This is a genomic window from Streptomyces sp. NPDC048496, from assembly GCF_043200055.1.
Classification (GTDB): Bacteria; Actinomycetota; Actinomycetes; order Streptomycetales; family Streptomycetaceae; genus Streptomyces.
The window spans coordinates 53987-109967 of sequence record NZ_JBICXB010000005.1; the positions used below are offsets into that span (position 1 = coordinate 53987).

The following is a 55981-nucleotide window of genomic DNA, read 5'->3' on the forward strand; positions in this document are numbered from 1 at the left end:
GACCTCGGCGTTGAGATCGAACGTGTCGACCTCGGCCTTGGAGCCGGAGCCCTCCTTGGCCTTGACGGAGGCGGCGGCGAACGGCGCGCCGAGGGTGACGACCGTGTCGATGCCGTGGTCGGCCTGGAGCTTCGCCTCGATGGAGGACGTGGAGGCGGGCATGTTGGTGCCTTCGATGCTGAGGTTCTCGACGCTCCCCTTGAAGGTCTTCTTCACCCCGGCGCAGCGCTCCTCCAGCGACACATTGCCCTGTTCGTGGATGACACAGACGGCCTTCTTGCGGCCCCGCTTGTTGAGCTCCTCACCGACGGCCTCGCCGGCGACCTGCTCGTCCTGCCCGATATGGCCGATCGCGCCGACGCCCTTGGAGAACTGCGCGCCCGAGTTGATGGTGACGACGGGGATACCCGCCTTCACGGCCTTGGCGACGACGTCCGCCAGGGCTTCCGGTTTGGCGAGGGTGACGACGATGCCGTCGACCTTCTGGTCGATGGCGGCCTGGACGAGCTGGGCCTGCTCCTTGCCCTCCTTGTTCGCGGAGTACAGGAACTCGATGTTGTCCTTGGCCGCCGCCTGCTTCGCACCGCTCTGGACGATGTCCCAGAAGGTGTCGCCCTCCCCCGAGTGCGTGATCATCGCGATCTTCATCCGGGGCGTGGAGACGCCCTTGGCTCCCTGCCCGCTGCCGCTGCCGGACCTGTCCTCGGAACTCTTGCCGCCGGAGCTGCTGCATCCGCCGACGGCGGCGGTGACGGCGAGGGTGATGGTGCAGATGGCGATCAGGGGTGCTGCCTTGCGAGGAGTACGCATGGTGGGTCCGCCTTCTCTCCCGGCCGCCCGAGTGCGGCTTGGGGAGTTGTAGCGAGGAGCGGGGACCCCGTCAACGGGCCGATATGCGGGCGTCAGCGGACAAGCAGCTGGAAATCGAAGGCGTAGCGCGACGCCCGGTAGATGTGCGAGCCGAATTCGACCGCCCGTCCGGTGTCGTCGTACGTGGTGCGTTCCATGGTCAGCAGCGGGGCGCCCTCGGGCTCGGCGAGCTGTGCCGCCTCCTCGGCCGTGGCGAGGCGGGCGCCGACGGTCTGGCGGGCGCTGTGCAGGGTGACTCCGGCGGCCCGCAGCATCCGGTAGAGGCCGGTGGCCTCCAGTCGTTCGGTGGACAGGTCGACGAGGCCGGCCGGCAGGTGGTTGCGGAGCAGGGCCATCGGTTCGCCGTGCGCGGACCGCAGCCGTTCGACGAGGTGGACCTCGGTGCCTTCCGGGACGCCGAGGGCGGCGGCGGGGGCGGCGGGGGCGGGGGCGGGCTCGACCGTGTTGCGCAGGACGCGGGTGGTGGGGCGCTGCCCGGCCGCCTCCAGGTCGTCGTACAGGCTGCTCAGTTCGAGCGGACGCCGGACCTGGCTGTGGACGACCTGGGTGCCCACCCCGCGGCGACGGACCATCAGCCCCTTGTCGACGAGCGACTGGATGGCCTGGCGGACGGTCGGGCGGGACAGGCCGAGCCGGGCCGCGAGCTCGATCTCGTTGCCGAGGAGACTGCCGGGGGCGAGCCGGCCCTTCTCGATGGCGGCCTCCAGCTGCTGGGCCAGCTGGTAGTAGAGCGGGACCGGGCTGCTGCGGTCCACGCCGAGTTCGAGGGCGGCGGGGTCGGCGGTGGGTTTGGACACGGCAGGAGCGTAGCTGTCACGTCCGGAGCACCGGTAGTCAGGTCGTCCTGTTGTCCGGACAATCCAGCGCCCTCGCCGCATCGCGTGGCCCCGCCCGTGAAACCGATGTGACGCCGGAGCCGTACGGGGTGTGGGTGCTACGGCTCGATCCATCGAACACACCCCAGTTTGTCAGGACATATAGTTGACAGCGCAGCTGGTGGGCGGCACGTTGGGTCCATGCGCATCGGACTCATCGGCACCGGCCGGATCGGTTCCTTCCACGCGGGCGCGCTGGCCCGCCACCCCGAGGTGGACACCTTGGTGGTGACGGACACCGACGGGGCACGGGCAGCCCGGGTCGCGGACCGCATCGGCCGCGCGACAGTTGTCGGGTCCGCGGCCGAGGTGCTGGGCGCGAGGGTGGATGCCGTCGTGATCGCCTCGGCCACCTCGGCGCATGCGGAGCTGATCGGACTGGCCGCACGGGCGGGCCTGCCGGCGTTCTGCGAGAAGCCCATCGCACTGGATCTGGCGGGGACGCTGGGCGCCCTGCACGAGGTCGAGCGGGCCGGGAGCGTACTCCAACTGGGCTTCATGCGCCGCTTCGACGCCGGGTATGGTGCGGCGCGCACCGCCGTGCGGAGCGGGGCACTGGGCAGGCTCCACACCGTACGGGCCATGACGTCCGATCCGGCGCCGCCGCCCGCCGCGTATCTGCCGCACTCCGGCGGCCTGTTCCGGGACTGTCTGGTCCATGACTTCGACATCCTGCGGTGGGTGACGGGCCGCGAGGTGGTGGAGGTGTACGCCACGGGTTCGGATGCCGGTCCCTCTATGTTCCGGGCGGCGGGCGATGTCGACACGGCGGCGGCACTGCTGACCCTCGACGACTCCTCACTGGCGACGGCGACGGCGACCCGGTGCAACGGCGCCGGGTACGACGTACGGATGGAGCTGGCGGGCGAGCTCGACCAGGTCGCGGTCGGTCTGGACGACCGTACGCCGCTGACGTCAGTGGAACCCCAGGGCCCCGCCGCCCCGGCCAAGCCGTGGCCGGGGTTCCTGGAGCGGTTCGCCGCGGCGTACGAGGCGGAACTGGACGCGTTCGTAAGGGTGGTGCGGGGCGAGGCGGCCAACCCGTGCGACGGCCGGGAGGCTCTGCACGCGCTGCGGATCGCGGAGGCGTGCGAGCTGTCCCGGCGCGAGCACCGGCCGGTGGCGGTGGCGGAAATCCGCACCGACTGACGGTGCGGATTCGCTACCAGGCGACCGGCAGCCGCTCGGGACCCCGGATCAGCATGCCCGTTCGCCAGGTCAGGGCGGCGGGATGCGCGTCCAGGGCCAGGCCGGGGCAGCGCTCCAGCAGGGATCTGATCGCGATCCGGGCCCCGATGCGGGCCAGGGGCGCGCCCAGGCAGTAGTGGATGCCGTGGCCGAAGGCGACATGGCCGCGGGCGTCCCTGGTGATGTCGAAAAGGTCGGCGTCCTCGAAGCGGGCCGGGTCGCGGTTGGCGTCGGCCATCGCGATCAGGACCAGTTCGCCGCCGCCGGGAACGACGGTGCCGCCGATGTCGAGCGGCTCGGTGGTGAACCGGTACGTGGGGGTCTCGACCGGCCCCTCGTAGCGCAGCGTCTCCTCCACCGCGTTGTCGATGAGTCCGAAATCGGCGCGCAGCGCGGACAGTTGGTCCGGGTGACCGAGGAGAGCCAGAACGCCGTTGGAGATGAGGTTGACCGTGGTCTCGTGTCCGGCGACGAGCAGCAGCCAGGCCATGCCCATCAGCTCGTCCTCGGAGAGCCGGTCGCCGTCGTCGTCCGCCGTGTGGATCAGCGCGCTCATCAGGTCGTCGCCGGGCTGTGCGCGCTTGTCGGCCAGCAGCCCCGCCATGTAGCGGGTCATGTCCCCGGTGGCGGCCACCCGCGCCGCCGCGTCGACCGACGACACAGCGATGTTGGACCATTCACGGAACGACCCGCGGTCCAGGAACGGGACCCCGAGCAGTTCGCAGATGACGGACATCGGCAGCGGGAAGGACAGCGCTTCGACGAGGTCGGTCCTGCGGTCCGGTTCCGCCAGCATCCGGTCGAGCAGTTCGTCGGTCATCTCCTGGATCCGTGGAGCGAGTTGCTCCATGCGGCGCGGGGTGAACTCGCGGGTCACCAGCTTGCGCAGCCGGGTGTGCACAGGGGCGTCCGAGCTGAGCATGGACGTCCCGGCGGAGACCTTGCTGACGCCCAGGGCGGGTGAGGCGTTGTCCCACTGCTTGGACAGCCGCGGGTCCGCGAGCGCGGTGCGGCCTTCTTCGTATCCGACGACGAGCCAGGCGTCGGTGCCTTCCGGTATCCGGATCCGGTGGACGGGTCCACGCTCCCGGAGCGCGGCGTAGACGGGGTGAGGGTCGCGGGTGAACGTCTCACCGAGCGCGGCGAGATCGACGACATCCACGGATTCGGTCGCTTCGGTCGCTCGACTGGTCAAGGAGGGTCCCTTCACTGCGTCCGGGCGGAGAGCACGGTTCCCTGGGCGACCGCGCACAGGGCTTCCGCGCCGTCGTCCGCCGCGGCGAACAGATCGCAGCGGACCACCGCCTGGCGACGGCCGGTGTGGACGACGGTGGCGCGGGCGATCAGGGTGCGACCGGTGGCCGGACGGATGTACTGGATCGAGAAGCCACCGGTCAGTACGGCCGGCCCGAGGGTCGTTCCGGCGGCGAAGGTGATCGAGTTGTCGGCGGCGTACGACAGCACGCCGCCGTGCACAAAGCCGTTCTGCTGCTGGAGCTCCTGCCGGATGTCCACTTCGAGGGTGGCGGCGCCGCCCCCGAAGGCGGTGATCCGTGCCCCGACGAGCCCGCTGAACGGCTGGCTGTCGAGGACCTTCTGCGCCATCTGCATGTCAAGTCCGCTCATGACAAGCCTTCTTATCTCACCAGCGCACCGGCAGCTGCCGGACCCCTCGGATCAGCATCCCGGGCAGCCAGTCCAGCTCTGCACCGGCCGGGTCGAGTGCGAGATCCGGGCACCGCTCCAGCAGCGTACGAATCGCGATCCGGCCCTCCATCCGGGCCAGCGGCGCCCCCATGCAGAAGTGCATGCCGTGGCCGAAGGCCAGGTGGCCCTGGGCGTCGCGGCTGATGTCGAAGTGGTCCGGGTCCGGGTAGCGAGCGGGGTCGCGGTCGCCACCGGCCAGGGCGACCAGGATCGCCTCGCCCGCCGGAATGGTCCGGTTGCCGATCTCGACCGGCTCCCGGGCGAAGCGGAAGGTGGCGGTCTCCACGGGTCCGTCGTACCGGAGCATCTCCTCGACCGCGCCGTCGATCAGACCGAGGTCGGCGCGGAGTGCGGCAAGTTGTCCGGGGTGGGCGAGCAGGGCCCGTACCCCGTTGGAGATCAGATTGACGGTGGTCTCGTGTCCGGCGACGAGCAGCAGGAAGGCCATGCCGACGAGTTCGTCGGGCGACAGACCGTCACCCTCCTCGTCCCGCACTCTGATCAGCGCGCTCATCAGGTCGTCGCCGGGAGCGCACCGCTTGTCCTCGATGAGCCCCACGAGATAGGCCCCCATCGCGCGGACCGCTTCGCCTCCCGTGTCCGAGGACGTCGGGGCGACGATGCCGTTCGACAGCAGGCGGAACCGGTCGCGGTCCAGGTCCGGCACGCCGATCAGCTCGCAGATGACGGTCATCGGCAGCGGGAAGGCGAGCGCGTCGACGAGGTCGCCGCGCCCTGCGGGCACCATCGCGTCGAGCAGTTCGTCGGTGATCTGCTGGACCCGCGGCCGCAGCGACTCGATCCTTCGGGCGGTGAACTCGCGGGCGACCAGCTTGCGCAGCCGGGTGTGGTGCGGCGCGTCCATCTCCAGCATGTTGGCGTTGATCGGATCGCCGTCACCGGTCCAGAGGTCCGAGGTCCGCCAGTCCTTGCTGAGCCGCTGGTCGGCGAGGGCCGCGCGGCCCTCCTCGTACCCGACGATCAGCCAGATCCGCTCGGCGTCATCGGTGCGGATGGTGTGCACCGGGCCCTCGGAGCGCAGCTTCGCGTACGTCGGATAGGGATTCGCGGTGAAGTCGTGGACCCCGCGAAGATCGATGTCGACTGTGGACACGGTTCAGCCCCTCCCGGCCAGTTCGGTTCGATCGCCTCGGATCGAACCGTCTCAGCGTACGTCGCCCGCGCCGTCGTCCTCCTCGTCGAGCAGCCCCGCATCGTGCACCAACAGCGCGATCTGGACACGGTTGTTGAAGTCGAACTTCGCAAGAATGCGTGACACGTGTGCTTTCACGGTGGCCACGCTGAGATAGAGGCTCGCGGCGATTTCCGCGTTGGAACGGCCGCGTCCGACGGCGACCACGACCTCGCGCTCCCGCTCGGCGAGACCGGCGATCCTCCGGCGTGCCCGCTGGGCCCGGCCCGCGCGGTCGTCGGCGCCGGTCCCCGTTCCGATGCCCGCGGCCCGGTTCATCAGCTGCCGGGTGACGGCGGGCGACAGCACGGGGTCACCGGCCGCGACCCGGCGCACCGAGTCGACGATCTGCGCGGGCGGCGTATCTTTCAGGACAAATCCTGCGGCCCCGGCGCGGATGGCTCGCAGCACCTGCTCATCGGCGTGGAAAGTGGTCAGGACGACGACTTCCGGGGCGTCGGGGCGGCTGCGCAGCGCCTCGGTCGCGGCCAGTCCGTCCACGGTCGGCATTCTGATGTCCATCAGCACCACGTCGGGGCGGAGCCGGTCGACGAGGTCCGCGACCTCGGAGCCGTCCGCTCCCTCCCCCACGATCGCGATGTCCTCCGCGCCGCCGAGCATGAACGTCAGCCCGGCCCGCACGAGCGGATCGTCGTCGACGATGAGCAGCCGCACGGGCCGTGCCGGAGGATCCAGGGGGGTGGTCATGAGGTCCACGGTAGCCAGGCCCGGATCCCGAATCCGCCGTCGGGGTCGGGCCCGTGGCCGAGGCGGCCCCCGGCGAGGGTGGCGCGCTCGGTCAGACCGATGAGGCCCTGGCCGGAGCCGGGAACCCGCTCGAACGGTTCGACGGGCGCCGGGTTGCGCACCTCGATGGTGAGACCGTCGCCCGGACCCCCGGTGACGGTGACGGCGACCTCGGCTCCGGGGGCGTGTTTACGGGCGTTGGTCAGGCCTTCCTGCGCGATGCGGTAGACGGTGCGGCCGGTGGCGGCGGGGGCGGCGGCCGGGTCGGCGATGCGGTTGTCGAGGGTGACCTTCATGCCTGCGCGACGGGACTCGGCGATCAGCGCGTCGAGGGTGGCAAGGGTGGGCTGCGGCCGGTTGCCCTCCCCGTTGTCACCGGGACTGCGGAGGACACCGATGATCTCGCGGAGGTCCTGGAGCGCCTCGTGCGCGCTGTCCCGGATCACCCCGGCAGCCCGGCCGACCTCGGCGGGAGGTGCGTCGGGACGGAATTCGAGGGCGCCCGCATGGACGCTGAGGAGGGTGAGGCGGTGGGCGAGGACGTCATGCATCTCTCGGGCGATGGCCTCGCGGGCCAGCCGCTGCGCCTGCTCGGCGCGGAGCTCGGCCTCGGTCTCGGCCCGGTGAGCGCGCTCGCGCAGGGTGATGACGAGCTGACGCCGGGACCGCACGACCATGCCCCAGCTCAGCACCAGCAGGACCAGCAGCACACCGATGATCGTGGAGGCAACGAACGAGGTGTCCGGGTCGGGGCGCAGATACGGCTGTACGGGGGCGACGGCCAGGGCCAGCGCACCGACGGCGGCCACCGGTTCGAACGGCCGGTGCACCGCCACGCTGAACAGCGCGACGAGCATGGCCCCGGCAGCGACCGGTTCGACGGTGGCGAGCAGCGTCAGGACCACGGCCAGTCCGACCGGCCACCGGCGCCGCGTCCACAGCGCGCAGCAGGCCGCGGCACCGATCAGCGAGTCGACGAGGACGACACCGTCGGGGGTGGTGCGGTCGGCGTCGATCGCGGCGGCCGCGAGCAGGCCGATACCGGCCGCACAGAGGAAGGCCGTGATGTCGACGACCCAGTCCCGTACTGTGCGGCGCGCCCGGCGGCCATGGTCGCCGGGCAGCTCGGGCTCGGCCATGGCCGAGGGGAGCAGCCAGCCGTATTCCGTACGCGTCATATCGACAAAGCTACTCAGGTGACGGGCTCGTACCGGCCGTGCGGGAGCGGGAAGCCACCAAAGTTGCCGGATCGGATACTTTCGGCGCGGTGCCGCAGACCGGCGGCCGACACCGCGGCCGGAGCGGGCCCGCGAGGCTCTCCTCTCAGGGCGCGGAGGCGGCGCGACGCCCCCAGCCCGTCCCGGCGAGGACGAGCACCGCGCCCACCACGCCCAGGACGCCGAGCCGTTCTCCTCCGATGGCGATGCCCGCGGCGGCGGCCCACAGCGGTGTCTCACCGCTCGGGCGCGACCGGCGGTCATGCGCGGCCATCCCTTCCGACGCCACTTTCGCCCGGAACTCATCGGTCCACCCGACGGAGCTTCCGCCGCGTAGGCGTCCGTTTCCCGCCGGTCACCGCACGGCGAACGGACTTTCCTTGTCCCTGTCGAAACAACAGCCCCGACCGGCAAGGAGCCCACCATGACCAGCACCGACACCAGGACCGCACTCGTCACCGGCGGCAGCCGCGGCATCGGCGCCGCGACCGCGCTGCGGCTCGCCCAGGACGGCGCCGATGTGGCGCTGACGTATGTACAGGACGAGGACGGCGCCCGTGAGATCGTCCAGAAGATCGAGGCGTACGGCCGCCGCGCGCTCGCCCTGCGCGCCGACTCGGCCGACCCCGATGCGGTCCCGGCGGCCGTGCACGAGGCCGCGGACACGTTCGGGCGGCTCGACATTCTCGTCAACAACGCGGGCATCGGCGTCCTCGGCCCCATCGGCTCACTCACCCCGGCCGATGTGGACCGGGTGCTGGCCGTCAATGTCCGGGCGGTGTTCCTCGCCTGCCGGGCGGCGGCCACCCGGATGGAGCGCGGCGGTCGCATCATCTCCGTCGGAACGGCCCTGAGCAGGCGCGCGGGCGGTCCGGGCAGCACGCTCTACGCCATGAGCAAGTCGGCGCTCGCCGGTCTCACCAAGCCGCTCGCCCATGAGCTCGGCCCGCGCTCCATCACGGTGAACCTGGTCCAGCCCGGCCCGATCGACACGGACCTGAATCCGGCCGACGGCCAGTACGCCGCCGGACAGCGCGCCGGCACCGCCCTGGACCGCTTCGGTACGACGGCTGAAGTGGCCTCCCTGATCTCCTACTTGGCCGGTGACGAAGCGGCGTACATCACCGGTACGGAGGTGGTGGTGGACGGCGGCCACGCGGCCTGACCCACGCGATCTCCTGGCGGACCCCGGGCTCGTCACCGTCGCCGCGGCACACGGGGTGACCCCCGGTCAGGCCGCGCTGCGCTGGCACACTCAGCTGGGGGCGGTCCCGATCCCGAAGTCCTCCGATCCGGGGCGGCAGCGCCAGAATCTGGAGATCTTCGGCTTCGAGCTGACGGCGGACGAACTGGCCAGGATCTCCGCCGGTCCGCGGCGGCGGTACGGCGGAGATCCCGATGTCCACGAGCAGTTCTGAACCGCCGGGACTCACGGACTACTGACGGCTGGGCGCGAGCTCCGTCATCCGGGACCAACCGTCGCCCGGGACCTCGACATTGATGATCTCCGGGGTCACCGCGACGAGGTCCGCCATCTGGTCCATCGCCGCCGCGAAGTGCTCGGACTTCACATGCGCCTCTCCGGCCTCGGGAGACGCGAAGGCCTCCAGGAGCACGAACTGGTCCGGGTTCTCGACGCTGTACGACCACTCGAAGAACACATTGCCCGGCTCCTGACGGGTGGCGAGGGTGAAGGGCTCGACGGCGGGCAGCCAGTTGTCGCGCTCTTCGCTGTGGACGGTGAACTTGACGGCGATGAAGATCATGACAACTCCTGCTCGGGATGTGCGACGGACCCAGCGTCCCATAAGCCCTGAATGCGGACGCATCGGGCGCACCCGAGGGAGTGGCGGGAGCCGCCATCCCCGAACGAGTGACAGGCGCCGCCGCCCGTCCTCGTCAGCCGCCCAGTTCCTGGTGGCGGGCGGCCAGTCGGGCAGCCCCCTCCTGCGTCAGCGAGCCGAACAGCCGCAGCCGTGAGATACCGCCGTCCGGGAAGATGTCGATCCGCACGTGCGTGGCGCGCACGGCCTCCGGGAGGACGAAGCGGTGGTTCGTGTCGGGCTGCAACTGGGTCCGCGGCAGGACTTCCGCCCAGTCGCCGCTCCTCCCGTCCCGCACCGAAAGGCTCGCCCAGCCCGCCGAGTTGCCCTTGAGACAGGCGGTGTCGATCTCGACGGCCCGGATCTCCGCCTGCTCGGCGAGCCGGTAGCGGATCCAGTCGTTGCCCTTGTCGCGGCGGCGTCGGGTCTCCCAGCCGTCGTTCATCGTGCGGGAGCGACCGGGCAGGACGGTGTTGGTGGCCGGGGAGTAGAAGCGGTCGGAGGCGTCCTCGACCTGGCCGCCGTTCTCCAGCGCGGCAAGGTCGAAGGTGGCGAGGGCGGCCAGCCAGGCGGGGTCGGGGGCGACCTCTCCGTAGACCCGGAGGCGGGCGATTCCGCCGTCGGGGTGCTGGTTGACCCGCAGATGGGTGACGCGCCGGCCGGCGTCGACCGCGAAGCCGTTGGCCGCGTGGCCGCCGACGGCCGTACGGGGTATGAGGGTTGTCCACTTCACGTCCGGCGCGAGGAGTTCCTCGGGGGACGGGGAGCCGGGCACGGAGGCCGCCTCGACGGAGACAGCCTGCGGGTAGTTGCCGCGGAAATGGGCGGTGTCGACGACGATGCCGCGTACGACACCGGGCGCGCCGAGCCGTACCAGCGCCCAGTCGTGGTCCTCGTCCGAGGGGTGCGGTTGCGCGGCGCTGACGCCGCGGCGGCGGCGGGTCTCCCAGCCGTCCATGATCTTGCCCTTGTGGCCGAAGTGCTCCGGGTCGAACTCCGCGGGCCCCGGCTTCAGCAGGTTCTCACGCTCGGCGAAGAACTCGTCGTTGGCTGCGATCACACCCGCGCCGAGCCGCCGGTCGGCGAGATCGACGAGGTGGGTGAAGGGGAAGTCGGCGGTGCGGTAGTCGGCGTAGGGGTCGCCGCCTCCGTACGGGTCTGCGTCACCGGTGAAGTGCGCTGTCGCCGTCATGGTCAGTGGTTCCTTACGTTGTTGGTGGGTTGATTCCTTTCGAGGAGGCGGCCGGTGGGCTCGGCGAGGGCGCCGTCGGCTGCGATCCGCTGCCCGCGCAGCCAGGTCGACTTCACGACACCGTGCAGGGTCTTACCGGCGTAGGCGGTGACCTGGTTGCGGTGGAAGAGCTCGGCGGGGTCGACGGTGAAGGTCTCGTCGGGGGCGAGGACCGCGAAGTCGGCGTCGCGCCCGGCCTCGATGGCGCCCTTGCGGGTCAGTCCGGCCAGCTCGGCGGGGGCGGCGGACATCCAGCGGACCACGTCGTCGAGCGAGTGGCCGCGCCGGCGCGCCTCGGTCCAGATGGCGGGCAGTCCGAGCTGGAGGGAGGAGATACCGCCCCAGGCGGAGGCGAAGTCAGGCGTCTTGAGGTCCACGGTGCAGGGCGAGTGGTCGGAGACGATGCAGTCGATCGTGCCGTCGGCGAGCCCGGCCCAGAGCGCATCCTGGTTGGCGGCTTCCCGGATCGGCGGGCAGCACTTGAACTCCGTCGCCCCGTCCGGGACTTCCTCTGCGGTGAGGGTGAGGAAGTGCGGGCAGGACTCGACGGAGACGCGTACACCCTCCCGCTTGGCGGCGGCGATCAGCGGCAGCGCGTCGCTGGACGACAGGTGCAGGACGTGGATGCGCGCGTTCAGCCGCCTGGCATGCGCGATGAGGCTCTCGATGGCGGTGTTCTCGGCGTCGCGCGGCCGGGAGGCGAGAAAGTCGGCGTAGGCGGGTCCGCTGCGCTGCGGCGCGGCCGCCAGGTGGTGCGGGTCCTCGGCGTGCACGATCAGCAGCCCGTCGAAGCCGGCGATCTCGGCCAGGGAGCGGGCCAGCTGTTCCTGGTCCAGCTCCGGGAACTCCTCGACCCCGGAGGGCGACAGGAAGCACTTGAAGCCGAAGACCCCGGCCTCGTACAGCGGCCGCAGATCCTTCACGTTGGACGGGATCGCGCCACCCCAGAAGCCGGTGTCGATGTGCGCCTTGGCGGCTGCCACCTGCTGCTTGGTACGCAGATGGCCGACGGTGGTGGTCGGCGGGAGGGAGTTGAGGGGCATGTCGAGCAGGGTGGTGATCCCACCCGCCGCGGCGGCGCGGGTGGCGGTCCAGAAGCCTTCCCACTCGGTGCGGCCGGGGTCGTTCACGTGGACATGGGTGTCGACGAGGCCGGGCAGCAGGACGTCGCCGCCGAAGTCGTGGAGCCGGGCACCGGCCGGCACCTCGGTGTCGTACGGCAGGACGGCGTCGATCGTGCCGCCGGCGACGGCCACCGCCGCGGGGCGCGTCCCCTCGGGGGTGACGACGCGCGTCGAGCGCAGTATCAGGGTCACGTCCGCACCGGACACCCGTGCTCCTCACTTCCGCATCGGCGGCTCACGGCCACCGAAGAAATTCAACGAACTGTTGAAGGAGTCTTCACTCGGGATTCCAGCCCGTCAAGACCCCACCTTCCTCGCCGGACGGCAAGCGGACCACTCGCACATCCGACTGGAGATTTCCACAAAGCAAAAGACCGATTTCGAAGGGCGGAACGTAGCATGGACCAGGTGCGGCATCGCGGAACGGTCCGGCTGATCCCGGACACCCGGACAAACAGGCCCTGACCGGCCAGGACGCCGCACCGGGAGCAGTGGGCCGATGGGGAACCTCCCGGTAGGCTGCTGCCTTGCCCTTACGCCTCGAAAGGACCGTTGACGTGCCGCCGTCCCACGCCAGCACATCCGACTCCAGACCCGCCGGTTCCAGCGGCGGTGTGCAGTCACTTGAGCGCGCCTTCGATCTGCTGGAACGGATGGCCGACGCCGGGGGCGAGGTCGGGCTCAGCGAACTCTCCGCGAGCAGCGGACTTCCGTTGCCCACCATTCACCGGCTGATGCGCACCCTGGTCGTCTGCGGCTACGTACGCCAGCAGTCCAATCGGCGCTATGCCCTCGGCCCGCGCCTGATCCGGCTCGGCGAGTCCGCGTCGCGGCTGCTCGGGACCTGGGCCCGCCCGTATCTCGCGCGGCTCGTCGAGGAGACCGGTGAGACCGCGAACATGGCGCTGCTCGACGGCGACGAGATCGTCTACGTCGCCCAGGTGCCGTCGAAGCACTCGATGCGGATGTTCACCGAGGTCGGCCGCCGGGTGCTCCCCCACTCCACGGGGGTGGGCAAGGCGCTGCTCGCGCACACTCCGCCGGAGGAGGTACGGGCGCTGCTGGCCCGCACCGGAATGCCGGCCGCCACCGAGAAGACGATCACCACCCCGGACGGTTTCCTGGACGCGCTCGACCAGGTCCGCCGGGCGGGCTATGCGGTCGACGACAACGAGCAGGAGATAGGGGTCCGCTGCCTGGCGGTCTCCGTACCCAACTCCCCCACCTCGGCCGCGATCTCCATCTCGGGCCCGGCGGGACGGGTGACGGAGGCGGCGACGGAACGGATCGTGCCGATCCTGCAGCAGGTCGCGAAGGAGCTGTCCGACGCGCTGGCCAGCAGCGGTCCGACCGGCTGAGACCACACGGACGCAGCGGTGCCCGCCGGGCAGGGAACCGGCGGGCACCGACACGTTCGTTCGGGGATCACGGCCTCCCCCGCGATGGGGAGTGGATCAGCGAGCGGCGTCAAGCGGAGTCGCAGGGCGTCGGGAGCCCACTCCCTGTCGCGGGGGAGGCCGTTAGCTGAGCACCGCTTCCGTCAGCCGCCCGTCCCGCATCACCACCGTCCGGTCCGTCCGGTCCAGATGCGTCCGGTCGTGGGTGACCAGCACGGTCGCCGTCGACCGTTCCCGGGTCAGCGCGATCAGCAGGTCCAGCACCGCCGCGCCGCGCTCATGGTCGAGAGCGCTCGTCGGCTCGTCGACCAGGAGTACCGCCGGATCGTTCATCAGGGCCCGCGCGATATTGATCCGCTGGCGCTGGCCGCCCGACAGCTGGTGCGGCCTGCGGTCCGCCTTGTCGGCCAGACCGACCGCGTCGAGGAGCTCCAGCGCCCGCCCGCGGGCGCCGCGTGTGGGGCCGCCCGACAGATGCGTCATCACCTGAAGCTGTTCGGCGGCGGTCAGCGACGGCAGCAGGTTCGGCTGCTGGAAGACGATGCCGATGCGTTCGCGGCGCAGCGCCGCCTTCTCCGCGCGCCCGAGTCCCGCCGTCTCCCGGCCTGCGACCACGACCCGCCCCTCGTCCGGCGTGACCAGCGTCGCCGCCACCGCGAGGAGGCTGGACTTGCCGGAGCCGGACGGTCCGACGACCGCGGTGAGCGAGCCCGCGGGAACGTCGAGCGAGACACGGTCGAGTGCGGTGAGCCGGCCGTCACCGTCGGGGTAGGTGAGGGTGACATCGGCGAGGGTGAGGGTCATCGGGCACTCCCGAGTGCGGTGAGCGGGTCGACGGCGGTGATCCGCCGGATGGACAGGGCCGCCCCGAGGGCGCCGAGGGCGATCATGACGGCCGCCGGAACGAGGACGGTCGCCGCGTCGAGGACGAACGGCACGGCCCCGCCGCTGACCACCGCGCCGATGCCCGAGGCGAGCGCGGTCCCCAGCCCCGTACCGATCGCGAGCATCACGACGGCCTGCCCGAGCGCGTCGCGCAGCAGGTACGGGGTGGAGGCGCCGAGCGCCTTGAGGACGGCGACGTCGCCGCTGCGCTGAATCGTCCAGACGGTGAAGAAGGCGCCGATCACCAGGGCCGAGATGGCGAAGAGGAAGCCGCGCATCAGCTGGAGCGAGCCGTTCTCGGCCTGGTAGGAGCCGATGGCGGTGAGTGATTCGCCGAGGGAGAGCGTGCTGGTGCCGGCCGCCTCGTCACCGGCGGCGAGGTCGGCGCCACCGGTGGTGGTCAGGGCGATCACCGTGGCGTGCGGCGCGCCGGCCGCCCCGCTGTCCGCGAAGCGCTGCCAGTCGTCGAGCGAGGTCCACACGACCGGCGTATGGCTGTACGAGGCATCTCCCGCGACCGCCGCCACACGCACCTCGACACGGCCGAGTCGCACCCGGTCACCGGCGGCCGCGCCGAGCTCGTCTGCGGCCTGCTCGGAGAGCACGACCCTCCCCGGGCCGACGCGCGCTCCGCCGGCCGTCGGGGCAAGGCCCGAGTCCTGCTCGACACCGAACGCCGACACGGCGGCCGTCCGCTTCCCCTGAACGGTGGCGGCGTTGAGCGTACGGATGCCGAGGGGCTGCGCGGAACCGACGCCGGGCTGCTTCGCCCAGCTCCGCCACGCGCTCTCCTCGACGGTCGAATTGGTGAAGGACACCGACTGGCCGTCGGGCGGGGCGGCGAACGCGAGGTGATCGGCGTTCAGCCCCGTGACGGCTGAGGTGTTCTCCCTGGCCAGACCGGCCGTAAGACCGGACAACAAGCCCACGAGCAACGTGATCAGCACCACGACCGTGCCCATGAGCGCGAACCGGCCCCTGGCGAACCGGAGATCTCTCCATGCGACGAACATGGCTCCAGCCTCGGTCGGCCGGTCGGCGAAAACATCGCACGCCGGAGGGGTCTGACATCAACCTTTCGATTGACCGGTCGCGGACGCCGCGCGTCTACGCTGGAACCATCATGGATTCGCGTTCGCACACCCCGGTCGCCGCCGCGCTGCGGCTCTGTCTGCACGCACTGCTGCTGGGACTGCTGGCGCTCTCCACGGTGCCGGCCGTGCGCCACGGCGCATCGAGCGCGCCCGCCGTCGTCGCGCTCGCCTGCGTCATGGCCGCTGTCTACGTGGCGGGCGCGCTCGCCCCCGCCGTGCAGCCGCAGAACCGGGCGGCCGCCCTGTGGCTGTCGCTCCTCGGGGCGCTCTGGCTCACTCTTCTCGTCGTCTCGCCGGACGCCCTGTGGCTGGCCTTCCCGCTGTACTTCCTGCAGCTGCATCTGCTGCCGACGCGCTGGGGTCTGCCCGCCGTCGTCGTCACCGCGGCAGCTGCCATCGGCGGCTTTGTGGTGCACGGCGGGCCGGTCACGCCAGGGGCTTTCATCGGGCCGCTGCTCGGTGCGGCGGTCGCGATCGCCACGGTCCTCGGGTACGACGCGTTGTTCCGGGAGAGCGAGCGGCGCCGCGAGCTGATCGAGGAGCTGGTCTCGACCCGGGCGGAGCTGGCCGTCGCCGAGCGCACGGCGGGAACGCTCGCCGAACGCGAGCGGCTGGCCCGCGAGATCCACGACACGCTCGCGCAGGGGCTGTCCAGCATTCAGCTGCTGCTGCGCGCCGCCGAACGTACCCTTCAGTCGGACGCCCCCGCCACCGCGCATGTGCGGCGGGCCCGCGAAGCCGCGCAGGACAATCTCGCCGAGGCCCGCCGCTTCGTACGCGCCCTCTCCCCGCCCGATCTGGAGAACGGTTCGCTCGCGGGCGCCCTCGAACGCCTCTGCGCGCGCACCACCGGACCGGATCTGGCGGTGCAGTTCGCGGTCAGCGGGACGCCGGTGGAGCTGCCGACGCCGTACGAAGTGGCGCTGCTCCGTACCGCCCAGTCGGCGCTGGCCAACACGGTGCGGCACGCCGGAGCCCGGCGTGCGGAGATCACGCTGAGCTTCATGGACACCTCGGTATCGCTGGACGTCGTGGACGACGGCCGGGGCTTCTCGCCGGGCGCACCCACGGTCACCCGGGCCACGGCGACCGGCGGTTTCGGTCTCCCCGCCATGCGGTCCCGGGCCCGTTCGCTCGGCGGCGCGCTGAGTGTCGAATCGGCCCCCGGCCAGGGCACCGCCCTGGCGCTCACCCTCCCCCTCCCGCTGCCCGGCCACGAAGAGAGGTCCGCCGCATGACCGCCACCCCCATCCGGCTGCTGCTCGCCGACGACCATCCGGTGGTGCGTGCGGGGCTGCGGGCCGTCCTCGACACCGAACCGGACTTCCGCGTGGTCGCCGAGGCCGACACCGCCGAGCGGGCCGTGGCGCTCGCGGCGACCGGCGAGTTCGACGTCGTGCTGATGGATCTCCAGTTCGGGACGGGCCTGCACGGCTCCGAGGCCACCGCGGCGATCACCTCGGTGCCCGACGCGCCCCGGGTCCTGATCCTCACCACCTACGACACGGACGCCGACATCCTGGCGGCCGTGGAGGCGGGCGCGAGCGGCTACCTCCTCAAGGACGCCCCGCCCGAGGAGCTGGCGGCAGCGGTACGCACCGCGGCGGCCGGCCGCTCGGCGCTCGCCCCGGCCGTCGCGCACCGGCTGATGGACCGCATGCGGACGCCCGCGGAGGCCCTGACCAAGCGCGAGCTGGAGGTGCTGCAACTGGTCGGTGAGGGACTGTCGAACCTGCAGATCAGCAAGGCGCTGTTCCTCAGCCAGGCGACGGTGAAGTCCCATCTGGTGCACATCTACGCCAAATTGGGCGTCGACTCCCGCACGTCGGCGGTCGCTGCGGCAACGGCGCGCCGCCTCATCCGCCGCTGACCCCCGGCCCGCGCTCTCCCCTCCCTTTCGGCCTCCCTCACGATCGGGAGGGGGCTCCCTGTCGTGGGGGAGGCCGTTACGTCAGCGGCGCGGCGGCTCGCCGAAGAGATCCACGGCGACCCGCACGTCCCTGAGCGCGGATGCCAGTGCGCTGACCGAGCCGATCGCGCCCGCGATCAGCAGCAGTGAGCGGCGCAGCCGCGGAATCTCGGGCGCACCGGTGACCGCCATCGCGTCCAGGGCCGCCAGTTCGTCCTCGGCGATCCCGCGGTCGGGGAACTCCGCGGGATGCCCCGCCAGCTCACGGCGGAGCCGGGAGACGGCCGTACGCAACTCCGTCACCCGCGGGTCCTCGCCACTGCCGGTCACCCGCGTCTGCCCCATGCTTCGCAACAAAGCACTCCCCCTCGCACATCCTTGTGCCGGTGTTTCAACCATGTCCCGGACCGTGGTCAGGAGTCCGGGGGTGCGCGCAAGTTAACGCCATGAAAGGTGCCGTGCGCCACTCCGGGGACAGAATTCAGGGTGACCCGTAGGGGACGCGAGCCACGGGCCGGGTCGTGCAGGAATTCATGGGCGCGGTGGGGTATTCAGGGCCTCATGGCTCATTCATCTCACCCCGTCATCGCAGGTCTGCTGCTCGCCGCAGGCGGTGGCCGACGGCTCGGCGGCCGGCCGAAGGCGTTGCTGGAACACCGCGGGCGGCCGCTCGTCGAGCACGCCATACGCATGCTGCGGGAGGGCGGCTGCGACCCCGTCCATGTGGTACTCGGCGCCGCAGCGGACGAGGTGCGGGCGCGGGCGGACCTCTCGGGATGCGCGGTGACCGTCAACCCGCACTGGCCGGAAGGCATGGGTTCCTCACTGCGGGTGGGACTCGGCACACTCTCCGGTACGGAGGCGGACGCCGCGCTCGTCCTCCTGGTCGACCAGCCGGGCATCGGTGCGCAGGCGGTGGCGCGGGTCCGGTCGGCGTACCGCTCCCGGGTCACGCTGGCGGCGGCCTCGTACGACGGGGAGCGCGGCCATCCGGTGCTGTTCGGTGCCGACCGGTGGGCGGACATCGCGGCGGGTGCCGTGGGCGACCAGGGGGCGCGTGCGTACCTGAGGGCGCACCGCGATGCGATCACCCTCGTCGAGTGTTCCGATGTGGCGGAGGCGTACGACATCGACACCCCGGAGGACCTGAGGCACCTCGGCTGAACGGGGTGTGCGCGCCCCGGCACGCTGCGCCGCCCCCACCCCACTTGTGTCGACCCGGAGAATCTCGACATCAACAAACCAGCCAACTACCCGGGAATGAATTCCCGGGCTTGCTGCTCGGGTCGTCGATGGCTTCGGCGAGGCCCGGCTGCGTCCAGCCACCTTGGATGTCTTACGCGAGGAGCGTGAGTTCCGGGGTGGCAGGGGCCGTTGACAGGGCCCCGCAGACCCACGTCCACCAGCCGCGGGCGGCGATGTTGTGGGACGAGTTCAGGTCCGCGTGCTCAACGAAGCCACAGACCCGGCACGCGAACACGGCCTGAGCAGGCCGGTGCCCTTCCTCTGGAGCTTGGAGCACACCCGCCGGGCGTTCTCCCGGGCCCGGTTCAGCCTGCGTCCGCTGTACCGAGCGCCGGTGGAGGTGGTGGCGATGTTGACGATCCCCAGGTCCACCCCGTCGAACCCGTCCGGCATCGCGTTGAGGACCGTCTCGGGGATCTCACAGGTGGCCAACAAGTACCACTGCATAAGAGCCGACCATAAGTCGGATACCCGCACACCTGCACCCCACCAGCGCCCCGACCGCCCCATCCAGGGATCAACAAGACACGCGTTCGCATTCCCCCGGCTCCGCCGGGCAGAACAGCACTGCGAGGGCTCCGCGCCCGAGACGATCCGATACCGCGATGCTCCGCGTCGCCGCCAGGGGACGCAATTCCTCCCGATGGCTGAAGCCACGGGATTCCTTGCAAGGATCAGTTGAACTTCCACCATGAGGAAACTACTATCCACTGATCAGAAGCGCTCTGTACCCCAGACGGCGCCCAGGCCGTATCCCGGAGCCCTGGCACGCCGTGCCATTGAGGCGACCCGGCAGCCGCGAAGGCGCCGCCCGCACCGCCCGCTGAAGGAGTGACAGCTCATGTCCGCACCAGCGCCGTCCCCGCTGGCCATCGTCGATGCCGAGCCCCTGCCCCGGCAGGATGAGGTCCTGACCGACGCGACCCTCGCGTTCGTGGCCGAGCTGCACCGGCAGTTCACGCCCCGCCGTGACGAGCTGCTCGCCCGCCGCGCCGTGCGCCGCGCCGAGATCGCCCGCACGTCCACGCTGGACTTCCTGCCCGAAACGGCGGCGATCCGTGCGGACGACTCCTGGAAGGTCGCCCCGGCCCCGGCCGCGCTGAACGACCGCCGGGTGGAGATCACCGGTCCGACCGACCGCAAGATGACCATCAACGCCCTGAACTCGGGCGCCAAGGTCTGGCTCGCCGACTTCGAGGACGCGTCCGCCCCCACGTGGGAGAACGTCATCCTCGGCCAGCTCAATCTGATCGACGCCTACGAGCGCCGCATCGACTTCACGGACCCCAAGTCCGGCAAGTCGTACGCCCTGGGGCCCGCCGACACGCTCGCCACGGTCGTCACCCGCCCCCGCGGCTGGCACCTGAACGAGCGTCATCTCCAGCTCGACGGCACCCCGGTGCCGGGCGCGCTGGTCGACTTCGGCCTCTACTTCTTCCACAACGCCCAGCGCCTCATCGACCTCGGCAAGGGCCCCTACTTCTACCTCCCGAAGACGGAGTCGCATCTGGAAGCCCGCCTCTGGAACGACATCTTCGTCTTCGCCCAGGACTACGTCGGCATCCCGCAGGGCACGGTCCGCGCGACCGTCCTGATCGAGACGATCACCGCCGCGTACGAGATGGAGGAGATCCTCTACGAACTCCGCGACCACGCCTCCGGGCTGAACGCGGGCCGCTGGGACTACCTCTTCTCCATCGTCAAGAACTTCCGTGACGGGGGCTCGAAGTTCGTCCTGCCGGACCGCAACGCGGTGACGATGACCGCCCCGTTCATGCGCGCGTACACGGAACTCCTCGTCCGCACCTGTCACAAGCGCGGTGCGCACGCGATCGGCGGCATGGCGGCATTCATTCCGTCCCGCCGTGACGCCGAGGTCAACAAGGTCGCCTTCGAGAAGGTCAAGGCCGACAAGGACCGCGAGGCGAACGACGGCTTCGACGGCTCCTGGGTCGCCCACCCGGACCTCGTCCCGATCGCCATGGCCTCCTTCGACGCGGTCCTCGGCGAGAAGCCGAACCAGAAGGACCGTCTGCGCGAGGACGTCTCCGTGGCGCCGGGCGACCTGATCGCCATCGACACCCTGGACGCCAAGCCCACGTACGACGGCCTGCTGGGCGCCGTCGCCGTCGGCATCCGCTACATCGAGGCGTGGCTGCGCGGCATGGGCGCCGTCGCCATCTTCAACCTGATGGAGGACGCCGCCACCGCGGAGATCTCCCGATCGCAGATCTGGCAGTGGATCAACGCGGACGTGGTCTTCGAGAACGGCGAGCACGCCACGGCGGACCTGGTCCGCAAGGTCGCCGCCGAGGAACTCGCCGCGATCCGTGAGGAGATCGGCCAGGAGGCATTCACCTCCGGCAAGTGGCAGCAGGCCCACGACCTGCTTCTCCGGGTGTCGCTGGACCAGGACTACGCGGACTTCCTGACGCTGCCGGCGTACGAGCAGCTGGTCTGAGCCGCTCCGACTCCGCAGAGCATTCCGCCCCCGGTACCGCACAGCACCGGGGGCGGAGCGGACTTAGACCGACCGGCAAATGGGAGGCGGCGTCGCGGGGCTGGGCACGCACATCTGCGGCGTTGTCGTCAGTCAACAACTCCCCCATAGCCCTAACGGCATGGGGGGGACCCCCTCCGCGTTGCCTCCCTCCTCCGCCTTGCATAGGGGTGGTCCCACTCGTCGAGCCGGTGCGAGACGAGGCGCCGAGCGAGCCGGGCGCCGCGTGGAGCGGAGGTGAACTGCATGGCGAATTCGCTTACGGGTGACGCCGGTTGCTGGACCGGCATCTCTGGGGTAGTCGCTCGGCTCATGACGACGACAATCTCGCCCACGGCATACCGTTGACCAGGGCAGACGCGCGGACGAGAACGGGCGTACGCGTCGGTGCGCGTGCTGTACACCGCGCAGAGCGTGACGGGCTCGGCCCCGAGGGCCCGCTTCGGCCGCTACCCCGGGCCGACTGCGCCCTTACCTATCGGCAGCGGCACCCTTCGGCAAGCACCGTCGGGGCGAGTTCCCGCATGGCCGCCTGCTCGGCCTCCGAGATGCACGGCAGCTGACGTGCGAGTACGTCGAAGTGCTGGTGCCCACGCCATGCGTCGTGGTCACCCACGACGAACAGCCGCCGACGAGCTCGGCTCACCGCGACGTTCAGCAGGTTCGGGGCGGATGCCGCCCAGGCCCGCGGGCCTGCTTTGTCGCCGCCCGCGCCGAGGACCAGCAGCACCACGTCGGCTTCCTTCCCCTGCGTCGTATGCACGGTGCCCACCCTGTCGCGGGGGACAACGTGGCACAGGCTGCGACGGAGTCCGGCCACGACATCCCGGAACGGGCTGATGACGAAGAGCTCACGCTCCGGGTCCAGGCCCTGGTCGACCAGCCGGTGCACGATGACGTTCGCGCAGTCCCCCTCGTCCGGCGACCACTTACCCTGCGGTGCCCGCCCTTCGCTCACCGGCCACCACACACCGCGCCGAGCCACCGCGTAATCGTCGTCCCGATGCACCCCGTGCACCATGAGCCCGTCGTAGGCGATCTCGTTGCTGATCGTGAACATCGGGTCGTCGCAGCGCCGGTGCACCCTCAGGGGCGAGCCCACCCAGACCCGGTCGTCCTCGGAACCTTGGGGTGCCGGAAGCCACGTGCCGTAGCTGTTCAGCCGGTCCGCGACGCGCTGCGCCGAGGTGCGGTACGGTTCCCACTCCTCAGCCACACCGAAGGTACGGCGAAGTGCCTGCTGCCCCGTGTGCGGCAGCGTGACCACCGGCTCCAGCTGGAGCGGATCGCCCACGATGACGCCTCTGCGGGCCCGCCACAGCGCACCCACCGGCATCTGCGCGGTCGCCTGGCCGGCCTCGTCGATCAGCATCCAGCCGAGCGACCGGGGCCCCAGACCGGTGAACATGCGGTCCAGCGAGGCGAATGTGGTGGAGACGACCGGCAGCGCAAGGAAGAGGCTCTGCCAAGCCGCCAGCACCACTTCCGGCTTCAGGGTCTTGGGAGCGTCGCCGCAGAGGACGTCCATCGCGGCGTCGAGATTCTTGCGCATCCGGTCGGCCGCGCCTTCGATGAACGCGCGGTGCAGATCCATCGCGGCAAGAAAGAGTCGTGTGCGGGCCCGGGTGAACTCCGGATCGGACCAGGGCGAGGAGAGCTCCCGCGCATCCTCCTCTGTTCGCTCGCCGGGCTCCTCATTGCCCGGCATGAAGGTGCCCCAGCGCTCCATGGCTGCCACCAGGGTTGCCAGGAGTCGTGCGTGGCGTCCTTCCGCTGCTCGGAGCGCCCGCCCGGCTTCCTCCAGGACGCCTCTGTGGGCCGCTTCGGCCCGGTCGTACGCGGCGGCCGTCTGCGTGTGTTCCTCGTACACGGCCCGAGCTGTCTGCTCCGCCTCGGCCAGCAGCTGGTCCTCCGTCTGCCAGTCGCGCTGCGCCGAGCCGAGGGTGAAGATGCCCGCGGTCAGACCGGGACGGTGCCGACGGTGCTCCGCCCTTCGGCCCGCAGGGCCTGCAAGGTCCCTCTGCGCCCTGTCACGAGCCGCACGGGCCTCCGCGGCCGGTTGCCGAAGTGCCTCCAGGTCCTGCTCGGCGCTGAGCTCATGACCAGCACGGAGGCGATGAGGTCCCGCAGCTGTGTGGTCTTGCCCGTGCCGGGCGGGCCGTTCACCGCGTACAGACCGTCAGCGTCGGCCAGTTGCTCAACGATCCGGTTCACTGCGAACTGCTGGCTCAGCACCAGCGGGTGCTCCGTCTTCGCCGGCCACCGTCCGAGCGGGAAGTGGGCCGGCTGAACGCCGTCGAGTACCGCTCCTGGTTCGTGCTTGAGGTCGATGCGCGCACGGCCACGCAGCGCGGTCGAGGCGGTCAGGTAGTCCCGTAGCGCAGGCCCTGGCCCCTCCTTGCTGAGGCTGCCCGCGACCAGGTCGAGGTCCGCCGCGATGAAGCTGTTCAGGAAGTCCGACCCGCCCGACCGGCCAGCCTTCCGCCGGGACACAGACTTGCACTGGACCCGAATCGTCTCCGGCCGCAGGTCGTCGGTGACGCCGAACTGTTCTGCGACCCACCGGGTGACGGCCGACAGGTCCCGTACGGTCAGCGGCTTCTCGCCGAGCCGGGGCGGAGCCTCGTCGTCGTCCTCCGCATCGGCTGCGTTGCTCTCGTCCAACGGACTTTCGTCCAGCGACCCGTCGTCCTGGCTCCTTGCGGAGCGCCTGGCCCCGCCGTCGGCCACCGCATCGACGGCGCCGGAGAGAGCCCCGACCGCCAGGTCACCGAGCACCGGTCCGAGCACCGCGTTCAACGCGCCGCCGACCGCGCCGACGGTGATCTCGCACAACAACCCCGCGAAGGGCCGTTGCCGCCGCCCTGGCACCGTGTCCGTGATCGTCACCTTGCCGTCGCCGACGCCCAGCACAACGCCTTCGCACGCGTCGGCCTCCACCTCGAAGCCGTCGAGCCAGCCTTGGGCCCCCGGGCCGGGCTTACGGCTGCGCCCCACCGCCCAGCCGCAGGCGGAGAAGGTGATGGAGTCCTGGACCAGGAGCCCTTCGTCCGTGACCTCGAAGGCCAGCAGGGCACTGTCACCGTCCATGCGGCCGTCGTGGTCCTCCTCGCTGCTGCCGAAGACATCAAGCAGGACATCGCGGACGGACGCGACCGGGTACACGCCGCAGTAGACGGTGTGCTGCCTGACCATGTTCCGGCCCGGGTTCCGCCGACGTACGGGATGCCCCTCCTCCCACGGCAGAGGGCGCCCGGATTCCACGGGATACATCCCTTTCGGCGGCGAGGTCTTCTCCACCTTCTGCGGGCTGAACATCTCCACCGCGCGCCAGTAGCGCACGATGTCCGCCCTGCGCCGCCGCTCACTGCTCGCCACCATACGGCCCGCCCCCTCATTCCGGTCCGCCAGGAACGATCACCCTAGCCAGCTCCGTGCGCGGTGCGGAGGGGGCCTTGGCCCATATACGACGTCGGGGCGGTGTCCGCTGCGCCGCTGGCGGCGAACGGGGAGCCGGACGACCGTCAGGAATCGAGCTGGACCAGGCATTGCTTCGAGTCCTCGGGGCTGGCCCCTGAATGTGCAAGGCGCCCTGGATGGCCTGGATTACGTGCTCGTCGTGGGACGAGTTGCGCGATGCGCACTTCACCTTCCTCGCCGGGCGGCTGCGGGGTGCGCACGTCTGGGGGAACTTCTCGGTTCATCCGGAAAACGATCTCGGCCCGTGCCTACCGTTGACCAGTAAAGACACGCATACGGGTCTGCGTTGTACGCGTCGGCGCGCGGGCTGTACACGGTACGGGGCGTGACCAACTCCGGTGGGTCGCGTTGGCCGACCCGCAGGTGGGGACGTTCGGGACAGGCAGAGCGACACGGGACGCTACGGGAGGCGTGGGACGTGGACGATCAGCGACAGCAGCCGGAGCACGAGTACGAGGTCGGGTCGGGCATTCTGCATGTGTTCGGCCAGCACTGGAGGCCTGGTGGCAGCGGGCCGCTGTGGGCGGCGGGTTCGGTGGCCGTGCCCTGAAGTCGTGACCTCGGGAACCGGCTCCGCCCCGCTCAGGTCCCGACCGTCCCCACGGTCGCGAACCCGCGGAACAGCACGGACAGAAGGTTCCGGGACCCTGGACGACAGGGGTGCGACTTCCCGCACGCCATGTCTGCGATGGGGCGGTACGTTGCGCAATGTGCCGGCGAGCGGGGCGGATGCCCCGCGCGAGGACCGATGAGTTCCGGGTGCCGGAGCGGTCTGAAGAGTATGGATACCGAAAACCAAGCGATGCCCACGGCCGATTTGGGACCTGCCGCACGTCAGGTCGCCGCACTGCTCGACGGCATCGAGGAGAAACAGCTGACCGCCCGCCCCGCGACCGGCCGATCCGGCGGACCGTGCCGGAGCTCCGGCACGGTCCGCCGGCCCCGCCGTCCTGTCCTCCCGGCGGCACGTGGCCGATTCCGCACGCGTGGTCAGTGCGGTCGCAGTGTGCGCACCGCCTCGCGCACCCGGTCGCGCAGTCGTTCGTCGGCCGGGGCGATGCCTGACTCCAGTCCAGAGGCCGTCACCCGCAGGTCCCTTTCAGCGAGGGCTGTCAGCCGGTTCAGGTGGTCGCCGGTGAGGGCGGCCGGGCCGAGGGCAACCAGGGCTTCGACGGCGGTGACGGGTTCGGCGTCCGCTTCCGCGGCGTCCAGGAGCAGGCCGGCCAGCCGAGGGGCGTCGACGGACTCGGGTGCGATCGCGTGCAGGGCGAGTACCGCGGCCGGGGTCTGTTGCCGGTCCGTCAGCAGGCCCTCCAGTGCGGGGACCAGCGGGCGGGCCGCCTCTCCGATGAGGGCCGCCGCTCGCGCGGCGCGGATGAACGTCCAGCGCATCCAGGCCGGTTCGACCGCCGCGAGCACCCCGGCGAGCACCGGCACCGCCTCCTGCGCGTCGCCCGTGATCCGCCACAGGGCGGTGGCGATCTCGACATCGCCGTCCAGCTGCGGGATGGTGCGGTTCGGCTCGGGGACGGTGAGCGCGGACCGCAGGGCGGGCACCAGATCGGCTGCCTCCGGGCCCAGTTCGCCGGCGGTGTTCGCAGCCTCCCGTACGTCGTAGCCACCCTCGGCGAGCCGCGCGGCCGTCGCTGCCAGCAGGGGGCCGGTGTCGCCGGTCAGCTCGTGCACCGCCCCGGCCGCCGTGAGCCTGCCCGCCTTCGGTCCGGAGCGGGCCGCGGTGGTCAGGAGTTCCGCCACCTTCGCGCGGTGTTCCGGCGGGCAGACCGCCACCAGTGCCCCGGGGACGACCTTCGGGAACCGCGCCAGCGCGGACCGCAGTTCGGGCAGGGCCGAGGATGCCCGGCTCCCCCAGGCGGTGAGCAGGGCCGTGAGCCAGAACGGCTCATTGCCTTCGAGATCGTCGGCGACGAGGCGGACACGGATCGCGTCCAGCAGGTCAGGGTCGTACGGGAACGAGAGGGCGGCTGCACCTCGGACCGGGAAGCCGCATACGGCACCGAGCGCGCGCGGGCGCTGCCCCAGGTCGCGGGCGAGGAGCGGCGCGGCCTGCGCGGGGGCCACGGCGACAAGCGCTTCGAGCGCCCGGTCCGCCGGATCACCCTGCCCTGCGGCGAGTCGGGCCAGGACCGGTGCGGCCACCGCTCCATGGGCGCCCAGCTTCCTGAGGAGCGAGTACGCCGCGGGCACGGCTGCCGGGTCGGCCGTCAGGGCCCGCAGGGGCGCGGCCAGCCGTTCGGGCGCGCTGCGCGAGAGCTGACAGGCGGTCTCGGCCGCCCACAGCGCCTCGGCGCGGGCGTCGGGGTCGGGGCTGCGCAGTGCCGCGTCGAGCAGGCCGTACGCCGCTTCGCGGTCCTCTTGGGTGTCACGGAGCAGCAGGGATTCGACGACACACTGCAGCGGTTCGTTGCGCTCCTGGTCGAGGCGGCTCCGGACCAGCCCGTCGGCCGGGAGGAGCGCCAGCATCGCCTCGTGGTGGGCGGGGCCCCAGGGCCGGCCCGCGTCGACGTCGGTCAGCAGGGCCGTGACCCTCACCTCGCCCGGCTCGCCCGCACCCATGGCTTCGACCGCCTCGGCGGCGCTCCCTGCCGGGTCCAGATGGGCGATGGCACCGAGGAGTTCGGCCCGGACAAGGGAGTCCGTCTCTTCCGCCCAGCGCCTCCGGAGCACCGGCAGCACCTGGCCGGATGCCCCTGTCATGGCCGCGGTCCACGCGGCGGCCTGCCGCAACCCGGGATTCTCGTCGGCGATCCAGCCCAGGATCAACGGCAGCTGGGCGACGACGGCCGTCCGGCAGGCGGCTTCATCCGCCTCCCCCTGGTCCTCGCCGCCCTCCGCGATCCCGCCGAGCAGCACCAGCAGGTCCTCCGTGCGGTGCCCGGCCTCCGCGAGCCGCGCCAGATACGGCACCGCGTGGGCCGTCGCCTCGTACACCGAACCCTGGTGCAGGATGCTGCCGTACAGCTCGGAGAGCGCCTCGGACGCCGCGTCCTCGTCGTCCCCGGCGAGCACCCGCAGGCAGTCGGGCACATCGGCGGCGCTTCCGTACGCATGCTGCAGCTCGGCCCACGGCTGGGCGTCGACCTCGGCGAAGAACAGTGCAAGCTCCATGTGGACGATCTTGGCACCCGGCACTGACAATGCCCCCGGCCGAACCGCGCCCACGATGCCGACCCTGCCCGACCGCCCGTGACCGAGTGCGCACCGGGAGGACCACCGGCCGATCGGCGCGATCCCGCGGGCGCGCGAGGAGATCTGCCGCCGCTCGTCCACGAGCGGCACCGGATCAACCAGCAGCAGCGCGTGGAGCCGGAGAGCAGCGCGCGGCTGCTGGGCTGAGCCGTGAACCGGCAGCCCCGGATTCAGCCCGTCGCCGCGTTCCGCCGGCTCCCGGCGGCACCCAGCTCCGGGGTTCAGCCGGCTGCCGGGGTTCAGCTGGTGAAGAACTCGGTGATCTGGTGGGCGACCTGGTCGGCGTGGGTCTCGTGGACCCGGTGGCCGCCGCCGAGCGTGATCAGCCGGCAGTCCGGGATCAGGGCGGCCATGTCGGCCAGCCGGCCCTGCGGCATGCTGCTCTCCGGGCCGCCGGCGATCATCAGCGTCGGCGCGACGATCTCGCCGAGACCGTCCGCCCACTGCGGGTCGGGGGTGGCGATCTGGGCCCGGATGGGCGCGACGACATTCCAGTCGTAGTCGACCGGCTCCTCGGGCTGCGCGGCGGGCCTCGGCTCACTGGGGAACGGCGGCGGGGTCTCCACCAGCACCAGGCGCTCCACCCGGTCCGCGTGCTCCTGGGCGAGCAGATGGGCGACGACGCCGCCCATGGAGTGGCCGACCAGGCCGACGCGGTCGAGCTCGCACTCGTCGAGGAAGCCGAGGACGTCGTCCCTCATCAGCTCGAAGGAGTACTCGTCGGGCCAGTCGCTCTCCCCGTGCCCGCGCAGGTCTAGGGCGTACACCCGCCATTCCTCGCCGAGCAGGCTCCCGACCGCTTCCCAGCTCCCGGCGGAACCTCCGAGGCCGTGCAGCAGGACGACGGGCGAGCCGAACGGGTCGCCCCAGGTCCGGTACGCCAGCCGGACGTCGCCGACATCCACAACAGAGTGATCATCCATACCCCTGACGCTACAGGCGAACGGACCAAGATCCTTCCCCGCGCCTGGCAGGCTGGAGAAGTGAAGGTCATTCCGCGTTCCCGGCTCGCCCCCGCCACGGCTCTGGTCACCACTCTGGTCATGGCGACCGCCCTGCTGGCGTGGTGCTCCGGGCGCTCGCCCGGGCCCGTTTCCGGCAATGGCGCCCCGGGGGCCGGGCTGGACGATCCGGCGAAGAAGGAGATCGCCATGCAGCTGGTCTCCAGCGCGGAGAACTCCACGCTCGACTGGAAAGCGCAGTACAAGTACATCGAGGACATCGGCGACGGCCGCGGCTACACCGCGGGCATCATCGGCTTCTGCTCCGGCACCGGCGACATGCTGAGCGTCGTCGAGCGGTACGCATCGGCGCGCCCCGGCAATCCGCTGGAGCGGTTCCTGCCCGCTCTGCGCGCGGTGCAGGGCAGCGACTCGCACGAAGGCCTCGGGTACTCGTTCACCGACGCATGGGTGGAGGCGGCCGCCGACCCCGCGTTCCGGTCGGCGCAGGATGCCGAGCGGGACAGCTCATACTTCGATCCGGCGGTCGAACAGGGAAAGGACGACGGTCTTGGCGCCCTGGGCCAGTTCATCTACTACGACGCCTATGTGATGCATGGGTCCGCCGACTCGAACGGCACGGTCGGCTTCCGTACGATGCGCCGCGAGGCTCTCGACGCCGCCGAAACGCCGTCCCGGGGCGGCGACGAGGTGACGTATCTGAACGCCTTCCTCGATGCCCGGGTCGCCGCGATCCGCAAGGAACCCTCGCACTCCGACACCAGTCGCGTCGAAACGGAGCAACGGGTCTTCGTACGCGAGGGCAGACTCCAGCTGGAAACGCCGCTGAAGTGGAAGGTGTACGGCGACAGCTACCGTATCGACGAACCCTGAACCCGCGATCGGCGGACGCATGAAGCGTCTGCGTGAGGGGCCGCGTGCGCCGGCGCCCAGCATGGTTCCGGCCACCGGTCTCGGGCCGGCCCCCGGCCCCGTGGCCCAGTCCGTCCGGAGCCCCGTCGCCGCTCGGGGCGCCAAGGCCCCGTCGGGGTCTGCACGGTCGACGACAGCGGGGTCAACTCCCGCGGCGGACCGGGGTCGGAGTACCCCGTGCCGGGTCAGGTGAACCGTGGTCAGTACCTCAACTACCGCTAGCGGAAGAGACATTGAGCCATGGGTGATCTGCGGGGCGGCCCCACGGACGCATGGATCCACGTGGCCCGCCTCAACTGCTGAAAGCCATCGGCCAGAGGGTGTCCGCCCCTGATCCGCAGGCCGCCCCGTACGGCCCCGCACCGCGCGTCCGGCGCGTGGTGCGGGGCCTTTCCGTAGCCGGAGCCGAACTCAACACGCTTGCGCCGAAGGAGTGCACGACTCTCACTCCGCTCTGAACTCTCACTCCACTCTGATAGGAAAGCTTCCTAGCGGAACACGGAACGACGAACTCCCTTTGGAGGAATGGTGCCCGCTCGCCATAAGCACGTCGCACGTCGCAACACTCGCCCCGGACGGCTCGCGCTGGCCGCATTCGGGGTGACCTTCACGGCGGCACCCACCACCGCCCACGCCGGTGCCCCCACGCATCCGGCCGTGCGCCAGGAGGTCTCCGCCACCCGGCAGGCGGCTGCCGCCACCGGGCTGGCCAATCCGGCGAAGAAGGAGATCGCCATGCAGCTGGTCTCCAGCGCGGAGAACTCCACGCTCGACTGGAAAGCGCAGTACAAGTACATCGAGGACGTCGGCGACGGCTGCGGCTACACCGCGGGCATCATCGGCTTCTGCTCCGGCACCGGCGACATGCTCGACCTCGTCGAGCTGTACACCCAGCGCAAGCCGGGCAACGTCCTCGCGAAGTATCTGCCCGCTCTGCGGGAGGTGAACGGCACCGAATCGCACGACGGCCTCGACCCGGACTTCGCCGAGGACTGGGCGACCGCGGCGTCGGACCCGGCCTTCAAGCAGGCGCAGAACGACGAACGGGACCGGGTGTACTTCAACCCGGCGGTCGATCGGGCGAAGGCCGACGGCATCGGCACGCTCGGCCAGTTCGTGTACTACGACGCCATCGTCATGCACGGCGACGGCGACGAAAGCACCAGCTTCGGCTCCATCCGCAAGCGCGCGCTCGTCAGGGCGAAGCCGCCGTCGCAGGGCGGCGACGAGGTGACCTACCTCAACGCCTTCCTGGACGCGCGGGTCTGGGCGATGCGGCAGGATGAGGCCCACTCGGACACCAGCCGGGTGGACACCGCCCAGCGGGTCTTCCTGAAGAAGGGCAATCTGAACCTGGATCCGCCGCCGGAGTGGAAGGTGTATGGCGACAGCTACCACATCGGCTGAGTCCCGCCCGGACCTGCCCGGAACACGTCTGTGGCGCGTACGGCTCTCGCCGTGCGCGCCACAGAGCCGTACCGCACACGCTCAGTGCGCGCCCACCGGTGCCGTCGCCGGGACGGAGGGCTCCTCCTCGTCCTCCGCCTCCGGATTCCCGCCCAGGTGGTTGAAGGCCAGGTTGAGGACGATCGCCACGACGCACCCGGTGGAGATCCCCGAGTCCAGCACGACGAGGAGGTCCTTCGGGAACGCGTGGTAGAACTCCGGTGCGGCGATCGGGATCAGGCCTATGCCGACGGAGGCCGCGACGATCAGCGCGTTCTCACCCTTCTCCAGGGCGGCGGTGGCCAGCGTCTGGATGCCGCTCGCGGCGACCGAGCCGAAGAGCGCGATGCCCGCACCGCCGAGCACCGGCAGCGGGACGAGCGCGATGACGGACGCGGCCACGGGGACCAGACCGAGCACGATCAGAATGACACCACCCGCGGCGACGACGAACCGGCTGCGCACCTTGGTCATCGCGACCAGGCCTATGTTCTGCGCGAAGGCGCTGCACATGAAGCCGTTGAAGAGCGGGCTGACGGCGCTGCCGAGGGTGTCGGCGCGCAGACCGCCCTCGATGGTCCGTTCGTCCGCCGGGCGGCCGACGATCCTGCCGAGGGCCAGCATGTCGGCGGTGGACTCGGTCATGCAGACGAGCATCACGATGCACATCGAGACGATGGCGGCTATCTCGAACTGCGGCGCCCCGAAGTGGAACGGGGTCGGGAAGCCGACCAGGCCGGCGCCCTTGATCGCGCCGAAGTCGGTGATGCCGACCGGGATCGCGATCAGGGTGCCGGCGACCAGACCGAGCAGGATCGCGATCTGCTGCAGGAAGCCGCGCAGCAGTTTGCGCAGGGCGAGGACGATGACCAGGGTGACGGCGGCCATGGAGATATTGGTCGTCGACCCGTAGCCGTCGGCCGTCGCGTTGCCGCCCTGGGACCAGTTGAAGGCGACCGGCAGCAGCGAGACGCCGATCAGGGTGATGACGGTACCGGTGACGACGGGCGGGAAGAAGCGGACCAGCTTGCAGAAGTAGGGGGCGAGTACGAAGCCGAGGAGGCTGGCCACGAGGATCGCGCCGAAGATGACGGCGATGCCGTCGTGCCCGCGGTCCTTGCCGATCGCGATCATCGGTGTCACCCCGGCGAACGAGACGCCGTTGACGAACGGCAGCCGGGCGCCGATGCGCCAGAAGCCGAGGGTCTGGAGCAGGGTGGCGATGCCCGCGGTGAAGAGGCTCGCCCCCATCAGGAAGGCGGTCTCCTTGGCGGTGAGTCCGACGGCGGGTCCCACGATCATGGGCGGGGCCACGACGCCCGCGTACATCGCGGCCACATGCTGCAGTCCGCTGGTGAACATCTTCAGTGGGGGGAGGGTCTCGTCGACGGGATGCCTGCCGCCGGAGGCCTGCGGGTCGTCCGGTACGGGCTGCTGGTCGGGAACTGCGACTACGTCGTTGCGAAACCTGGGCTGTGCTGCCACGGCGGTTCCTCCGGTCGGGTACACGTCAAGGCGACGTGGGTGTCAGGGAGGTGGTGCGTTGGTGCAGGTGGGGCAGGTCGTGCAGCTGGTGCGGCAGCTTTGGTCACCGGTCCGGCGAACGCGCACTTCTGAGTGCGTGTTCGCCGGACCGGCTGCCGTGGACCCCGCTCGGGTCCACGGCAGCCGGCCGAGGGCCGTCCCCCTCCGGCCGGCCGTTCTGGGGGAGGTGCCCCGGAGCCGTCAGGCCCCGGCGGCGATCTGCGCGAGGCGGCGCGCCTCGTCGCGGGTGGTGCGGGCGATGGCGTCCTCGTCCACCGTGGTCAGGTGGTTGCCCTCGACGACCGTCTTCCCGTTGACGAGGGAGAGGGTGACGGGGGCGGCGGCGCCGAAGACGAGCGCGGTGACCGGGTCGGCGATGGAGGCGTGCGCGAGCGTGTCCAGCTTCCAGAGCACCAGGTCGGCGAGCTTTCCGACCTCCAGAGAGCCGATCTGGTCCGCGCGGCCGAGGACCTGGGCTCCGCCGTACGTTCCCAGGCGCAGGACCTGACGGGAGTTCAGTGCCTTTTCGCGGTGGGCGCCGAGGCGGTTGATGAGGAGCGCGTTGCGCAGTTCGGTGTGGAGTTCACCGGCCTCGTTGGAGGCGGTGCCGTCCACACCGAGGCCGACAGGGACACCCGCGGCCAGCATGTCGGGGACCCGGGCGATGCCTGCCGCGAGGCGGGCGTTGGAGGACGGGCAGTGCGCGACGCCGGTGCCGGTGCGGGCGAACGCGGCGATGTCGGAGTCGTTCATATGGACGCAGTGAGCCATCCATACGTCGTCGCCGAGCCAGCCCGTCGACTCGAAGTAGTCGGTCGGGCCCATGCCGAACAGCTCGTGGCAGAACTTCTCCTCCTCCACGGTCTCCGAGCCGTGGGTGTGCATCCGGACCCCGCGGCGGCGGGCCAACTCGGCTCCCTGGCGGAGCAGTTCGGTGGAGATGGAGAAAGGCGAGCAGGGTGCGACGGCGATCTGCGTCATGGCGTCGAAGGAGCCGTCATGGTGCGCGTCGATGGCCGCCTCGGTGCCGGCGAGCGCACCGTCGAGTGTCTCGACGGCGAAGTCCGGCGGCAGTCCGCCGTCCTTCCGGCTGCGGTCCATGGAACCGCGGGCGAGGGTGAAACGTACGCCCGTGTCGCGGGCGGCTCCGATGATGGCGCCGGACAGGTCGCCGGAGCCCTGCGGGTAGACGTAGTGGTGGTCCATGGCGGTGGTGACACCGCCGCGGGCCATCATCGCGAGCGAGCCCTGCGCTGCGGCGCGGACCATCGGCTCGTCGATACGCGCCCAGGTCGGGTAGAGGGCGACGAGCCAGTCGAAGAGGTTGTGGTCGGTGGCCAGGCCCCGGGTGATCCACTGGTAGAAGTGGTGGTGGGTGTTGATCAGGCCGGGGGTGACGAGGTGCCCGGCGCCGTCGATGCGTCGTACGACGTTCTCCAGCCCCTCGGGGGCCCGGCCGGCGCCTACGTGCTCGATGCGGTTGCCCGCGACGACGACATGGCCCGAGGCGTACTCGGTGTCGTCGGCGTCGACGGTCGCGATCGAACAGTTCTCGATGACGATGCGGTCCACACGGTCAGGGGCTGCCATGGCGCTTCCTTCTTCTCTCTCCGGTGAGGTGGGCACGGCAGGACCCTAGGAGGATTTGAGTGCCACAGCCGTGCGGCTGTGGGTGCCGAGATGGTGGAAGAACAGGTTGAGCAGGACCGCTGCCAGCGCTCCCGCACTGATCCCGGAGCCCAGCACGGTCTGCGCCCACGACGGAAATCCGGCGTAGAAGGCGGGCGCGGCGAGCGGGATGATGCCCGCGCCGAGCGCCACGGCGACCAGGACGATGTTGGAGCTGTCGTCGAGTCCGGCCTCGGAGAGCGTACGGATGCCGCTGACGGCGATCGAGCCGAACAGCACGATTCCGGCGCCGCCGAGCACGGGCATCGGGACCAGGGAGACGACCGCGCCGAGGACGGGGAAGGCGCCCAGGACGATCAGTGCGCCACCCGCCGCGGCGACGACATAGCGGCTGCGTACCTTCGTCAGCGACACCACGCCGACGTTCTGGGCGAACGCGCTCGTCGGGAAGCCGCCGAAGACCGGGCCGAGCAGGGTGGCGATGCCGTCGGTGCGCAGCCCGCGGGTGATGGTCCGCCCGTCGGTGCGCCGGTCGCAAATCTCGCCGAGCGCCAGCATGCCGGCCGAGGACTCCGTCATCAGGACCAGCATGACGATGCAGAGGGACAGGATCGCGGCGGGCCTGAACTCGGGGGCACCGAAGGCGAAGGGTGTGGGCAGGGCCGCGAGCGGTGCGGTCCTCAGCACGGAGAAGTCGGCGAGTCCGAACGGGATCGCGGCGATCGTTCCGATCAACAGGCCGAAGAGCAGGGCGACTTGTTTGACGAATCCGCGCCCGAATCGCTGGATCAGCAGGATGACGGCAAGGGTGAAGGCGGCCAGCGCCAGGTACTTCATGGCGCCGAAGTCGGCGGCTTCCTTGTCACCGCCCTGCGCCCAGGAGACCGGGACCGGCATCAGGGTGACGCCGATGAGGGTGATGACGACCCCGGTGACGAGCGGCGGGAAGAAGCGGAGCAGTCGCCCGAAGAACGGTCCGACGGCCAGACAGAAGGCTCCGGCGACGAGCACCGCTCCGTAGATCGCGGGGAGTTGGTGGCCGGGGGCGCTGGTCTCGGCGATGGCGAGCATCGGGGCGATGCCGGCGGAGGAGGCGGCGTTGACGAACGGCAGCCGGTTTCCCGCGACGCCGCCGATGCCGAGCGTCTGCAGGAGGGTGGCGAGTCCGGCGATCAGCAGACTGGCCGCGATCAGCCGGGTCATGCCGGCCGGGTCCAGGCCGGCGGCCTGGCCGATGATGAGCGGAGGGGTGACGACGCCCGCGTACATGGCGGCGATGTGCTGGAGCGCGGCGGGGACGAGACGCGCGGGGGAAAGCTTTTCGTCCACCGGATGTACGGAGTTCTCCGGTGGTGCGGTACAGGGGCCTTCTGCTGCAAGGCCCGTTGCAGGCTGTGCCATGGGGTTTCCCTCCGGGTCGGCCGGTCCCCGCCCGTCGGCGGGCGGGGACCGGCTCAGGGCCGCGTCAGAGGTTGGTCATGTCGACCGGGATCTGCGGCTCGATGCCGTCCCGCAGCACGGTGGCCTCGATCAGGCCGTACGGGCGGTCTGCCGCAAAGTAGACAGCACCGTCGGCGGTCTCGTTCTTGAGACCGAAGGGCTCCAGGTCCACCAGAAAGTGGTGGTTGTTCGGCAGGGAGAAGCGGATCTCGTCGATCTCGCTGCGGCTGTTGATCACCCTCGACCCCATCTGGTAGAGGGTCTGCTGCAGCGAGAGGGAGTTCGTCTCGGCGAAGGCCTGCAGGATGTGCTTCTTGGCCTGCTCGTACGACTTCTCCCAGTTGGGCATCCGGTCGTCGTCGCTGGTCCAGTTGTAGCGCCAGGCGGCAGCGACGTCGGTGCACAGGATGCGGTCGTACGCCTCCTTGAGCGTCGTGTACTTGTCCTTGACGTAACCCCAGAACTCCGAGTTGGTGGTGTTCATGACCGTGAGGTCCTTGAGTCCCGAGATGACCTGCCAGTTCTCACCGTCGTAGGTGATCTGGGTGGTGCGCAACTCCTGGCCCTTGCGGACGAAGGAGTGGTTGACCTCGTCCGAGCCTATGAACTTGGAGTTGTTGTCCGAGGTGGCGATGCGCTCCCAGGAGTACTCCTGGATACGGATGCGCGCCTGGTGGATCGGCTCCTGCGACGTCACGAAGTGGCGGGCGAGGTGGATGCCGAACTGCTCGGCGGACTCGATGCCGTGCTCCTTGGCGAACGCGTACACCGTGTTCTTGGTGGTGTCGGTCGGCAGGACGTTGGCGTTGGAGCCGGAGTAGTGGACGTCGTCCATGTCGCCGGAGAGAGCGACCGAGACGTTCAGGTCCTTGATGTGGTGGGTGTCGCCGTCCCGCGTGATCTTGACGACGCGGTTCTCTGCTTTGCCGTACTGGTTCTGGCCGAGAATCGTGGGCATGTCTGCTAGCTCCCTCGGTATACGGAGTAGCCGAACGGGTTGAGCAGCAGCGGTACGTGATAGTGCTCGCCCGGTACGACGGCGAAGGTGATCGCCACTTCCGGGAAGAACGCACCGCTGTCCCTTACGCGGGGGGCGTCCTGCTGCGCCTCGGCTTGCTTGTCGAAGAAGTACGTCTCGGTCTCGAAGTCGAGACGTACATGGGTGGTGCCCTCCGGCAGCGCCGGCAGGTCCTTGCATCGCCCGTCCGCGTCGGTCGCGGAGCCGCCGAGCGTCACCCACGGCGCGTCGCTGCCACTGCGGGCGGCGAGCGTGACGGCGACGGCTGCGGCGGGGCGGCCGATGCTGGTGTCCAGGATGTGCGTGGACACCGATGCGGTGGTGTCGGTGCTCAAGACCGTCACTCTCCTTCGGTTACGAGACGGGTCAGCCGGATGCGATTGATCTTGCCCAGCTCGGTGCGCACGATCTCGCGCTCCTGCTCGGGCGAGTTCCCGATCCGGGACTTCACCGCGTCGCGCATCTGCTCGCCGGTGGCACCGGTGGCGCAGATCAGGAAGACATGTCCGAACCGCTCCTGGTAGGCCAGGTTCAGTTCGAGCATCTCGGCCTTGAGCTCCTCGGTGGCGTCGGCCATCCCCCGCTGTTCGCGGGAGGAGGTCGGGTCCCCGGGGACCGGGCGGCCGATCGGGGGGTGGCCGGCCATCGCGTCGGTCAGATCTTCGCGGGTCAGCTCGGCCATGGCGGCATCACCGGTGGCGAGAAGGGCTTCTGCGGTGGTGTAGGGGCGCCGGGAGAGGATCGCTCTTCCCCATGCCGCACTGGCACACACCTCGTGCAAAGCGGTGGTGGCCTCGTCGTCCGCCAGGGTGTTGAACCGGGCGAGGCCCGGTGTGGAGCTCAGAGTCACGGGAGCCTCCGTGGCTTTTTTCGCTGTGCGTTGGTCGGGCTGCGGATAGCTAACGCCCTCCACAACACCACGTCAACACTTTGTTGAAATTCCGCGAACGTCAAAGGCCGCCGCCCGGTGATCCGGGCGACGGCCTTCCGCGTCCTTCCGCGAGCTTCGCTCAACTACTCACCTTTGGCGGCATTTTCCCGGTTGAGATAGTTGTAGACGGTGAAGCGGCTGACCCCCAGCGCCCCCGCCACCGTCTCCACACCGTGCCGCACCGAGAAGGCACCCCGTGCCTCCAGGGTCCGCACGACCGACTGTTTTGTCTTACGGTCCAGCTCAGCGAGCGGCATGCCGTGCCGCCGCTCCATGGCTGCCAGGATGTGGTCGAGCGAGTCCGAGAGCTGCGGCAGCCGTACGGCTATGACGTCCTCACCCTCCCAGGTCAGCACCACGTCGTCGATCCGGGCGTCCTCGGGGCCGACCAGCTCGGCGCCCATGGCGTCGACGAGCGGCTTGACCGCGGTGACGAGGGGGTGGTCCGCCGGTTCGGTCACTTCGAGTCCTCCCCGATGACGTTGACCTGGAGCGACACCCGGGTGGCACCGGACTCCAGGGCCTTGCGGAGCAGGGAGTCCACCGCGGTGAGCACCGCGTCGGCGCCGCCCTCCGCCGTATTGCCGAAGGGGCCGACATCCACGGCGTCCAGCTCGGCCGTCTGGATCACCTCGCGGGCCACCACCGCGTGGGCGGGTGCCTCGTCGAGGTCGAAGGGCTCGGTGGTGAACTCCACTCTCAAGCGCACTGTGCCTCCATCATGTGCTCGCCGCGCCCTGGGGCCCGCGGCTCGGCCCCGACCCTAACGGACCGCCAAGGACTTTCGTTTGGCTCAGGCCGGATCAGGGAGCGGCCCGCCGTGGAGCGGCCGGTGTCGCCGTGCACGCTGCCCGCCAGGCAGCCCGGCAGCCGGAGAGCAGCAGGCGGGGCGGACGGCCCGTGGGTGTCCACCCCGCCTTCCGCGTGTCAGGACGAGCCCTGGCCGGCCCGAATTGCGGGCACCCCCTTGACAGTCCGACCAGCCCAGGGGCAATCTTCCGTTCAGCAGAAACTAACTTCCGCAATACGGAAGGAGCGCCTGACCTTCATGGGCTCTCTCGATTCGCAGAAGACTGGGCCGGACCAGCGCTTCGATGTGAACCTTTCGATCCTCTTCACGGAACTCCCGCTCCTCGAGCGCCCCGCCGCCGCTGCCGCGGCGGGCTTCACGGCGGTCGAGCTGTGGTGGCCCTGGATCGAGACCCCCACCCCGCCGCAGAGCGAACTCGACGCCCTCAAGAAGGCGCTCGACGACGCGGGCACGCAGCTGGTGGGGCTGAACTTCTACGCCGGACAGCTGCCTGGCCCCGACCGCGGCGCGCTCTCCGTGCCCGGCCCGGAGTCGGACCGCTTCCGCGCCAATATCGAGGTGGCAGCCGACTTCGCCGCCTCGGTCGGCTGCAAGGCGCTCAACGCGCTGTACGGCAACCGCGTCGACGGCGTGGACCCGGGCGTGCAGGACGAGCTCGCCCTGGAGAACCTGGTCCTGGCCGCCCGCGCGGCCGGCCGGATCGGGGCGGTCGTGCTGATCGAGACCCTGAACGAGCCGGAGTCGCCGCGCTACCCGCTGGTGAGCGCGCCGGCCGGAATCGAGGTCGTCGACAAGGTCAACGCCGCGACGGGGCTCGGCAATGCGAAATTCCTCCTGGACCTGTACCACCTGTCGATGAACGGCGAGGACCTCAGCCAGGTCATCGCCGCGTACGCCGACCGGACCGGTCACGTCCAGATCGCCGACAACCCGGGGCGCGGCGCGCCCGGCACCGGCTCCCTGCCGCTGGAGCAGCTCCTCGACGAGCTGACGAAGGCCGGCTACGACGGCTGGGTCGGTCTGGAGTACAAGCCCGGCGACCGGCCGAGCGCCGAGTCCTTCGCGTGGCTCCCGGCCGAGGCCCGAGCGGCCCGCTGAGGGCGTCGGACTCCCCCTCGTACACACGTTTTCAGGAAGGCACCCCCTCATGAGCAACAACCTCCCCAAGGTTGCGTGGATCGGACTCGGCATCATGGGCTCCCCCATGTCCGAGAACCTGATCAAGGCCGGTTACGACGTCACCGGATACACCCTGGAGCAGGACAAGATCGACCGGCTGGCCGCGGCCGGCGGGCACGGCGCGTGTTCGGTCGCCGAGGCGGTCCGGGACGCCGATGTCGTCATCACGATGGTGCCCGCGTCCCCGCACGTCGAGGCCATCGCGTACGGCCCCGAGGGCATCCTGGCGAACGCGAAGTCGGGCGCCCTGCTGATCGACATGTCCTCGATCACCCCGCAGACCTCCGTCGACCTGGCGAAGAACGCGAAGGAGAAGGACATCCGCGTGCTGGACGCGCCGGTCTCCGGTGGCGAGGCCGGGGCGATCGAAGCCGTGCTGTCGATCATGGTCGGCGGCGAGCAGGCCGACTTCGACGCCGCGCAGCCGATCCTGCAGGCGCTCGGCAAGACCATTGTGCTCTGCGGCCCGCACGGATCCGGCCAGACGGTGAAGGCCGCCAACCAGCTGATCGTCGCGGTCAACATCCAGGCCTGTGCCGAGGCCGTCGTCTTCCTGGAGAAGTCCGGGGTCGATCTCGCCGCCGCGCTCGACGTCCTGGGTGGCGGGCTGGCCGGCTCGACCGTGCTGACCCGGAAGAAGGACAATTTCCTGGGCCGGGACTTCGCGCCGGGCTTCCGGATCGACCTGCACCACAAGGACATGGGCATCGTCACCGACGCCGCCCGTCATGTCGGTGCCGCGCTGCCCGTGGGCGCCGTGGTCGCCCAGCTCATCGCCTCGCTCCGCGCGCAGGGCGACGGCGGCCTGGACCACTCGGCCCTGCTGCGCGCGGTCGAGCGCCTCTCGGGTCGGCCCGTCCAGGCCTGACCGACCGCCCCACAGACTTCCGGATGGCGCCGGCGCTGACACCTGTCCTGTCGCGCCCAGGCGTCGGCGCCATCCGGAACACCCCACTCGCAATTTCAACAAACTGTTGACGTTCGGTTCGGAGCGTACTTACGCTCCTGGAGCCCCCAGGGCGTCGCAGTTCAGCAGCTCCCGTACGGAAGGTCGCCCCGACACCATGACGCAGCGTGTGCTTACGACCGAGTCAGGCGCCCCGGTCGCCGACAACCAGAACTCCGCCACCGCCGGCGTCGGTGGCCCGATCCTCCTCCAGGACCAGCACCTGCTGGAGAAGCTCGCGCGCTTCAACCGGGAGCGCATCCCCGAGCGCGTGGTCCACGCCCGCGGTTCCGGCGCGTACGGCTACTTTGAGGTGACCGACGACGTCACCGGCTTCACCCGGGCCGACTTCCTCTCCGCCGTCGGCAAGCGCACCGAGACGTTCATCCGGTTCTCGACGGTCGCCGACTCGCTCGGCGGCGCCGACGCCGTACGCGACCCGCGCGGCTTCGCCCTCAAGTTCTACACGGGCGAGGGCAATTACGACCTGGTCGGCAACAACACCCCGGTCTTCTTCATCAAGGACCCGATCAAGTTCCCCGACTTCATCCACTCGCAGAAGCGCGACCCGTTCACGGGCCGTCAGGAGCCCGACAACGTATGGGACTTCTGGGCGCACGCCCCCGAGGCGACACACCAGGTGACCTGGCTGATGGGCGACCGGGGCATCCCTGCCTCGTACCGCCACATGAACGGCTACGGCTCGCACACCTACCAGTGGACGAACGCCGAGGGCGAGGCCTTCTTCGTCAAGTACCACTTCAAGACGAACCAGGGCGTACGCTCCCTCTCCAGCGAGCAGGCCGCCGAGCTCGCGGGCAAGGACGGCGCCTCGCACCAGACGGACCTGCTGCAGGCCATCGAGCGGGGCGTGAACCCGTCCTGGACCCTGTACGTACAGGTCATGCCGGCTGCCGAGGCCGCGGACTACCGCTTCAACCCGTTCGACCTCACCAAGGTGTGGCCGCACAGCGACTACCCGCTGCAGCGGGTGGGCCGGCTGGTCCTGGACCGCAACCCGGACAACGTGTTCGCCGAGGTCGAGCAGGCCGCGTTCTCCCCGAACAACTTCGTGCCCGGCATCGGCCCCTCCCCGGACAAGATGCTCCAGGGCCGCCTGTTCGCCTACGCCGACGCGCACCGCTACCGGCTGGGCGTCAACCACACCCAGCTCCCGGTGAACGCCCCGCGGACCGCCGTCGTCGACAACTATGGCCGCGACGGTCTGCACGCCACCCGCAACGGCGCGCGCCACGACAAGAACTACGAGCCCAACTCGTACGCCGGCCCCGCCCAGACCGGCGCGGCACTCTCCGCCCCGCTGGCGATCCATGGCTGGACCGGCACCCACGCGGCGCCCGCCCACGCCAAGGACGACGACTTCTTCCAGGCGGGCGAGCTCTACCGGCTGATGTCCGAGGACGAGAAGGGCCGCCTGGTCGCCAACATCGCCGGAGGCCTCTCCCAGGTCACCCGCGACGACGTGATCGAGAAGAACCTCGCGCACTTCCACGCCGCCGACACCGACTACGGCAAGCGCGTCGAGGAAGCTGTCCGCGCCCTGCGCGAGGACTAGTGTCCCTCCCGGCAGGCTTTGCCGGTCACGGCACCAGGCCCTGTCGCAGGGGTTGTCCGGCGGATCAGGGCCAGACAACCCCCATATCACCGAGACCGCGCAAGGGATGTGACGGGACGTCATACCCCCTGCGCTGTCCGTCCGGTCGGCCCTGAGGGGTGTCCGGCGGGACGGACGCGACCCAGGACCGCGGCGGCGTGCGAGCCAGTGCGGTGGTGAAGGCAGCCGACGGCCGCTCTCGACCTGAGAGAGCGGACCCGGCCGCCCATCGCGCGCCGCCGCGGTCCCGGCTCAACCAGCCTCTCAGCCTGCAGAACTCCGCCCGGCGGCGCGAACGAAACGGTCGCGCCGGCCTCCCGCCGTCGGACGGTCACCACCCCCCCGGGCGGGGGTACGGACGGTCCCGTGCTCCCGCCCTTTCGCATGTACGTCAGTAGCCGGCCGGGCGCACCAGGCCCGTCTCGTAGGCGAAGACCGCGGCCTGCGTCCGGTCGCGCAGCCCCAGTTTGGCCAGGATCCGGCTCACATGGGTCTTCGCGGTCTGCTCGGCCACCACCAGCAACTGGGCTATCTCCGCGTTCGACAGACCCTGCGCGATCAGGGACAGCACCTCTGTCTCGCGTTCGGTCAGTTGGCCGACGCGGTCCTTCAGCGGCGCCCGGGGGGTGGCGGTCATCCGGGAGAACTCGGCGATCAGCCGCTTGGTTATGTTCGGGGCGAGCAGCGCGTCACCGGACGCCACCACCCTTACCGCATGGGCCAGTTCCTCGATCGATGCATCCTTGAGGAGAAAGCCGGACGCGCCCGCGCGGAGCGCCTCGTACACGTACTCGTCGAGATCGAAGGTGGTCAGGATGAGTACCTTGATCCGGGCGCCGGGCGGTGACGTGATGCGGCGGGTCGCCTCGATGCCGCCGAGCACGGGCATCCTGACGTCCATCAGTACGACGTCCGGGGCGAGTTCGGCAACCTTGGCGACGGCGTCGAGGCCGTCCACCGCCTGACCGACGACCTCGATGCCGGGTTCGGCGTCGAGCAGCACCGTGAAGCCTTGACGAACCATCATCTGGTCGTCGGCGATGAGTACGCGAATGGTCGTCACGGGGTGTCCTCGGCAGATTCGGTGGCCAGGGCAGGGGCGCCCACCGGCAGGATAGCCGTGACCTCGTAACCGCCGTCCGGTGTCGCCCCGGCCGCGAGTTCGCCGCCCAGCATGGCGGTGCGTTCGCGCATCCCCAGCAGCCCGTGCCCCATGGACTGTGAGGGCGCGGCCGGCCCGTCGGGCGCGGTGTTGGTGATCCGGACGGTCAGCCCGGCCGTCCCGTAGGCCGTCTCCACCCGCACCTGTGCGCCGGGGGCATGCCTCATCGCATTGCTGAGCGCCTCCTGGACGATCCGGAAGGCCGACAACTCGACACCGGGCGGCAGCACGCGCGGCGCACCGGTGGTGGCGGTGGTGACCGTGAGCCCGGCGCCGCGCACATTGGCGACCAGTTCGTCGAGCCGGTCGAGTGTGGGCTGCGGGGTGTGCCTCGCCCCTTGCGACAGGGCGTCCTCGGAGCGGAGTACGCCGAGCACATGGCGCAGTTCGGTGAGTGCCTCGACGGCATTCTGCCGGATGCCCGCGAGGTTCTCCCGGAGCTCGTCGGACGGGTTCTCGACCAGGTGCGGGGCGACCTGCGCCTGGATGGAGATCACCGACATGTGGTGGGCGACCACGTCGTGCAGCTCGCGGGCGATGCGGTTGCGCTCCTCCAGGAGGGTGCGCCGGGCCCGCTCCCCGGCGGTGAGCTCCTCCTGGACGACGAGCTGGGTGCGGGCCACCCGCAGGCCGCGCAGCGCGGCGCCGAGTACCACGGCGGCGATCAGGACCGGAGTGGAGCGATCGATGTCGTAGTTGTGCGGCGTGGTGGTGAAGAGGGCGCAGGCCAGTCCGGCGAGGAGAGTGATCACCACCGCCCCGGCCGCGCGGCGGGGCAGGACCCGCAGCGCCAGAAGGAAGAGCACCCCGCACTGGAGCGCGAGCCCGGAAACGCTCCATGGGAACAACTGGTCCCCGCTCATATCGGGCTCGTTGAGCCGCACGGTGACGACCATGAGGACGGTCGACGCCCACCAGGCCGACACCGGGCGAAACATCGCGGCGACGAGCGCCGCTCCCTGGGCGATGCCCAGCAGCACCACGTACCGGGGGATGCCGCCGCCGTCGACCGGACTCAGCTCGTTCACATGGAACACGGTGAGGAAGGTCGCGCAGATGACCAGCAGCATCGCGAACACCGGCCGCCAGACCGGCCATCCGGGCCGGCCCATGTCCGGCAGCGGGTCGGCGGGCGTCGTCAGATCCTCGAACAGGACACGCGGCGCCCTCCGCAGGGCAGCCTTCAACCGCTCCTTGTCCCCCACTGATTTCCACGTCATCCGGACCACCTTAGACACGGTGCATCACCGAGGTCCTGGTGGGACGGTTCTCGCGGACGATCCGCCCCTTCCCACGTCGCGGCCGCCCCTCCTCGTACTTACGGAACGCCGCCCAGCAGACCAGCAGCGCCACGGCGAACGCCGGCAGCCACGCCAGACGGGCGAGCACCCAGCCCGAATCCCTGGGCACGGTATGCAGTCCGGGCAGTGCCTCTCCCGCGAGCAGACCGATGGCGGTGACCGCCATCATCGCGGTCTGGTGCCAGAGGAAGACCGTCATCGCGGAGAGGTTGACCAGCGCCACCGCCGCCCACGCCGCGGGGCGGCGCAGGACCCGCCGCAGCGGGCCGAGCAGCAGCCGGGCCGCGCCGCACTGGGCGAGACCGAAGGTGACGGCCGCGAGGGTGGGCGGGTCGAGGTTGGAGATCCTGCTGCCCGGCACCCCGACCATGGATGCGGGGTAGCCGGCCCACAGAACGAGTCCGGCGGTGGCCGCGGCGCCGACCAGCAGCAGCGCCCATCCGGTGGCCCGGCTCTGCAGGCCGCCGCGGGCCCAGGTCGCGCCCAGGCAGTACGGGACCAGCCAGCCGGCCGCCACATTGATCCATCCGAGCCAGGCAGGCCCGTCCAGTCCGAACCGGATCAGGTCGACATGAAGCACGACGGCGAGCGGCCAGAGCGGATGGAGCCTGGAGACCAGCGGGGTGACCGCGGTCAGTGCCGTGAAGACGAGCAGGAACCAGAGCGGCGACAGCACCAGCTTGAGCAGCGCGTGCACGGTCTCCGTGCCCACCCCGGAGGCGAGCAGCGTGCCCGCTATCACGGTCCACACCACCAGCACGGCGGCGACCGGCCGGAACAGCCGGAGCGTCCGGGCGCCGAGCCACTGCCCGTACGTGGTACCGCGGTCGCGGGCGGAGGCGTAGCTCTTCGCGGCCATCTGTCCGCCGACGAGGAAGAAGACCGCGAGGGTCTGGAACAGCCAGGAGACCGGGATCAGTTCGGGCATGTGCTGGAGGGGGCTGGCGGCGCGCACCGTGCCGGTGTCGGCGATCAGTGCGGTGACCAGCCAGTGGCCGAGCACCACGCCCAGGATGGCGAGGGCGCGCAGGGCGTCCACGGCCCGGTCGCGGTCGGGCGGGGTGGCGGCGTCGATCCGCCGGACGAGTTCACGCATGGCGGCCCTCCTCAGCAGGGGTCCGGCCGGAGACGATCCGGGCAAGGTTCGTCAGGGACAAGGAGCCGGGCTTCAGGTAGTCGCAGTGGCCGCCGTCGCCAGCCGCGAAGTGCCGGGCACCGAACCCGGGCGAGACCGGGTCGGTCCCGAACCCGAGAGTGACGAACGGAAGTCGGAGCTGTTCGTGCGGTACGTCGGCGATCCAGTCGCTGCCGCCCCGGCCCGCCCAGACGGTGGCCGGGGTGTGCAGCGCGGCGACGCTTCGCGCGCCGGTGCCGGGGCTGCCGTACAGGACGATGTTCGCAACCTCCAGCCCGGACGCGGCCTCGGCACAGACGACGGATCCGTAGGAGTGACAGAGCAGCGTGATCCGGGCGGACGGTTTGGACGTCTTCAACTCGTCAAGGAATGCGCGTAGTTCGGGGGCGGCATGCTCGGCCAGGCCGGGCGTCACCGCTTCCGGGCTCACCGTGGCCGGCGTTGCGTACCCGAGCCAGCCGATGACCGCCGATCCCTCGCCGAGCTCCCGCTGGAGCGCGACACCACCGGCCCTCAGTCGCCAGTACTTGTCGAAACTGATACCCGCGCCCGGAACCAGCACGGCGATCCGGCGTGCCGTGGACAGATCACCGAAGGCCTCGACACCGCGTCCGCCGTCGCGGCCGTCGAAGGAGAGGAAGTGGCGTGCCGGGTCGGCCAGTTCGCGCAGCGCGGCGGCCCTCTTCCGGTCGCCGTGGCCGGTGGCCATCCGTTCGGCCGCCCGGATGGAACCGCGGTTGACGGCGTACCGCTCGTCCAGAGCGGCGGGGGTCGCGCGCAGCGGGGCGAGGGCGGCGGGGGCGGGCGCCGGGACGGCGGAGGGGCGGGCCGCACCCGAGACGGGCACGGCGACCGCGGCGATGACGAGAGCTGCGAGGAGGGTACGGGCGCCGCGCGGGCTCGTGAAGAGGCGGCGCGTGCGGGGGCGGCTCCTGGGCTGGCGGGGCGCCATAAGTGGATGGTCCTTCCGTACCGGATGTCCGTCGTGCTTCCGGTACAGAAGTTAGGGAGCGGACCGTGTCGTCGGCGTCCACCCGTGGAGGGCACCTTCCGCGTAGCTCTGAAGTACTACGGGTAGGGGCGTCGGCCGTGTTCGGCCTGGCCGGGACGGGCAGGTGGGGGCGGATCACCGGGTTCCGGTGATCCGCCCCCACCTGGGAGACGTACCGAGAAGTGGTGCGTCAGCTCGCGACGAGCGGGCGGATCGCCGTCGGGGCGTGACCCGGCTCGGTGGCAATGTCCTCCCACTCGTTGACGGCGTCGATCCCGGCGCCACTCATCGAGATGTTGGTGATGCGCTCCAGGATCGCCTCGACGACCACCGGGACGCGGAATTCGGCGGCCAGCTTCTTGGCCTCCTCGAACGCGGGCAGCAGCCGGTCCGGCTCGGTGACCCGGATCGCCTTGCAGCCCAGCCCCTCGACGACCTTGACGTGGTCGACGCCGTAGACGCCCAGTTCCGGGGAGTTGATGTTCTCGAACTCCAGGTTGACCTGGAAGTTGATGTCCAGGTTGCGCTGCGCCTGGCGGATCAGCCCCAGGTAGGAGTTGTTCACCAGGACATGGACGTACGGGATGTTGTGCTGCGCACCGACGGCCAGTTCCTCCAGCATGAACTGGAAGTCGTAGTCCCCGGAGAGCGCGACGACCTGGCCCTCGGGGTCGGCGGTGGCGACACCCAGCGCGGCCGGGATGGTCCAGCCGAGCGGGCCGGCCTGGCCGCAGTTGATCCAGTGGCGTGGCCGGTAGACGTGCAGCATCTGCGCGCCGGCGATCTGGGAAAGGCCGATCGTGGTGACGTAGCGGGTCTCCGGTCCGAAGGCCCGGTTCATCTCCTCGTACACCCGCTGCGGCTTCAGCGGCACTTGGTCGAAGTGGGTGCGGCGCTGCAGCTTCGCCCTGCGCTCCTGGGTGGAGGCGGCCCAGGCGCTGCGGTCCGGCAGCTTGCCTGCGGCCTTGAGCTCCTTGGCCACCTCGACGAAGAGTTCCAGCGCGGCCCTGGCGTCCGAGGCGATACCGAGGTCCGGCGGGAAGATCTTGCCGAGCTGAGTGGGCTCGATGTCGACATGGACGAACTTCCGGCCCTCGGTGTAGACGGCCAGGTCGCCGGTGTGGCGGTTGGCCCAGCGGTTGCCGATGCCGAGCACGAAGTCCGACGCCAGGAAGTTCGCGTTGCCGTAGCGGTGCGACGTCTGGAGCCCGACCATCCCGGCGTTGAGCTCGTGGTCGTCGGCAAGGATGCCCCAGCCCATCAGCGTCGGGATGACCGGAGTGCCGGTCAGCTCGGCGAACTCGACGAGGAGTTCGGAGGCGTCGGCGTTGATGACGCCGCCACCGGCGACGATCACCGGGCGCTCGGCGGCGAGCAGGAAACCGATCGCCTTCTCGATCTGGGCACGAGACGCGGCCGGCTTGTAGACGGGCAGCGGCTGGTACGTCTCCGGGTCGAACTCGATCTCGGTCAGCTGGATGTCGATGGGCAGGTCGATGAGGACCGGACCCGGGCGGCCCGAGCGCATCAGGTGGAAGGCCTGCTGGAAGACGCCGGGCACCTGCGCGGCCTCCAGGACGGTCGTCGCGGCCTTGGTCACCGGCTTGGCGATCGACGCGATGTCGACGGCCTGGAAGTCCTCCTTGTGGAGCTTGGCCACCGGCGCCTGGCCAGTGATGCAGAGAATCGGGATGGAGTCGGCGATCGCCGAGTAGAGCCCGGTGATCATGTCCGTGCCGGCAGGTCCCGACGTACCGATGCAGACGCCGATGTTGCCGGCCCTGCTCCGGGTGTAGCCCTCGGCCATGTGGGACGCGCCCTCGACATGGCGGGCCAGGGTGTGGTCGATGCCACCGCCGGCCTTGAGCGCCGCGTAGAAGGGATTGATCGCCGCTCCCGGCACGCCGAACGCGTGGCTGACGCCTTCCAGCTTGAGGATCTCAACTGCCGCTCGGGCAGCGGTCATTCGAGGCATTTGAGTACTCCTGCTCGGACCTGGTGGAGTCGGGCTCCGTCGCGCCACCTGAGAGCACCAATTCCGCATTACGGAAGAAAATTTCTGCTATACGGAAGCAATCTAAGCGGCGGCCCGTCGGCCGTCAAGAGAGGGCACCGGTCCGCTGCCACGCGGTGCCGGAAGAGCCGCGAATCCTCCAAGTCACTCCCCCCGCGCCCCACTCGTGGTGGAGCATGGGGGCACGAGGCGCGGTCGGACGGTGACGGCCACGGAGTGCCGACGCGCCCGAAGACAGGCACCGGGGGCGGCAGCGGTGCCGGAGGGAGGCCATGGTGGAGTCCGTGCCGGTACGCTGTCCGGCCTGCCGCCGCGAGCACGCGTACCTCATACCGGTCTACCCGTGCCCGTGCGGGTCCCCCACCGCCGCCCCGATGCGGCGCGGCGCCGCGCCCGAGCCGATCACGCACCGCACCTGGATCGACGAGTGGGTGACCGTGCGCTGCCGCGCCTGCGGGCGTCACGATCAGTGGCCGCAGCCGGAGCTGTGCTGCCCGTGCGGGACGGTGCTGCGGATCCCGGTCAGACCGGTCACGGCGGCCGGCGCCGACCCGGCGGACGGAGTCCGGCCGTCCCACATCCCGCTGCCGCGTACGGCTCCCGCGCCCCGCCCGTCGTTCCGGCCGATGACGATCCGCACCGGCCGCGACGCGGTCACCGCCGCCGCGATGTTTCTGCGGTGGCTGGGCTACCGCGATGTCGACATGCCGGCGAAGCGGCCCTCGTCCCGGATCGATCTGCGCGCCGCCGGACTGATCGCCCAGGTCGACTCGACCACCCGGCCGAGCACCCTGCGCGACGTCGAATGTCTCTGGCTGAACGCCCTCAACGCATCGGTGACCGGTGTCTTCTTCTCGCTGGCGGGGTATGCGCAAGACGCCAGTGCGCGCGCCGACGGGCTCGGTATCCCGCTCTTCGTGATGGACCTCACCGGGACCCCGCAGCCGGTGAACGGTCCGGCGGACGAGCTACTCTCCACGGGGGCCTGAGGGTGTCCGCAGATCAAGGTAGCTGGAACACGCTGCTGCGGACGCGGCGGCCGGGTCAAAGCTGCACGATGACCAGGGCGGTGTCGTCGGTGACGCCGCCGAGCGGGAGCAGGTCGGCCAGCAGGGCGTCCGCGAGGGTTTCGGGGTCGGCTGTCCGGTGGCCGGCCAGGGAGCGGGCGAGCCGTGCGAGACCGGTGTCGATGTCCTCGCGGCGGCGCTCGATCAGGCCGTCGGTGTACAGCACGAGGACGGACCCCTCGGTGAAGGGCGCCCTTGCCTGGGGCCGGGGAGCGGGTTCGGGGCGGGCGCCGAGCGGGGGGTCGGTGGCCCGGTCCAGGAACTCGACGGTGCCGTCCCCGTGCCGGAGGGCCGGCGGAAGGTGGCCCGCGCTGCTGTAGGTGATGGTGTGGGTGTTCCAGTCGATGAACGTGTTGGCCACCGTGGTGTTCTCGGCGCCGTCGACCGAGCGGGCGTACAGCCCGAGGGCTTCCAGGGCACGGGCGGGGCCTTCGGTGACGCGGGAGGCGGCGCTGAGCGCGCTGCGCAGTTGCCCCATCACCTGGGCCGCAGGCAGGCCGTGGCCGACGACGTCGCCGACGGCGACCGCGATGCGGTCGCCGGGCAGTTCCACCAGGTCGTACCAGTCACCGCACACGTCCAGCGCGTCGATGGCGGGCCGGTAGCGTGCGGCCGCCGGGTGGCGCCCGACCCGGCGGAGGGCGGGCAGCATCGCCTCCTGCAGGCTCAGCGCCACCACGCGAGCGCGGATGAGTTCGGTGACCTCCTCCACGCGGTGCATCAGCAGCGTCACCCGCCCGTCCGAACCGAGGACGGGAATGTTGATCATGGTCCAGTAGCGCTCGCCCAGCACCCCGGGCCGGTCGGAATCCCCCATGTCGTAGCGCTGCAGCTCCATGGTGTCGCGCTCACCGGTTTCCGTCGCCCGCCGCAGTGACGCCTCGATGTTGCGCACCACGGCCGCGCCGGGGTCGGTCGGTCTGTGGACAAAATCGTCGCGCAGGTAGCGGCCGATGACTTGGCTGCGGGTGCGGCCCATCACACGCAAGAACTCTTCGTTGACGTCCGCGTAGACCAGCTGCGGGGTCAGCAGCGCCACCGCACCGGGCAGGGCCTGGAACACCGCTGCGTAATCGATCTCCGGTTCCGTCACGTCTGCCCCGCCTCGACGCCGCCGCTGGTCTGTCTCTTCACGATAGGCACGGCAGGCCGAGGCAGCGGTACTCCTCTTCCCGTGGAGCTGGGCAGGTCACACGGTTGGCCCTCGGCGGCTGCCCGCGAAGGCGGGGAGAGCCGGATCAGCAGCGTGGCAGGCGCGTCACGGAGGAGCAGCCGGTACCCCGTCGCCCGCGGCGCCCCGCCGGCCGCCCGACGGATCGATGCGTGCGACCCGCGGCGTGCCGGATCTTCGCGCTGTCCGTTGCCCACCGTCCACGACCGAACGTGGCTGGGTCCCCCGAAGGAGAACCCAGCCACACGGTGTCAACGCCTGCCCCACGGACCTCCGCGAGGACTCAGAGGTTGTTGGGCTCCCAGACGGGCAGCCAGACGTCGTTGGTCGCACCCTGGGCAACGCAGTCGTACTGGATGAGGGGGCGTCCGACGCCTACTCCCCCAGCGACGTTGAGGCACTTGTTGCTGGACTTGGCGACGATCTGGTAACCGATGCCCTTGGGCACGAGCCTCCACCGTTCATTGTCGGCGTGGCCGCAGGTGTACTGGATGATCTGGGCTCCGTTGGCGTTACCGCCGCCGTTGACGTTGAGGCATTTGCCGCTGCTGACGGACCTGAACCGGTAGTAGGCGCCCCCGACCGCATTCGCTTCCCAGCGCTCGTTGGTCGTACCGGACCACGGGTACTGGATGATCGGGACGCCGTTGCCCTGGGCCGCTCCCTGTACGTTGGCGACCTGGCCCGGATCGGCTGCCAGCCTCAGGGTCAGCCGCTTGGCGACGACGGACCGTGGGGCCGCCCCCGCGGAGTCGCTGGCGGCGGCCGGGCTGAATGAGCCCGGCATCAGCGCGGCACTGATCGCGACGGCTCCCAGGCCCACAGTCCACCGCTTGCAAGTTTTCACGTTCATTTCTCCGATCCCGCTGCTGCACACACCAACCCCTATGTCGCCGTGTGCAATCAGCTCGCTACACAAGGTAGCCAATCGGCTGCATGCGCCACAGATGACATTGGGGTCGCGCGGGAATCGACAAACGCCTCCACACGCCCCCTGAGTACCAGCGGCATCACCCTTGGCGGGCGTTTGTTGTGCTTGCCGGCCCGCCAAGGAGCCCTACGCGGTCCGGCCCGTCCACGACGGAACCGGGCCGCGCGAGGCCGAGCCCGATTCCCGTATCCGCCTCCGGCCCCGTCTCCGTCTCCGTCTCCGGCTCCACCACGAAGACCCGGCATTCCAATTCCGCGACCCTGACGTCCGTCGCCCGCTTCCGCTGATGCGCCGTGCGCGGCAGGCGTGGCGTGTACCGGGCCGGGCGGACAGCAGGCGACGTGGGGGACAGTGCTCGAACGGGCGCCCGCGAGTCGGCAATCCGGCGCCCCTGCCCCCGCGCACCGGCCGCCGACGCCATACTGGCGGCATGCGTATCCGTCCCGCCCGCCGCTCCGATCTCCCGCTGCTCCAGGACATCGAACGCGCCGCCGGCGAACCGTTCCGCACCCTCGGTATGTCCGCCGTCTCGGACGACGACCCGCCACCCCTCGACCTGCTGGACGACTACCGCAGGGCCGGTCGCGCCTGGGTGGCCGCCGAATCCGACGACCGCCCCGTCGGCTACCTGATCGCCGACGAGGTCGACGGCGCGGCCCATGTCGAGCAGGTCTCGGTCCATCCGTCCGCCGCCCGGCGCGGCGTGGGCCGCGCGCTCATCGACCACCTGGCCGGCTGGGCGGGCGACCGGCGGCTCGCCGCCCTCACTCTGACGACGTTCTCCCATGTCCCGTGGAACGCGCCGTACTACACGCGCCTCGGCTTCCGCACGCTCGCGGAGGCCGAACTCACCGACGGGCTGCGGAAGATCAGGGCGGAGGAGGCGGAACACGGCCTGGACCGCTGGCCGAGGGTCTGCATGCGACGCGAACTCTGACCGGGCGTCAACCCCCTGACACCGGAGCGGAACCGGTCGGCGACAGCGAGTGCAATCGGTCACGTTCGCGTCTGGGGGCCACAATTGTTCGGGCTGTGTCAGTGGGCGGCCGTAAGATAGCGCCCATGTTCTTAACTCCACGACGCTCCCCGTCTTCCGACCCGCTGCACGCCGCACAGCCGACGCACCCGTCCGCCGTCGAGGCGAACGAGGCGATCCGTGCGCTGGTGGACGCGCGAGCCGGGCAGGACTGGTCGTCCGTGGAGTCCGCGGCGTACGAGGTACTGCTCATCGAGTGGGCGGCGGCAACCCGCGGCGCCGCCGGCGACATCATCGAAGCCGCCTGACCGCGCCCCGGGCACCGCCTTACCGACTATCCGTAGTTCTCCCGCAGTTCGATCTTCCGTACCTTCCCGCTGACCGTCATCGGGAAGGCCTCCAGGATCTGCAGCCTCCGCGGGATCTTGTAGTGAGCGAGCTGCTCGCGGCAGTACTCCGTCACTTCCTCCAGGCTCGGCGGGTCCGCCGGGTCCCTGGGGATGACACAGGCCAGGATCTCCTCGCCGCGCGTGGCGTCCGGTACGCCCACCACCTGCACGTCCGCGACCTTCGGGTGGCCGTAGAGGAATTCCTCGATCTCCCGCGGATACACGTTCTCGCCACCGCGGATGATCATGTCCTTGATCCGGCCGACGATCTGTACGTAGCCGTCCTCGCGCATCACCGCAAGGTCGCCGGTGTGCATCCAGCGCCCCGCGTCGATCACCTCGGCGGTCCGCTCGGGCTGCTCCCAGTAGCCGAGCATCACGCTGTAGCCACGGGTGCAGAGCTCGCCCGCCTCCCCGCGCTCCACGGTCACGCCGGTCGCCGGGTCGACGACCTTCACCTCGATGTGCGGCATGACCCGGCCGACCGTGCCGGTGCGGCGCTCCAGGTCGTCGTCGCGGCGGGTCTGGGTGGAGACCGGAGAGGTCTCCGTCATGCCGTAACAGATGGACACCTCGTCCATGTGCATCTCGGCGACGACCCGCTTCATCACCTCGACCGGGCAGGGCGATCCGGCCATGATCCCGGTGCGCAGCGAGGAGAGATCGTACGAGGCGAAGTCGGGGAGGTTGAGCTCGGCGATGAACATGGTGGGAACGCCGTAGAGGGAGGTGCAGCGCTCCTGCTGGACGGCGGCGAGGACGGCGGCGGGGTCGAAGGCGGGGGCCGGGATCACGATGCAGGCGCCGTGCGAGGTGATGCCGAGATTTCCCATGACCATGCCGAAGCAGTGATAGAAGGGAACGGGCAGACAGACCCGGTCCTGTTCGGTGTAGGCGACCAACTCCCCTACGAAGTAACCGTTGTTGAGGATGTTGTGGTGGGAGAGAGTGGCTCCCTTGGGGAAGCCGGTCGTGCCCGAGGTGAACTGGATGTTGATCGGGTCGTCACAGGACAACTCGGCTTCCCGCGCGGCCAGTTGCTCGGTCGTGACCGACCCTGCCGCTGCCGTCAGCTCGTCCCAGGACGGATCGCCGATGTAGTGCACGGACCGCAGGGCGGGGCACCCCGCCCGGACCTGGCCGACGAGGGCACGGTAGTCGCTGGTGCGGTGGGCGAGCGACGAGATCAGGATCGAGATCCCCGCCTGGCCGAGCACGTACTGCAGCTCGTGTGCCCGGTAGGCCGGGTTGATGTTGACCATGATGGCGCCGATGCGGGCGGTGGCGTACTGGACGAGCACCCACTCCGGGCAGTTGATCGCCCAGATTCCGACGCGGTCGCCCCTGGCCACCCCGGAGCCCATCAGCCCGCGCGCCAACTCGTCGACCGCCGCGCCGAATTCGGCGTACGTCCAACGCCGCCCCGAAGCGACGTCGACCAGCGCCTCACGTTCCGGGTACGTCTCGACCGCCCGGTCGAGATTGCGCCCGATCGTGTCGCCGAGCAGAGCGGTGGTGCCGGTGCCGTGCGCGTAGGACGGCCCGGTCCGTCCGGTCATCGCAGGTCCCCCTCGTCGTATTCGGTGCCGGCGCCCTGGGCCGTGCGCTCGCGCAGCTCGATCCGGCGGATCTTTCCGGAGACGGTCTTCGGCAGCTCGGCGAACTCCAGCCGGCGGATCCGCTTGTACGGGGCGAGGACCGCCCGCGAGTGCGCGAACAGCACCTTCGCCGTGTCCGGGCCGGGCTCCCAGCCCTCCGCCAGGACGACGTACGCCTTCGGGACGGCGAGCCGGACCGGGTCGGGCGCGGGCACGACCGCGGCCTCGGCGACCGCTTCGTGCTCCAGCAGCGCGCTCTCCAGCTCGAACGGCGAGATCTTGTAGTCGGACGCCTTGAACACATCGTCGGCGCGGCCGACATAGGTGATGTAGCCGTCCTCGTCGCGGGAGCCGATGTCGCCGGTGCGGTAGTAGCCGCCGGCCATCGCCTCGGCGGTACGGTCCGGGTCGCCGTGGTAGCCGGTCATCAGGCCGACCGGGCGGTACGACAGGTCGAGGGAGATCTCGCCCTCGATCGCACCGGGCTCACCGGTGACCGGGTCGAGGAGCTCGACCTTGAAGCCGGGACTGGGCCGTCCCATCGAACCGGCCTTCAGTGCCTGGCCGGGGCTGTTGGCGACCTGGACGGCGGTCTCGGTCTGGCCGAAGCCGTCCCGGATCGTGACGCCCCACTCGCGCCGGACCGTCTCGATGACCTCGGGGTTCAGTGGCTCTCCGGCGGCGACGACCTCGCGCGGCGGGGTGTTCAGCTGGGAGAGGTCGGCCTGGATCAGCATCCGCCAGACGGTGGGCGGGGCGCAGAAGCTGGTGACGCCCGAGCGGTCCATTTCGGCCATCAGACGGCCCGCGTCGAACCGGGTGTAGTTGAAGATGAAGACGGTCGCCTCGGCGCTCCATGGCGCGAAGAGGTTCGACCAGGCGTGCTTGGCCCAGCCCGGTGACGAGATGTTCAGGTGGACGTCCCCGGGCTTGAGACCGATCCAGTACATCGTCGCCAAGTGGCCCACGGGGTAGGAGACATGGGTGTGCTCGACCAGCTTGGGGCTGGCGGTCGTGCCGGAGGTGAAGTACAGCATCAGTGGCTCGTCGGCGTCGGTCTCCCGGTCCGTCTCGAAGCTCTCCGGCTGCTCGTCGGCGCCGGTGTAGGGGAGCCAGCCCGGTACGTCCTCGCCGACGGCGAT

53 protein-coding genes and 2 pseudogenes (2 of these 55 cut by a window edge) are annotated in these 55981 nt (G+C 70.5%); 18 read left to right on the forward strand and 37 right to left on the reverse strand.

What is annotated here, in order from left to right; translation table 11 throughout:
- On the reverse strand, positions 1–810 hold the 5' portion of the coding sequence (locus tag ACGFSA_RS07630) for a sugar ABC transporter substrate-binding protein (RefSeq protein ID WP_393301109.1). The gene continues 207 nt to the left of window position 1, outside the view; the window shows 810 of its 1017 coding nt (coding positions 1–810); its start codon is at positions 808–810; the stop codon falls past the left edge of the window.
- Between the two features lie 92 nt (positions 811–902).
- Positions 903–1667 (reverse strand): GntR family transcriptional regulator, encoded by a 765-nt coding sequence (locus ACGFSA_RS07635; RefSeq protein ID WP_393301112.1) that lies wholly within the window; start codon positions 1665–1667, stop codon positions 903–905.
- A 219-nt stretch (positions 1668–1886) separates the two neighbouring features.
- Between ACGFSA_RS07635 and ACGFSA_RS07640 the strand changes: the two genes are divergently transcribed.
- Positions 1887–2894 (forward strand): Gfo/Idh/MocA family oxidoreductase, encoded by a 1008-nt coding sequence (locus tag ACGFSA_RS07640; RefSeq protein WP_393301115.1) that lies wholly within the window; start codon positions 1887–1889, stop codon positions 2892–2894.
- A gap of 13 nt (positions 2895–2907) precedes the next feature.
- Here the strand turns inward: ACGFSA_RS07640 and ACGFSA_RS07645 are convergent, their stop codons facing one another.
- From ACGFSA_RS07645 to ACGFSA_RS07670, 6 genes and pseudogenes are all read right to left on the reverse strand, one after another.
- Positions 2908–4128 (reverse strand): cytochrome P450, encoded by a 1221-nt coding sequence (locus ACGFSA_RS07645; protein WP_393301118.1) that lies wholly within the window; start codon positions 4126–4128, stop codon positions 2908–2910.
- Between the two features lie 11 nt (positions 4129–4139).
- On the reverse strand, positions 4140–4559 hold the full coding sequence (locus tag ACGFSA_RS07650) for a PaaI family thioesterase (protein ID WP_384364332.1): 420 nt from the start codon (positions 4557–4559) through the stop codon (positions 4140–4142).
- 16 nt (positions 4560–4575) lie between these two features.
- Positions 4576–5754 (reverse strand): cytochrome P450, encoded by a 1179-nt coding sequence (locus ACGFSA_RS07655; RefSeq protein ID WP_393301121.1) that lies wholly within the window; start codon positions 5752–5754, stop codon positions 4576–4578.
- A 51-nt stretch (positions 5755–5805) separates the two neighbouring features.
- Positions 5806–6540 carry a response regulator gene (locus ACGFSA_RS07660; protein WP_393301124.1) on the reverse strand — a complete coding sequence of 245 codons (735 nt, stop codon included), beginning with the start codon at positions 6538–6540 and terminating at the stop codon, positions 5806–5808.
- On the reverse strand, positions 6537–7757 hold the full coding sequence (locus ACGFSA_RS07665; RefSeq protein WP_393301127.1) for a sensor histidine kinase: 1221 nt from the start codon (positions 7755–7757) through the stop codon (positions 6537–6539). Before ACGFSA_RS07665 ends, ACGFSA_RS07660 begins: the two co-directional genes overlap by 4 nt.
- Positions 7758–7902: 145 nt before the next feature.
- A pseudogene (locus ACGFSA_RS07670) lies at positions 7903–8055 on the reverse strand (EamA family transporter); the annotation flags it as partial.
- Between the two features lie 165 nt (positions 8056–8220).
- Here ACGFSA_RS07670 and ACGFSA_RS07675 point away from each other — a divergent pair.
- Both ACGFSA_RS07675 and ACGFSA_RS07680 read left to right on the forward strand, forming a co-directional pair.
- A complete protein-coding gene (locus tag ACGFSA_RS07675) occupies positions 8221–8961 on the forward strand; it encodes an SDR family NAD(P)-dependent oxidoreductase (RefSeq protein ID WP_393301130.1) in 741 nt (246 codons plus the stop codon).
- A 4-nt stretch (positions 8962–8965) separates the two neighbouring features.
- Positions 8966–9214 (forward strand): annotated as a pseudogene (locus ACGFSA_RS07680) (aldo/keto reductase); the annotation flags it as partial.
- An 18-nt stretch (positions 9215–9232) separates the two neighbouring features.
- On the opposite strand, the gene ACGFSA_RS07685 reads toward ACGFSA_RS07680, so the two are convergent.
- The 3 genes from ACGFSA_RS07685 to allB all read right to left on the reverse strand — a co-directional run bounded on the left by ACGFSA_RS07685 (position 9233) and on the right by allB (position 12181).
- Complete coding sequence (locus ACGFSA_RS07685; protein ID WP_393301133.1) at positions 9233–9562, reverse strand: putative quinol monooxygenase; 330 nt, start codon at positions 9560–9562, stop codon at positions 9233–9235.
- Between the two features lie 133 nt (positions 9563–9695).
- Positions 9696–10811, reverse strand: coding sequence for an allantoicase (gene alc, locus ACGFSA_RS07690; RefSeq protein WP_393301136.1), 1116 nt, complete (start codon positions 10809–10811; stop codon positions 9696–9698).
- 2 nt (positions 10812–10813) lie between these two features.
- On the reverse strand, positions 10814–12181 hold the full coding sequence (gene allB / locus ACGFSA_RS07695; RefSeq protein WP_393301139.1) for an allantoinase AllB: 1368 nt from the start codon (positions 12179–12181) through the stop codon (positions 10814–10816).
- 350 nt (positions 12182–12531) lie between these two features.
- Here allB and ACGFSA_RS07700 point away from each other — a divergent pair, with 350 nt between their 5' ends.
- Positions 12532–13332 (forward strand): IclR family transcriptional regulator, encoded by an 801-nt coding sequence (locus ACGFSA_RS07700; RefSeq protein ID WP_384129410.1) that lies wholly within the window; start codon positions 12532–12534, stop codon positions 13330–13332.
- 162 nt (positions 13333–13494) lie between these two features.
- Here ACGFSA_RS07700 and ACGFSA_RS07705 read toward each other — a convergent pair whose 3' ends face one another.
- A complete protein-coding gene (locus tag ACGFSA_RS07705) occupies positions 13495–14175 on the reverse strand; it encodes an ABC transporter ATP-binding protein (protein ID WP_393301143.1) in 681 nt (226 codons plus the stop codon).
- Positions 14172–15269 carry an ABC transporter permease gene (locus ACGFSA_RS07710; protein ID WP_393301146.1) on the reverse strand — a complete coding sequence of 366 codons (1098 nt, stop codon included), beginning with the start codon at positions 15267–15269 and terminating at the stop codon, positions 14172–14174. The genes ACGFSA_RS07705 and ACGFSA_RS07710 overlap by 4 nt, the downstream gene beginning before the upstream one ends.
- A 110-nt stretch (positions 15270–15379) precedes the next feature.
- On the opposite strand from ACGFSA_RS07710, the gene ACGFSA_RS07715 reads away from it, so the two are divergent.
- Together ACGFSA_RS07715 and ACGFSA_RS07720 are read left to right on the forward strand one after the other, a co-directional pair.
- Positions 15380–16588, forward strand: coding sequence for a sensor histidine kinase (locus ACGFSA_RS07715; protein WP_393301149.1), 1209 nt, complete (start codon positions 15380–15382; stop codon positions 16586–16588).
- Positions 16585–17220: a response regulator gene (locus ACGFSA_RS07720; RefSeq protein WP_393301152.1), complete on the forward strand. Its 636-nt coding sequence runs from the start codon at positions 16585–16587 to the stop codon at positions 17218–17220. The genes ACGFSA_RS07715 and ACGFSA_RS07720 overlap by 4 nt, the downstream gene beginning before the upstream one ends.
- 81 nt (positions 17221–17301) lie before the next feature.
- Here the strand turns inward: ACGFSA_RS07720 and ACGFSA_RS07725 are convergent, their stop codons facing one another.
- Positions 17302–17604: a DUF5955 family protein gene (locus tag ACGFSA_RS07725; RefSeq protein ID WP_393301155.1), complete on the reverse strand. Its 303-nt coding sequence runs from the start codon at positions 17602–17604 to the stop codon at positions 17302–17304.
- 216 nt (positions 17605–17820) lie between these two features.
- Between ACGFSA_RS07725 and ACGFSA_RS07730 the strand changes: the two genes are divergently transcribed.
- Positions 17821–18423 (forward strand): NTP transferase domain-containing protein, encoded by a 603-nt coding sequence (locus ACGFSA_RS07730; RefSeq protein WP_393301158.1) that lies wholly within the window; start codon positions 17821–17823, stop codon positions 18421–18423.
- A gap of 172 nt (positions 18424–18595) precedes the next feature.
- Here the strand turns inward: ACGFSA_RS07730 and ACGFSA_RS07735 are convergent, their stop codons facing one another.
- Positions 18596–18781: a zinc ribbon domain-containing protein gene (locus ACGFSA_RS07735; RefSeq protein ID WP_393301161.1), complete on the reverse strand. Its 186-nt coding sequence runs from the start codon at positions 18779–18781 to the stop codon at positions 18596–18598.
- On the reverse strand, positions 18694–18951 hold the full coding sequence (locus ACGFSA_RS07740) for a hypothetical protein (RefSeq protein ID WP_393301629.1): 258 nt from the start codon (positions 18949–18951) through the stop codon (positions 18694–18696). The genes ACGFSA_RS07735 and ACGFSA_RS07740 overlap by 88 nt, the downstream gene beginning before the upstream one ends.
- A gap of 394 nt (positions 18952–19345) precedes the next feature.
- Here ACGFSA_RS07740 and aceB point away from each other — a divergent pair, with 394 nt between their 5' ends.
- Positions 19346–20965, forward strand: coding sequence for a malate synthase A (aceB, locus tag ACGFSA_RS07745; RefSeq protein WP_393301164.1), 1620 nt, complete (start codon positions 19346–19348; stop codon positions 20963–20965).
- A 514-nt stretch (positions 20966–21479) separates the two neighbouring features.
- Here the strand turns inward: aceB and ACGFSA_RS07750 are convergent.
- Together ACGFSA_RS07750 and ACGFSA_RS07755 are read right to left on the reverse strand one after the other, a co-directional pair.
- Positions 21480–22874, reverse strand: a complete 1395-nt coding sequence (locus ACGFSA_RS07750) for a DEAD/DEAH box helicase (RefSeq protein ID WP_393301167.1) — start codon at positions 22872–22874, stop codon at positions 21480–21482.
- An 89-nt stretch (positions 22875–22963) separates the two neighbouring features.
- Entirely contained in the window at positions 22964–24385 is a 1422-nt protein-coding gene (locus ACGFSA_RS07755; protein WP_393301170.1) for a hypothetical protein, read from the reverse strand.
- A 517-nt stretch (positions 24386–24902) separates the two neighbouring features.
- On the opposite strand from ACGFSA_RS07755, the gene ACGFSA_RS07760 reads away from it, so the two are divergent.
- Positions 24903–25034, forward strand: coding sequence for a hypothetical protein (locus tag ACGFSA_RS07760; protein ID WP_393301173.1), 132 nt, complete (start codon positions 24903–24905; stop codon positions 25032–25034).
- A 440-nt stretch (positions 25035–25474) separates the two neighbouring features.
- On the opposite strand, the gene ACGFSA_RS07765 is transcribed toward ACGFSA_RS07760, so the two are convergent.
- Positions 25475–27610 carry a hypothetical protein gene (locus tag ACGFSA_RS07765; protein WP_393301176.1) on the reverse strand — a complete coding sequence of 712 codons (2136 nt, stop codon included), beginning with the start codon at positions 27608–27610 and terminating at the stop codon, positions 25475–25477.
- A gap of 78 nt (positions 27611–27688) precedes the next feature.
- Here ACGFSA_RS07765 and ACGFSA_RS07770 point away from each other — a divergent pair, with 78 nt between their 5' ends.
- Entirely contained in the window at positions 27689–27838 is a 150-nt protein-coding gene (locus ACGFSA_RS07770) for a hypothetical protein (protein WP_393301179.1), read from the forward strand.
- Between the two features lie 92 nt (positions 27839–27930).
- On the opposite strand, the gene ACGFSA_RS07775 is transcribed toward ACGFSA_RS07770, so the two are convergent.
- Positions 27931–28614, reverse strand: a complete 684-nt coding sequence (locus ACGFSA_RS07775; RefSeq protein ID WP_393301182.1) for an alpha/beta fold hydrolase — start codon at positions 28612–28614, stop codon at positions 27931–27933.
- 120 nt (positions 28615–28734) lie between these two features.
- On the opposite strand from ACGFSA_RS07775, the gene ACGFSA_RS07780 reads away from it, so the two are divergent.
- Both ACGFSA_RS07780 and ACGFSA_RS07785 read left to right on the forward strand, forming a co-directional pair.
- Positions 28735–29526 carry a chitosanase gene (locus ACGFSA_RS07780; RefSeq protein ID WP_393301610.1) on the forward strand — a complete coding sequence of 264 codons (792 nt, stop codon included), beginning with the start codon at positions 28735–28737 and terminating at the stop codon, positions 29524–29526.
- Between the two features lie 564 nt (positions 29527–30090).
- Positions 30091–30972 carry a chitosanase gene (locus tag ACGFSA_RS07785; RefSeq protein WP_393301185.1) on the forward strand — a complete coding sequence of 294 codons (882 nt, stop codon included), beginning with the start codon at positions 30091–30093 and terminating at the stop codon, positions 30970–30972.
- 81 nt (positions 30973–31053) lie between these two features.
- On the opposite strand, the gene ACGFSA_RS07790 is transcribed toward ACGFSA_RS07785, so the two are convergent.
- The 8 genes from ACGFSA_RS07790 to ACGFSA_RS07825 form a co-directional block, all read right to left on the reverse strand.
- A complete protein-coding gene (locus tag ACGFSA_RS07790; protein ID WP_393301188.1) occupies positions 31054–32496 on the reverse strand; it encodes a nucleobase:cation symporter-2 family protein in 1443 nt (480 codons plus the stop codon).
- A 240-nt stretch (positions 32497–32736) separates the two neighbouring features.
- Positions 32737–34125 carry an 8-oxoguanine deaminase gene (locus tag ACGFSA_RS07795; protein WP_393301191.1) on the reverse strand — a complete coding sequence of 463 codons (1389 nt, stop codon included), beginning with the start codon at positions 34123–34125 and terminating at the stop codon, positions 32737–32739.
- 45 nt (positions 34126–34170) lie between these two features.
- A complete protein-coding gene (locus tag ACGFSA_RS07800; protein WP_393301194.1) occupies positions 34171–35565 on the reverse strand; it encodes a nucleobase:cation symporter-2 family protein in 1395 nt (464 codons plus the stop codon).
- Positions 35566–35629: 64 nt separating this feature from the next.
- Positions 35630–36562: a factor-independent urate hydroxylase gene (pucL, locus tag ACGFSA_RS07805; protein WP_393301197.1), complete on the reverse strand. Its 933-nt coding sequence runs from the start codon at positions 36560–36562 to the stop codon at positions 35630–35632.
- Positions 36563–36567: 5 nt separating this feature from the next.
- On the reverse strand, positions 36568–36957 hold the full coding sequence (uraH, locus tag ACGFSA_RS07810; RefSeq protein WP_393301200.1) for a hydroxyisourate hydrolase: 390 nt from the start codon (positions 36955–36957) through the stop codon (positions 36568–36570).
- A gap of 5 nt (positions 36958–36962) precedes the next feature.
- On the reverse strand, positions 36963–37472 hold the full coding sequence (gene uraD, locus ACGFSA_RS07815) for a 2-oxo-4-hydroxy-4-carboxy-5-ureidoimidazoline decarboxylase (RefSeq protein ID WP_393301203.1): 510 nt from the start codon (positions 37470–37472) through the stop codon (positions 36963–36965).
- Between the two features lie 164 nt (positions 37473–37636).
- The gene (locus ACGFSA_RS07820) at positions 37637–38014 is read right to left on the reverse strand and encodes a helix-turn-helix domain-containing protein (RefSeq protein WP_393301206.1); all 378 of its coding nucleotides are present in this window, start codon (positions 38012–38014) and stop codon (positions 37637–37639) included.
- The gene (locus tag ACGFSA_RS07825) at positions 38011–38262 is read right to left on the reverse strand and encodes a hypothetical protein (protein ID WP_037692010.1); all 252 of its coding nucleotides are present in this window, start codon (positions 38260–38262) and stop codon (positions 38011–38013) included. The genes ACGFSA_RS07820 and ACGFSA_RS07825 overlap by 4 nt, the downstream gene beginning before the upstream one ends.
- A gap of 339 nt (positions 38263–38601) precedes the next feature.
- Between ACGFSA_RS07825 and ACGFSA_RS07830 the strand changes: the two genes are divergently transcribed.
- From ACGFSA_RS07830 to ACGFSA_RS07840, 3 genes are all read left to right on the forward strand, one after another.
- A complete protein-coding gene (locus ACGFSA_RS07830; RefSeq protein WP_393301210.1) occupies positions 38602–39462 on the forward strand; it encodes a TIM barrel protein in 861 nt (286 codons plus the stop codon).
- Between the two features lie 49 nt (positions 39463–39511).
- On the forward strand, positions 39512–40411 hold the full coding sequence (locus ACGFSA_RS07835; RefSeq protein ID WP_393301213.1) for a 2-hydroxy-3-oxopropionate reductase: 900 nt from the start codon (positions 39512–39514) through the stop codon (positions 40409–40411).
- A gap of 196 nt (positions 40412–40607) precedes the next feature.
- Positions 40608–42065, forward strand: coding sequence for a catalase (locus ACGFSA_RS07840; protein WP_393301216.1), 1458 nt, complete (start codon positions 40608–40610; stop codon positions 42063–42065).
- 430 nt (positions 42066–42495) lie between these two features.
- On the opposite strand, the gene ACGFSA_RS07845 is transcribed toward ACGFSA_RS07840, so the two are convergent.
- The 5 genes from ACGFSA_RS07845 to gcl form a co-directional block, all read right to left on the reverse strand.
- Positions 42496–43167: a response regulator gene (locus ACGFSA_RS07845; RefSeq protein WP_393301219.1), complete on the reverse strand. Its 672-nt coding sequence runs from the start codon at positions 43165–43167 to the stop codon at positions 42496–42498.
- Positions 43164–44486, reverse strand: a complete 1323-nt coding sequence (locus ACGFSA_RS07850; RefSeq protein ID WP_393301222.1) for a sensor histidine kinase — start codon at positions 44484–44486, stop codon at positions 43164–43166. Before ACGFSA_RS07850 ends, ACGFSA_RS07845 begins: the two co-directional genes overlap by 4 nt.
- Positions 44487–44496: 10 nt before the next feature.
- Positions 44497–45663 (reverse strand): acyltransferase, encoded by a 1167-nt coding sequence (locus ACGFSA_RS07855; protein WP_393301225.1) that lies wholly within the window; start codon positions 45661–45663, stop codon positions 44497–44499.
- Positions 45656–46654, reverse strand: a complete 999-nt coding sequence (locus ACGFSA_RS07860; protein ID WP_393301229.1) for an alpha/beta hydrolase — start codon at positions 46652–46654, stop codon at positions 45656–45658. The genes ACGFSA_RS07855 and ACGFSA_RS07860 overlap by 8 nt, the downstream gene beginning before the upstream one ends.
- Positions 46655–46883: 229 nt before the next feature.
- Entirely contained in the window at positions 46884–48668 is a 1785-nt protein-coding gene (gene gcl, locus ACGFSA_RS07865) for a glyoxylate carboligase (RefSeq protein ID WP_393301231.1), read from the reverse strand.
- A 314-nt stretch (positions 48669–48982) separates the two neighbouring features.
- On the opposite strand from gcl, the gene ACGFSA_RS07870 reads away from it, so the two are divergent.
- Entirely contained in the window at positions 48983–49696 is a 714-nt protein-coding gene (locus tag ACGFSA_RS07870) for a hypothetical protein (RefSeq protein ID WP_393301613.1), read from the forward strand.
- A 55-nt stretch (positions 49697–49751) separates the two neighbouring features.
- On the opposite strand, the gene ACGFSA_RS07875 is transcribed toward ACGFSA_RS07870, so the two are convergent.
- A complete protein-coding gene (locus ACGFSA_RS07875; protein WP_393301234.1) occupies positions 49752–50867 on the reverse strand; it encodes a PP2C family protein-serine/threonine phosphatase in 1116 nt (371 codons plus the stop codon).
- 361 nt (positions 50868–51228) lie between these two features.
- Positions 51229–51798, reverse strand: a complete 570-nt coding sequence (locus ACGFSA_RS07880) for an RICIN domain-containing protein (RefSeq protein WP_393301237.1) — start codon at positions 51796–51798, stop codon at positions 51229–51231.
- A 508-nt stretch (positions 51799–52306) separates the two neighbouring features.
- Between ACGFSA_RS07880 and ACGFSA_RS07885 the strand changes: the two genes are divergently transcribed.
- Positions 52307–52813, forward strand: coding sequence for a GNAT family N-acetyltransferase (locus ACGFSA_RS07885; protein WP_393301240.1), 507 nt, complete (start codon positions 52307–52309; stop codon positions 52811–52813).
- Positions 52814–52938: 125 nt separating this feature from the next.
- Positions 52939–53160, forward strand: coding sequence for a hypothetical protein (locus ACGFSA_RS07890; RefSeq protein ID WP_393301243.1), 222 nt, complete (start codon positions 52939–52941; stop codon positions 53158–53160).
- A gap of 26 nt (positions 53161–53186) precedes the next feature.
- On the opposite strand, the gene ACGFSA_RS07895 is transcribed toward ACGFSA_RS07890, so the two are convergent.
- Complete coding sequence (locus ACGFSA_RS07895; RefSeq protein WP_393301246.1) at positions 53187–54800, reverse strand: AMP-binding protein; 1614 nt, start codon at positions 54798–54800, stop codon at positions 53187–53189.
- A protein-coding gene (locus ACGFSA_RS07900) for an AMP-binding protein (protein WP_393301249.1) crosses the window boundary here: on the reverse strand, positions 54797–55981 show its 3' portion. It continues 492 nt past the right edge of the window; the window shows 1185 of its 1677 coding nt (coding positions 493–1677); its start codon lies off the right edge, out of view; its stop codon occupies positions 54797–54799. Before ACGFSA_RS07900 ends, ACGFSA_RS07895 begins: the two co-directional genes overlap by 4 nt.

Bases quoted from the DNA above. Each gene is read 5' to 3' on its own strand.
- ACGFSA_RS07640 (WP_393301115.1), top strand. From the start codon at position 1,887: ATGCGCATCGGACTCATCGGCACCGGCCGGATCGGTTCCTTCCACGCG.
- ACGFSA_RS07650 (WP_384364332.1), bottom strand. From the start codon at position 4,559: ATGAGCGGACTTGACATGCAGATGGCGCAGAAGGTCCTCGACAGCCAG.
- ACGFSA_RS07660 (WP_393301124.1), bottom strand. From the start codon at position 6,540: ATGACCACCCCCCTGGATCCTCCGGCACGGCCCGTGCGGCTGCTCATC.
- ACGFSA_RS07665 (WP_393301127.1), bottom strand. From the start codon at position 7,757: ATGACGCGTACGGAATACGGCTGGCTGCTCCCCTCGGCCATGGCCGAG.
- ACGFSA_RS07675 (WP_393301130.1), top strand. From the start codon at position 8,221: ATGACCAGCACCGACACCAGGACCGCACTCGTCACCGGCGGCAGCCGC.
- ACGFSA_RS07685 (WP_393301133.1), bottom strand. From the start codon at position 9,562: ATGATCTTCATCGCCGTCAAGTTCACCGTCCACAGCGAAGAGCGCGAC.
- alc (WP_393301136.1), bottom strand. From the start codon at position 10,811: ATGACGGCGACAGCGCACTTCACCGGTGACGCAGACCCGTACGGAGGC.
- ACGFSA_RS07705 (WP_393301143.1), bottom strand. From the start codon at position 14,175: ATGACCCTCACCCTCGCCGATGTCACCCTCACCTACCCCGACGGTGAC.
- ACGFSA_RS07710 (WP_393301146.1), bottom strand. From the start codon at position 15,269: ATGTTCGTCGCATGGAGAGATCTCCGGTTCGCCAGGGGCCGGTTCGCG.
- ACGFSA_RS07715 (WP_393301149.1), top strand. From the start codon at position 15,380: ATGGATTCGCGTTCGCACACCCCGGTCGCCGCCGCGCTGCGGCTCTGT.
- ACGFSA_RS07720 (WP_393301152.1), top strand. From the start codon at position 16,585: ATGACCGCCACCCCCATCCGGCTGCTGCTCGCCGACGACCATCCGGTG.
- ACGFSA_RS07725 (WP_393301155.1), bottom strand. From the start codon at position 17,604: ATGGGGCAGACGCGGGTGACCGGCAGTGGCGAGGACCCGCGGGTGACG.
- ACGFSA_RS07730 (WP_393301158.1), top strand. From the start codon at position 17,821: ATGGCTCATTCATCTCACCCCGTCATCGCAGGTCTGCTGCTCGCCGCA.
- ACGFSA_RS07740 (WP_393301629.1), bottom strand. From the start codon at position 18,951: ATGCAGTGGTACTTGTTGGCCACCTGTGAGATCCCCGAGACGGTCCTC.
- aceB (WP_393301164.1), top strand. From the start codon at position 19,346: ATGTCCGCACCAGCGCCGTCCCCGCTGGCCATCGTCGATGCCGAGCCC.
- ACGFSA_RS07755 (WP_393301170.1), bottom strand. From the start codon at position 24,385: ATGGTGGCGAGCAGTGAGCGGCGGCGCAGGGCGGACATCGTGCGCTAC.
- ACGFSA_RS07765 (WP_393301176.1), bottom strand. From the start codon at position 27,610: ATGGAGCTTGCACTGTTCTTCGCCGAGGTCGACGCCCAGCCGTGGGCC.
- ACGFSA_RS07775 (WP_393301182.1), bottom strand. From the start codon at position 28,614: ATGGATGATCACTCTGTTGTGGATGTCGGCGACGTCCGGCTGGCGTAC.
- ACGFSA_RS07780 (WP_393301610.1), top strand. From the start codon at position 28,735: ATGGCGACCGCCCTGCTGGCGTGGTGCTCCGGGCGCTCGCCCGGGCCC.
- ACGFSA_RS07785 (WP_393301185.1), top strand. From the start codon at position 30,091: ATGGTGCCCGCTCGCCATAAGCACGTCGCACGTCGCAACACTCGCCCC.
- ACGFSA_RS07795 (WP_393301191.1), bottom strand. From the start codon at position 34,125: ATGGCAGCCCCTGACCGTGTGGACCGCATCGTCATCGAGAACTGTTCG.
- ACGFSA_RS07800 (WP_393301194.1), bottom strand. From the start codon at position 35,565: ATGGCACAGCCTGCAACGGGCCTTGCAGCAGAAGGCCCCTGTACCGCA.
- pucL (WP_393301197.1), bottom strand. From the start codon at position 36,562: ATGCCCACGATTCTCGGCCAGAACCAGTACGGCAAAGCAGAGAACCGC.
- ACGFSA_RS07830 (WP_393301210.1), top strand. From the start codon at position 38,602: ATGGGCTCTCTCGATTCGCAGAAGACTGGGCCGGACCAGCGCTTCGAT.
- ACGFSA_RS07835 (WP_393301213.1), top strand. From the start codon at position 39,512: ATGAGCAACAACCTCCCCAAGGTTGCGTGGATCGGACTCGGCATCATG.
- ACGFSA_RS07840 (WP_393301216.1), top strand. From the start codon at position 40,608: ATGACGCAGCGTGTGCTTACGACCGAGTCAGGCGCCCCGGTCGCCGAC.
- ACGFSA_RS07850 (WP_393301222.1), bottom strand. From the start codon at position 44,486: ATGACGTGGAAATCAGTGGGGGACAAGGAGCGGTTGAAGGCTGCCCTG.
- ACGFSA_RS07855 (WP_393301225.1), bottom strand. From the start codon at position 45,663: ATGCGTGAACTCGTCCGGCGGATCGACGCCGCCACCCCGCCCGACCGC.
- ACGFSA_RS07860 (WP_393301229.1), bottom strand. From the start codon at position 46,654: ATGGCGCCCCGCCAGCCCAGGAGCCGCCCCCGCACGCGCCGCCTCTTC.
- gcl (WP_393301231.1), bottom strand. From the start codon at position 48,668: ATGCCTCGAATGACCGCTGCCCGAGCGGCAGTTGAGATCCTCAAGCTG.
- ACGFSA_RS07880 (WP_393301237.1), bottom strand. From the start codon at position 51,798: ATGAACGTGAAAACTTGCAAGCGGTGGACTGTGGGCCTGGGAGCCGTC.
- ACGFSA_RS07885 (WP_393301240.1), top strand. From the start codon at position 52,307: ATGCGTATCCGTCCCGCCCGCCGCTCCGATCTCCCGCTGCTCCAGGAC.
- ACGFSA_RS07890 (WP_393301243.1), top strand. From the start codon at position 52,939: ATGTTCTTAACTCCACGACGCTCCCCGTCTTCCGACCCGCTGCACGCC.
- ACGFSA_RS07895 (WP_393301246.1), bottom strand. From the start codon at position 54,800: ATGACCGGACGGACCGGGCCGTCCTACGCGCACGGCACCGGCACCACC.